The organism is Bradyrhizobium sp. Kon69, from assembly GCF_055807515.1.
Window position 1 is genome coordinate 1 of the sequence record NZ_JBVVOS010000037.1, and the last position, 57,671, is coordinate 57,671.

The following is a 57,671-nucleotide window of genomic DNA, read 5'->3' on the forward strand; positions in this document are numbered from 1 at the left end:
TCCATGTTGCTTTGTCCGCCCTGCGAAGGATGCGTGCCGTCAGGGTATAAAGCTTGGTTTGCGGCAGCGGAGTCAGGCCCCCAGGTCGGATCGGCAGCCCAATCGACGACAAAATCGCACTTTCCTTCATCTGGAAAACGCCGCAGGGCTGCGTCGGCGGCGGCCCGATTAACATTGAAGATAATTTCGTTACGAGGATTATGCGTGCTGATTCCGAGCTGCACGATTTTGCGTGAGGACTTAATTGCTTCCTGAAAGTTGGCTAAATAACCGACAAATGCCGCCAGCCACGCTGATGCGTCACTCGAACGAAGATCGTTTTGTCCCGCCTGAACGAACAGGATGTTCGGGACATCCTTGAATGCGGCGATTACTGACGATTGTCGGCCGAGCATATCTGCAAGAAGAGCACCATCCGTCGCAAAGCATTGCTGACTAGTCTCATGGATAGCGTTTAGTAGGTAGAGGGTGTGATACGATGTCGTCCTAGCCCCGCCGTTATCGACACTGGAGCTTGAACCTTCAACGATGAGGTGACGGATCAGATGCATTCGGCTTCTCCCAGTTGCAGACCAACGGTGCAGCGCTACGAGAGCATTTGGCCCCACCACCTGCTCGGCTGGAGCGCATGCCCTGCGCTGGTCGCACGACTCTTTGCGCCCTCCCAATAATCTGCTTTAGCGCCCTGTTCTTCTTAAGTGACTTCCATTTGGAACGAGATCGAACTGGGGCGTTTTTGCATAGGAGCCCACAATGAGATCTTCCACATTTCTCTTCGTAGCGGCGCTAGTTTTGACCAGCGCCTCGGCGCTGGCGCAAGCTGGCGGAGGTGGTTCAGGTGGAGCTTCTGGAGGAGGAACAGGCTCAGGCAGCACGGCGGCCGGCTCGATGTCGAGCAGTGGCACCGCGAGCGGTACGGGTGGTTCGCCCGGACCTAACACAAGCAACGCTCTCAACTATCAAACCACGGGAAACCGGCTGGGCAATCCCGCCAGGAATGAGAACAACGGCTCTTCTACCCCCGCCAGCGGCTACGTCACCGATCCTACGATGAACAAGGCTGTGCAGGATTTGGGGAATACGAACACTGGTATTGTAGCGCCGAATCGCTAGGCCTCCCCTCCCACAGTGGACGTTCATCAATTCCGGCTACTTCTCACGAGGATAGACCAATCTCCTGGTGGGTGGACCGTGCCGTCTGCAAACCTTGGGAAAGAAAAAGACCGCCAGAGCAGGGGCCTAACCGCTGATGTACCGCCGCCACGACGCGCAGAACATGTCGGGGCCGAGGAGTTTTGCCAAGTGGTGTACACGATTAACACAATCATTTGCGACAAACGGGTGGCGATTCCCGCCTACGTCGCGGGCAAGTCAAGCCAGGCATAGGCGCTTGAGGTTTTGATTCCAGCGATGAAGCACGTCACTGAACGCCCTTTTGCCAATCCAGAGGCTGCCGCCCGCCAGCTCGTTCAGCTGGCTTCGGGCATTGGGGCAGTACAGGACGGCAGAATCTATATCGAGAAGATCAACTACACGCTCAAGGGAAGCGGCACGGAGTTCGGAGCCGGCATGAAGTCTGCATTCGAGCGCGACTGGTTCGATCTGCACGAGAGCGGCACCTATGTGCGACTCCTGACGCCCGGTAAGGATTTGCTGGCGAAGGCATGAAGTGGTCCGCTTTCGACGAGTCGATCGTGCTGCCAAACCGCGGCAAGTTAGTGACGCTGCTTGACGCTAGTGGCAAGCCGCGATGGACCGTTGATTTTGGTCGCGGAAGGTGGAAGCCGACCATGTTTGCCCGCATCGGTATCATGCGGGCGTTGAACGGGCACTAGAACCACACTGAGGCCGACGCAAGCTGAACAGGATCAATGATCACGGCTGCCCCTGAGGGTCACCAACCTATCGCATGCTGCACATCGCGAAGCACCGTAGCTGTGCTTCGTGTATAGCGGCCATCGTTCCAGCGATGATCCGCTGCATATGCCGCAATCGCAGCAAAGATGATTGCAAATCCGATCTTGCCCATTATCCAACTGCGCTCGCCCGCGCTCAAAATGAACTTCGGGATCAAATTGCTACGCAAGACTGTCGTCTAACGAAAATTTCGATGTGCGCGGAAGTGTATTTCTCACGGAAAAGCCGCAGCGTGGTTCCAGCCCCACTGCGGCATTCCCGGTCAACTTGAAATTGGTTGGTATTTAAATCGCGCCGGTGTTCTCACAGTAGAACACCCCGTTCCGAAAATGGACTCCGGACAACTACCGGATTCCGGCTTTGTACGCATTGTCGATATAGGGCTAACGTGGCATCGCATGGCTTCCAGCCCCCAATGCTCCCGGCAGCCGATCCAATTGCGGATTAGAGCGCCGGGAGTGCTAGGCCAGCCAGCGTGACCGGAGCCCTTAACCCCGCAGTTGAAGGCCGAAGTTTTCCGCCACACGCTTCACCGATGAAATGTATCTATCCAACGCACTCGCAATCTGTACCGCGCCGGCGCCTTCGCGCGACAGAGCGAGCAAGAGTTGCACCTCTGCATCGGTCCATTCTTTGGGTTTGTCGTTTCTCTTCATCCACGCGATGCTTGATGGATCATCAGACTGTTTCAGATAGGAAGAAAGCCCGCCAGGTGCGTTAGCTAGCGGGCTTCCGGCCGAAGGTCGCAGCGAGTTCACCATTGCGACCGACGAATATGAACGCAACTAGGTTTACAGTTTGTTAGCGGCGGCTGCGTGGCTTGTTGCTTGGGACGAGGCCGTGGGGAACTTACGCGGCCTTGTGCTCGAGGTGAGAGCCCGCCAGCTAGCCCGCCTCGGCGGCGCTCTCCCTCAGCATGGATGGCTCAGATTAATCACTAATGCGGGTTTGTGATTTAGATCATATTTCCCTTGCCCGACGGCCCGGTATGATCGGTTCACCGGGGCTGGCTTCATATTTCACTTAGATCTTTTCCACCCGGATTTTTGACCGCGCGGGGCCGCAGCAGGATCTCCCTGCTGTGGCCTTCGCTCGCCGGGGCGCGCCGATGGAATTCCCAAAGATCGATCGCGACACGCTCCGCCTGATCAAAGCGTTCAAAGAGATCAAGAGTCGGGGCACGCGCCGCGCAATTCTCCTGCTTCTTGAGCAGCTAGCCCACAAGGACGGCGGAGCCTCAAACGCCAACCGGAAGGGCCATTAGGCCGTTAGAGGCAGCCTGTGACTCGAAGCCGTCCATCTTCAAATGTGAACTCCGTAAAACTACAGTCTACGAACTGTCATTGCTGCGGTGCACCAACTATGCTTGCTTTTTAGGCACCCTCACCTTCATAAGACACCGTGATCAATTGGATCGGAGATCTCCTCCGGGACTGATCGACCAAGGACCATTTAACATGACCGATTTTTCCAACATTCAGCAGCATCTTACCGCTATTACAACCGCCCAGACCGATTTCGCGAAATCGTCGTTCGAGGCCAGCAAGGCCTATTTCGAGAAGCTTGCAGCCGTGAAGTCCCCCGACAAGTTCACCGAATTGACAACCGAATACGCCAAGTCTGCACAAGAGACGTTCTTCGCTGAAGCGACCAAGATCGGCGAGCTTTACAGGACTTTTGCGCAGGAAGCCTTCAAGCCGATCACCTCAAGCTTTCTGCCCAAGTGACCGCATCGCTCGGCCACTCCGACGCATTGAAGAAGCAGCGATAAGCTGCATCAGGCCCCGGCGGCCAACGACAGTGCTTGGATTACTAACGCAAGTAAGGATTTCGCGCCGTAGCACTTCGATTGTGACACGCTTTGTCCGCGAAATCTGTGCGCTGCAAGATGCGCGAAGGCCGTCAGCTCGAAACCATATGGCAGGTCCCACGAAGCGATCCTGAAACAGAACGGCACTAGCCTTCATCAGGTGGATAGGGGACCTCACGTCATGTGGACGATCATCAACGCACTCTATGAAGAGTACTGCCAGGCTCGCCTCGACGAGATGCTGCGGATCGATGCTGTAAAATAGGCGCTGACTCCGCGCCGTGATGGGCCGAGCGCGAGTTTGGTTCAGCCGCGACAGAACAAATTGGAGGGCAACATGGCGGCATTGACTACCCGTATTTTTCCCAAGGCGTCGGTCGAGACGATTGCTGACTTCGAGGCGTTCTTATCGGTATCTCTATTCTGTTTTGGCGGCTTGCTCGTGTCTGTGAGCATTATTGTTGCCGACAAGTACATGCCGGGCGAGTGGTTCTGACCGAATCGTCCTGACGAAGGCGAACCCCGATGGTGCGTACGATCGTACTTGCCGCATTCTTATTGATGTCGGCTTGCTATGTTGCCGCCGCTCAGCAGACTACGGCCGACCAGTATGCCGACCTGCAGAAGGATTTCGCCGAGGCATACAATCGCAAAGACGTCGATGCCATGGCTGCAGCTTTTAGACGCTATTCGGGTGACGCCAAGCGGTATCTTCGTAGGCCGAGAAGCGATTCGCCCTAACCTGCAGGATGTCGTCAACTTGGACCTGCACGACTACTCGGTCGAGCGCAACGCGGCGCGGTCTTTCGGCAACTTCGTGTTCAATGCTGGCGAGTGGCAGGCCAAGCTCGGCGACCAACCTCTACACGGCTACTATACCGCAATCGTGGTCCGAGACGGTAGCGTGGCGAAGATCATGGAAGAGACCGTGACCATTGCTGCTCCTGGGCAGTGATGAAGCCTTATCATGAGGCGGAGATCGGCATGCTGCGCTGGTTGGCATTGTTCTTCTAGCTGTGCAAACTTGCGGCTCAGTTCACGCCGAACGCCGGATCGCGCTCCTGATAGGCAACTCCGCCATAAGAGCGTTCCTCCGCTCGCGGACCCGGTGAACGACGGCACTTTTGTCGGATGCCGCAGTCATCCCACCGCGGCGGCGGGGGTCTCACAATTGCGCCTGGTGGGGTTGGCATGAGCACGCAGATGATGCTCGGGCGCCAATGATCCTGGTCCCTAGCAGCGATTTGTCGTCATCGTCACGATGAACACTGGTCCCGTCTCACTGACGACGCGAAGTGTTCAACTTTCACCGGTCGTAGCCCATGCTCAACGTCACGGGCAAGCCGAAGGGCCGCTCCCAGGCAGCCTCGTCGTCTTGAGGACTTCGCCCGTATGGTTAGTATGGGGGCGACTTCCTTCAAAGTGAAACTAGTACCTGCGCATTCCATGCAATGCCGAAAGGTTATCGGAATGTTCTGGGACCAGCTGCTAGCAGCCCAATCGTCTCTGCGCCGCTGACATGCTCTCACGCCGCCCCCTGGTCGCGGCGCCCAATACGTACGCAAGATAGTCATCGGCGGCGAGACCGCGTCCGACGGCCGGCAGGTAATCTGGGATGGCATTTCGATCGGCAACGCGATACAGACGAGTGCTTCGATATTGTCTGCGTTCATCGATGTGATATTTTTAGGAGTTCGATCCTTTTGGGGATCGTATGCTGCGTCGCGTTCGCCAGTTTTGTGGGTCCGCTATGGGCGAAATTCGCAACTTCCGATCCGGGAACAACGGTGACCCCCCTTCACACGGCGTGGGGCCTCGCCGTCTGGCAGCGATCATTGTCGGTGACATCGCTTCCTACAGCCGCCTCATGCAGGCTGACGAAGAGGGCACGCACGTCCGCGTCAAGCGGATCGAGCGGGATCTCATCCAGCCCAGCATCGTTGAGCACCATGGGAGCCTGGTGAAGACGACGGGCGATGGCTTCATCGCGATTTTCGACAGTCCGGTCGAGGCCGTGCGATGCAGCATCGTCATCCAGCAGAACCTGATCGGGCGCAACGCCTCGCTTCCGAAGGATACGCGGATCGAGTACCGGATTGGCGTCAATCTGGGCGACGTCATCGTTGAGTCGGACGATATCTACGGGGACGGCGTCAACATCGCCTCACGCATCGAGGGCATCGCAGAGCCTGGTCAGGTCTACATCTCGGGCGCGATCTACGAGCAAATCAAGCACAAGGTGGTGTGCGGCTACGAGTCACTCGGGGACCGGAAGGTCAAGAACATCACCGATCCCGTGCGCGTCTATCGCGTGCTGCCGGATGCAGATGCAGTCGGCAAGACCAAGGGCCGGCGCGAGAATATCTTGATCTTCCTCCTGAGCCTCACGCTGCTGGTCATTGCCACCGGCGTGCTGTGGTACCTGCTGACGCAGGCGCCGGGCAAGGTGAGCGAGCATGCCGCCCTGCCCGCCGCTCCTCCTAACGCTTCTCCTGCCGCATCGCCAAGCCCGCAGCAGCCGCCGCGCGAGGGCGTCGCGCAAAGGCCGCAGCCGTCTCCCTCCTCGGCTTCGTCGCCTCCCTCGCCCGCTCCGCTGCCAAGTCCATCGACAGTTCCCGTCCGCGAACCCGAGATGGTCGCCATTCGCGGCGGCAGCTTTGCAATGGGAAGCAACGACGACCCGACCGAGCGTCCTGTCCATCAGGTGACTGTCAAGCCGTTCTCGATCAGCAAATATCCGGTGACCGTGCAGGAATGGAACGAGTGCGCCGCTGCAAAGGCGTGCGGCTTCACGGCGATCGGCAAGGACGATGCGCCGGTCAGCAATGTGAGCTGGACCGACGCGCAGCAATATGCGGCCTATCTCGCTCAGGCGGCGAAGAAGACTTATCGGCTTCCGAGCGAAGCCGAATGGGAATATGCCGCGCGGGGCGGAACGCAGACCAAATATTGGTGGGGCGACAAGCTCCAGCCGGGCATGGCCGGTTGCAAGGATTGCGGTGATCTCGCGGTCGAGCAGCCGGCGAAGGTCGGCAGCTTCAGGGCGAATCCGTTCGGGCTCCACGACATGGGCGGCGGTGTCGATCAGTGGGTCGAGGACTGCTGGCACAGGACCTATCAGGGCGCGCCCGGCGACGGATCGGCATGGAGCAGCGGGGAGTGCAGCGCTCATGTCCTGCGCTCGGGCTCCTGGAAGAACGATTCACGATATGTGCGGCCATCCAACCGCGATGGCTACGACACCAACGTTCGTTATCCCACGCACGGCTTCCGCGTGGCGCTCAGTCCTTAAGTGGAGGAGTTGGCTTGATGCAGATCCTTCGTTGCGTCGCGCTGACGGCGGCGCTCGCATTGTTTCCGGGTGCAGCCTTTCCGCAAGGCAAGGCAGCTCCCAAGGACGCAAAGCTCTATTTCATCACCCCGCATGACGGGCAGAAGATCCGCGGCGGGTTCTGGGTCCGGTTCGGCTTGCGCAACATGGGAGTGACCCATGCCGGCGACGAGTACCAGAACGCCGGTCACCATCATCTGCTGATCGACGTCAACGACCCCATCGATCCCAAGGAGCCGATCCTGCAGGACAAGTCGCATCTGCATTTCGGGGCGGGACAAACCGAAACGCTGCTCGAACTTCCGCCCGGGACGCACACGCTTCAGCTCGTGCTAGGCGATGCCAAGCATTATCCGTTCGAGCCGCCCATTGTTTCGGAGAAGATCACGATACGGGTCAGGCAGCCCGTGACGGCGAAGTAAATCGCAAGCAGGGTCTAAGGTGTCATTCCACCATTGCCGTCACTGGCCGCCGCTGCTGCGATGCGTATATTTTTAAGGAGATCAGCTTCGAGCGACAGGACTGGCAATGAACCTGCACCCTTGGTGCTTTTCGGCCTGGCAGTCACCCCGATCATTGCGATTTGGCGTGGTTCGCTTTTGAGAGCTTTGAACCTTTTTCGCGATGCGAGCGTCTTATAATTGAAGCTTCCCTAAGCTTCACCCCCACCAGAAAGCCCCGCTTCCCCCGGCGGGGTTTTCGCTTTTGCGCGCTGCATCAACGCACCAAGCTTTCCAAGCGGCACCGCGAGCAAGCTTGGTTCGTTCTACGGCTTACTAGCCGCACCAACACCACTCCTGTTCTTGAAACGTCTTACCCAAATAACGGTCTGTCGCATACGTCATTGTCATCGGCGGTGTACTCATCGTGAAAAGAGCGCTCTTGGCCAAGCGTCGCAGAAGCTGATCGACCTGGAGCTTCCACGCTTTCCAGCGGACTTATCGATTTAGATCCGAGACGCTCGCTGAAACCAGGCTTGGGCCGCCACTAATGACAATCGGCCAAGCGCCAATCTCTAGGTGCAAACCAACTCGTATATTCATTTGCCGATGTGAGCGAGTTCACACGCGCTCCGCGCGTCCGGGCGTATTCAACTTTAGGGGACAAGGGATGGATGAAACGACCACGTCGACAGCACCGTCGGAGGTATCATGCTTCACTATTCATCCGAGTCAGCAGAGCTTCTCAGAGAACACTATCACCCGCACTCGACCACAAAACCGGAGCACGTCAGGGTCACTCCGTCACCGGTTTTGGACAAACATGCCTATGCTAGGGCGTTGGCCGAAGGCTTGCGAGCCTCTACGAAGTTTGGACGCGTGGATGTGCTTGGACCGCGAGCGCTCCGGGAGCCCGTCAGCGGCGTCTATTCGTTGGCGCAATGGCAATCGGGATTCAAGCTCCAGAATGACCGCGGTACATGCTGGGCTTTTGCGGGTGCCGCGGCTTTGGAGGCGGCATATCGACGCAAGTATGGTCTGCTCATCGATGTATCCGAAGAATACATCTTTCATATGGGCAAAGCGTTTGCTTTGAATCGAGACAGCGCGGGGGCGGCAGCGCGTCCGGTAGAGAACAATTCCTCGCTGACCGGTTTCCAAGGCAGTGGAGATATTGCGGAGAAAATTTCGGAGAATGCCTCGCCTCCAGAGGATGCGGCTCCATACTTACAAAATCAGCAGACGTTGTTGGACATCTTACCCGTGTTGGGATTTGCAGGCGAGGAAGCAGTGGCGAGCCAAGAGGACTACGACGCCGTTGAATTTTGCGAACAACACATTCCGCTCCTGGCGCGGGTGAACGCTCGCTACAGAGCGGCGGGTTGGGGGTCTCTTGGCAACAACCCGAGCATCATCGCGCTGGAGAATACCATCCTCGCGGACCGCGAAGTAATCTGCGATGTCTTCCACAAGACTCCGAACATCGGAGGTCACGTGCTTTTGCTGATCGGCTTCGATCGCAATCGACAGGTGTTCTTCGCTAAGAACCACTGGGGCGAAGGCAAATTCATCGAGATCGCCTACAACAACGATCCGAACTGGCAGATTAATTCGGGCTGGTACATCACGGACGTCGTCGATCCAACGTTTGTGCAGAGCGAGGCTTGTTGGCTTGGCAACTGGCATGCAAACGTGGGGAACTCCTCGTTTCGGCTTATCCTGCGGAGGTCTGAGGATTTTGCCAATCCGGGGACGCCGACGAAGCTTGGGACGGCGTACTTTAGCGATGGGCCTCACGACGTGAACGGACTATTTCTAAACGGGGGCGCTCATCTGCGTATGTTTATTGCGCCGACAACCGCCCCAGTTTCCATTGGAACACTGAGCGGCTGGCAGATCGACGCCGACCTAAACTTTTCCGACATCTACAACGCGGCTGGGCAGGCCGGACAAGAGTCTGCCGCACTCTCCCGCTTCAACACACGCTTCGCAGCTCTGTTCGACAAGGGTGACGGATCGGCATGGCAAGCACGGCACGGGATCACCCCAGAGGCCTATCAATCGATTTTTGATTTGCTGGTCAGAGAAGGATACCGGCTGACCAATGTATGCGGATACAGCGAGGGGACGGGCTCCCGGCTCAATGCTGTCTGGCAACTGCGCGATGGCCCCGCATGGCAGGCGCGCCACGGCCTGACTAACGACCAGTACCAATCGACATTCGATGATCTCGTGGCAAAAGGCTACCAACTCGTTTGCGTCAGCGGTTACGCCGAGAACGGACAGGCCCGGTACGCCGCGATCTGGGAACAGCGGACATCTTCTGATTGGGAAGCGCGGCACGGGATGTCGCGGAGCCAATACCAGCAGACCTTCGACCAGATGGCCGCCGACGGCTTCGCGCCCGTGCAAGTTTGCGGTTTCCGGGTCAATGTTGATGTACGTTTCGCAGCGATCTGGGAACGGCGCCCTGGCCTGGAATGGGTTGGTCGGCACGGGTTGACGGCGAGTGAATACCAAAAGACTTTTGATGACCAGAACGCCGCAGGTTTCCGTCTGGTTTCTGTGAGCGGGTATAGTGACACAGGGATCGCTCGCTACGCTGCAATTTGGCACAAGGACCAGCCGGGCGAATGGCAAGCACGGCACGGTCTCGATGGCGTGGCATATCAACAAGCCTTCGACGATCTGTCCCGGCGAGGATTCCGTCCCGTCCAGGTGTGTGGATACGGTGATGGATTTTATCCGGCCTAGACCCGGCGCTGCCGCCGCTCAGCAGCCGACAAGCTCTCGAACTGCGCGGCTAATTGTACCGATCACGCCGGCGAGGCGTAACGCCTCGCCCGCGTGATGATCATGTTACCTTTGCGGCCTGTAAGTGCTCCGGTCTTGACGGCTTGGCAGAAGTCTCGGCTCGGGATGGGTGAAGCAAGCTTTTCCGTATCCGTCTTTGACGTCGATAATTCTGTTCTGACTGAGTAAGTGTCCTCAGCGCACGGGTTGCAGCGAGACTCGCGGTGGTTGCAGAGTTTCAGAAATGGATGCCGACTTACTGCAGCTTCGCCGCGCAAGGGCCAGTAGACTAAAAATAAGCGGCCCGGCTCCGAAGGGTGATGAGCTCCGTCCGAGCCGGAATCTCAGCCAATCTTCATCATAATTTCAGGACAGTGACGCCCGGCCATGGTCTACTGGCAGCGGCTTAGTCGCGAACGCGGTGCCATCCAAGTCCTGGCAACATCGTGTTTGAAGACACTTTTCGAAATTCTCCTTCGAGGCCGACCGGGAGAAGCTAGTGGGGTTGCGAGACCTTCGAAATGTCGTCCGCGTCGCGATGCTTCTTGCCGGAGCCACCTGGGCGACTGTATCCACCTGTCGTGGAGACGACACCTGGCCAGTGCGCAATGTGAAGATCATTGTCCCATTTGCCGCAGGCTCCGCCAACGATGCAAGCGCGCGTTTCTATGCCGACGGTTTGACCAGGCGTTGGGGCAAGCCGGTCATCGTCGAGAACCGGCCCGGCGCCGATGCCGTCGTCGGAGGCGGCGCGTTTGCAAACGCCAGGGACGATCACACCCTTCTCTACGGGACCGCCTCGATGGTCACCGTGAGCCCGCTATTGCAGGACTCGCTTCCCTACGATCCGTCCCGGGACTTGGTACCGATCGCCTCGACAGCTAGTTCGATCCTGGTCATCGCGGTCCACGACGGCCTCCCAGTGCGCTCGCTACAGGAGCTGGCGGAACTGGCCCGAGCGAAGCCCGGTGAATTGTCGTGGAGTTCGGGTCCAAGCCTGCCACACTTCGTGTTCGAAGCAATGCTGGCGCGGCACGGGCTTAAGCAGATCTACATCCCCTATCGGGATGCCTCGGCCCAGCAGGCGGATTTTGGCGAGGGACGCGTGCATATTCTTTCCCACGCCCTGCTGTCGGTGAGAGCTCCTGTCCTTGCGGGCAAGGCGCGGATACTGGCCGTCACAAGTCCCGAACGCCAATCAAGCTTGCCCGACGTGCCGACCGTCGCTGAATCCGGCTTTCCTGAAATGGAAATCGAGGGTCTTGCAGGTCTGTTCGGCTGGCGCGACATGCCGCTGGGGTTGCGCGACCGGATTTCCGCGGACGTGCAGGCGGTGGCCGCCGATCCCTTGGTCCGCTCTCGAATTGAGGCGAGTGGCGCGCAAGTCCTCGGCGGCACACCCACTGAGTTTTCCGCGGCCATTGAACGGCAGCGAACGCGCATCGAGCAGATCAACCGCATCGTCGATTTGAAAAACGTCGCAAGGTAGTGCGGCGCGAGAACAGGGAGGTTGAAATGAAGCTGCGGGCCGCCATTGTCGGCGGAGGAATAGGCGGTCTTTCCGCGGCATGCGCCCTGCGTCGAAGGGGCATCGACGTCATGGTTTTCGAGCAATCCGATGCGCTCGGCGAGATCGGTGCCGGCCTGTCGATCTTTCCGAACGCGCTGCGGCAACTCGAGCGAATGGGGCTGGGACCTGCTCTGGCCAACGTCGGTGCCACGATCGGCGATGCATCACAATACTGCCGCTCCGACGGCACGAGGGTCGGCTCTGTCGTCACGACCGACTCCAGCGGCTGGAATGGGATGTATGGCATGCACAGAGCCGATCTGCTGAATGTGCTCGCGGCAAGCATTCCCAGAGAATCCATTCGAGCCGGCTATCGCTGCATCGAATTCGAGCAGAGCGCGGTCGCGGCGCGATTGAAATTCGCGAATGGGGAAACCTTCGAAGCCGATGTCGTGATCGCTGCCGACGGCATACACTCTGCCTTACAGAAGTATGTGGTCGAGCCGACGCTACCCGAATATTCCGGGGTCCGCTCCTATCGCGGCTTGATTGCCAGCGACAAACTTCCGGGATGGCGAGAGGCAGCTCATCAGGTTTGGATGGGGGACGGGAAGCACTTCATTGTATTTCCGGTGCGCGCCGGCCGGCTGCTGAACTATGTCGGGTTCGTCCCAACCTCCGACGCCAAGGCCGAATCCTGGTCCGCCATCGGAGACCGCGACGAGCTTGCGTCGTCCTTCATCGGATGGGATGCACCTGTCGTGAGACTGCTCGCAGCGGTGGAGAGCTGCTTTTGGTGGGGCTTGTATGACCGCAAGCCCCTGCAATCGTGGACGAACGGGCGGCTCGCGCTGTTGGGTGACGCTGCCCACGCCATGCTTCCGCATCTGGGGCAGGGCGGCAACCAGGCAATCGAAGACGGCATCGCTCTCGCTGTCCTTCTCGAGGGACGAGATCCGGCCGAGGTGCCGGCCATCTTACCGCAGTACGAAACAATGCGCCGCGTCCGGACTGACGTCATTCAGGCGGAGGCACGGAAAAACGGACTGCGTTTTGATTCGAAATATGAAGACCTCGAACAACGCGATCGAGAAGTCGCAAACTCCGCCGCATTCCGCAGATGGCTGTTCGATTATGATGTTCAGAGCGCTGCCATTAGCCAGCGCGCGCACAGTAAAGATTTGCCAGCTCATCGCTGATTGCTGCGATGCGACCAGTCTCTTGGCGACTTTGAGCGCCGTTTCCGCGCCATGCCGCTGCCCGACCAGCGCCAAACCCAAATCCATTCCCGCAGTCACACCCGGCGCGGTGATCAGCCGCCCATCGCGCACATAGATCAAATCAGGCTTTTGGCAACTACCTTATCAGTCGGCCAACTGACTCCATTTGCGACCAAACATTACAAGTCACCGGAATAAGTGGCGAGAGAGGAATCGACCCGGTCTTGGCATTGCACTGCAGTACGCCTTCTGAAGGTCTGCAACAGGTAAACGGTCGTCTGGTTGTCGCAAATCGATGTACCTAGAGCGCCGAGGCCTTGAACCGGCGGATTTTTGCTTCGGCGCCAGCGTATTCGCGGGTTTTTGGGGCCTGCTAGGTTCTGTCAGCCCGGCTTCGGTCATACGATACTCGACACCTTCGCCCGTTGAGCGTTGCTCCATCCATCCGTTTCGCAAAAAGAGCGAGCGTTGTTCCGGGTTGATCGGGAAGCTTCGAAAACACATCCAATCGCGGTCACGAAGAGGATCGAGCTTTTGCCGGTGATACTGATTAAAGATCGGCCTGCGCTTTTCCTGCTGACCGATGTCTTGACGTGTCGTTTCAAGCGGGCGTTCTGTCTGCTCCGCAGGGTTTACATCGCCAGATAGCGCCTTCGAATATCGTCATTTCCTGAAAGGCCTGTCGTGCTTTCACGATGTACGACTTTGCCCTTATCGATGACGAGCGCCTCCTGTGCAATCCGCAGGCAGAAATGCATGTTCTGTTCAGCCAGCAAAATCGTGGCGCCGCCCGCGCCCAATTCTCGCAAGACCCTGCTGATGTCGGCCACAATGATCGGCGCCAGCCCTTCGCTAGGCTCGTCAAGCAGCAGGACCAGCGGGTTTCCCATCAGCGCACGGGCGATCACCAGCAGCTGTTGCTCGCCACCGGAAAGGCGGCCTGCCTGGCGGGATCGAAGCCTTGTAAGAAGCGGGAACGTTTCCCAGATCCGCGGCAGCGTCCAGTCACGCCGGCCGCCAGGGCCGCTCTTAGCCGCGATCTGGAGGTTGTCCTCCACACTGTGCTCGGGGAATACTTGCCGGTCTTCCGGCACATAAGCCATTCCCAGCTGCGCGCGCGCGTGAGGCGGTGCGTGCGTGATGTCGCGGCCAGCGAAGAAGATGCGTCCGCTGCGCACCGGGACAATGCCAGCGAGCGCCTTCATTGTCGTGCTCTTGCCCGCGCCATTTCGGCCGAGCAGCGCTAGTGTACGCTTTTCCTGGAGCGCAGCATCGACGCCGAATAGGATCTGGCTCGCGCCGTAGAACACGCTTACGCCCTCCGCACGCAAGAGCTCGGTCAAGTCGCGTTCTCCTCTGCCCCAAGATAGGCGTCGATGACAGCCTGGTTGTTGCGGATCTGGTCTGGGGTGCCCTCGGCCAGCACCTTGCCGTAGCAGAGCACGCGAATGCTGCTGGCAACCTTGAAGACGATATCCATGTCGTGCTCGATGAAAATAAGTGTCAGCTTTCGGCGTTCCCAAAGTGCGCGAACGCGGTCAATCATGCGCCAGCGTTCGTCCGGGCCCATGCCAGCCGTAGGTTCATCGAGCAACAGCACTTTGGGCTCCAACGCGAGCGCAATAGCGATATCAAGCAGCTTCTGATCGCCATGCGAGAGGATGTTCGCCTCGACATCGGCAACATCGGTCAACCCGACGAACTCCATCACATCGTCCGCACGCTCGCGCATGCCGGAGGACGGAAAGCGATGAGACAGGCTGGCCCAGCGGCCGGCGTGGGCCGTGACCGCAGCCATCAAGTTCGCGCGCACAGTCATGGTCGGAAAACAACTCGCGACCTGGAAGGCACGCCCAATGCCCCGCCGCATGCGTTCCGTCTTGGAGAGCTGGAGAATGTCCTCACGGTCAAGCAGCACCTCGCCAGAATCGGCCATGAACGCGCCGCTGATCAGGTTGAAGAAGGTGGTCTTGCCGGCCCCGTTTGGTCCGATAACAGCTGATAAGCTGCCGGAGGGAAAGGCAAGCGACACGTCGTCGATCGCGCGTACGCCGCCGAATGACTTGGTGAGATGATTGATCTCAACATTCATCGCGCGCGCTTGCTCCAGACGAGGTGGATGAAATCGAGTACGCCTCGGCGCAGGCCAAGCGCGAATGCGAGGATCACGATGCCCAGAACAAGTCCGTGATACTCCGTGAACCGCTGCACTAGATCGTTCAGCGCGAGCAGGATCATCGCGCCCAGCACGGGCCCAAGAAAGCTGTTGATGCCTCCCAGCATGACCGCAAAAATGGCCTGGCCCGAGTTGGGCCAATCGGCCAGCTCGGGATAGGCGCCTGATACGAACAGGGCCGCCAGCACGCCTCCCATCCCGGCGAAGCCGCCCGCGATCGTGAAGGCTAGCAGCCGGGCGCGCCACAGGACGATGCCGACAAAGCTGGCGCGTTCCGCATTGTCGCGGATCATGCGCAACGTATTCCCAAACGGACTCATCGAGACATGGCGGAGCGCCAACAATCCGAGCACGGCTACGATGGCGCAGAACTGGTATAGATGAAGCTGCGAGCCCAGGTCGAAACCAAAGATGTGGCGGCGAGGAATACCACCGCGCAACCCCTGATCACCTCCGGTCAGGCTCTGCCATGAGACAATAACGCTGAAGAAGAGCATCTGCACCGCGAGGGTGATGAAAGCGAAATAGTCCGTGCTTAGTCGGACGCAGATTGCGCCAACCACGAGAGCGGCGATGGTCGTCAGAGCCACCGCGAATAGCGCCGCGACGGGCAGAGACAATTCCGTCAACTGCATCGTGAGGCCAAATGCATAGGCGCCGAAGCCATAGAACATCCCGTGGCCGAATGAGACCATTCCTGTGGTGCCGACCAGCAGATTCAGCGACGTCGCGAACAGCGCCATCGCGCTGAGACGGATAATGAAGTCCTCGAAGGCCGGGCTACGGTGCAAGATTGGGATCGCGAGCAGCAAGATAAGCACGATCGCGGCGAACAGGGCATCGCGCGAGGCGGGATTGCGCTTCATAGGGGGCGGCCGAACAGTCCCTGCGGGCGCAGGACCAAGATACCAATCATGACGATGTAGATAAGCCCATCTGTGAAGCCGGGGAAGCCGATCGTGCCGAAGCCTCGAACGAGCCCGATGACGAGCGCCGCTACCATCGCGCCTGCGATCGAGCCCATACCGCCGATCACAGTGACGATGAATCCCTCGATCAGGATCGAGAAGCCCATGCCGGGCGAAAGCGAGCGAACGGGACCCGCGAGCGCGCCTGCGAGGCCAGCGAGCCCGCCGCCGATCGCAAAGACGATCGCGAATAGCACCGTCGTATTGACCCCCAGCGCCGAGACCATCTGCGGATTGACCGCCGCGGCCCGAACTGTCTTGCCGAGGCGCGTTCTGGACAGCCCGAGGCTGAGCACGATGGCGATCAGCGCAGCTATTCCGATCAGCACGGCGTAAAACGGGGGCACGACGCCGCCTGCAATGAACAGCGGCGGGACCTGAAAGGCTGCCGGCATTCCCATGGCGCGGAACTCGGGCCCCCAGACAATCTTGACGATGTCGTCGAAGATCAGCACCACCGCGTAGCACACCAGAAGCTGCATAAGCACGTTGCTGCCGTAGACCCTGCTCATCAGCACGCGTTCGAAGAGCACGCCGAACAAGGCCATGGCCACCGCACCCGCCAACACGGCGAGCGCGTAACTATCCGTCGCGGCATATGCACTGTAAGCTACATAGCCGCCCAGCATGTAGAAGGTGCCGTGGGCGAAGTTGACGATCTTGAGAACGCCGAAGATCAGCGTCAAGCCGGCAGCCACCAGGAACAACAGCATGCCCACGATCAGGCCGCTGGTGGCCTGCGTCACCACACAGGCGGGGGTCGTGAAACATGCGCCGAGCGCGTTGAAGTCCATCGATCGTCAGCTATAATTCTGCTGCTTCTTCCACTCCGTCTCAAGTTCGATGATCTTGCCCCAATCGGCGGGTTTGATGTCGGTGATGAACGGATCCTTCGGAATGGTCTGTCCCCACCCGATCGCATAGCCGATCGTGGTGTGATCGTCCCGCATGGTGATGGTGCCGTCGGCGCCAAAGGGCGAATTGATCTTCAGTCCCGTCAGGGCAGCCGCTATCGCCTTGCCGTCCAGAGAATTGGCCTTCTTGATGGCCGCCTCATAGAAGTGCATGGCGACCGAATTCTGCCAGGACCAATTAGTCGGCCGTTCGTTCCACCTTTTGAAGTACGCCTGACCCCATTCCTTGTTCGCCGGCGTATCCGGGAATGTCTCAAGATAACGCGTGGCCGACTGGATGCCCGCGGGCAGGTTTTTGATCGCAGCCAGCACTGGATAGTCGACGTTCGGAGTTGCGACGGTCATCTGCCCGAACAGAGCATAGACATTCCCCTGGTTCACGAACGCCGAGAGATCGCCGGCATACAGCAGTGTGAACAGCGCCTGCGGCTTGGCCTGGATAAGCTTGGTAATCACTTCGGTGAAGTCCGGCTGGCCGAGTTTGGGCCAGGCCTCGGTTACGACCTCGACATCCGGTTTGAACTTCTTGAAGAACTGCAGATACTGCGCCGTCGTGTCGCGCCCATAGGCGTAGTCCGGTGAGCAAGTCGCCCATTTGTTGATTTTCTTGGCATTGGCGAAGTCGGCGAGGTAGAGGCTGCCGGCGACAGCATCGTGCACGCCCTGACGCGCCACGCGAAATGCGGTGGGCACCCGGATCTTCGGATCTGCGGTGAGCGATGACGTCTCGCTGTTGGTGTGAATGCAGGCCACATTGAGGTCGCGCATAACCTCCTGCACCGCGAATGAGGCGGACGACGCTTCCGCATCGACCAGCAGCTCGCAGCCTGCAGTGTTCACCAGTTCACGTGCGACGCGCGCGGCTTCCTGCGGCTGGCCTTTGGAATCCCGGAATACGAACTCGATTTGCCGGCCCAGGAAGCCGCCAGCGGCATTGATGCGATCTTGCTCGATTAGGAGCGAGTTGCGCGAAGAGGTGCCGAGCAGCGCGATGGGTCCCGATAGGATGCTTTGCATGCCTATGCGGAGAGCATTTGCCTGTGCCCTGGCTACCCATGGGGCGGCCACCAAAGCAGCCGTGCCACCGGCCAAAAACGTGCGACGCGTGACGGGTCCGCTCATCGAACTGCACCTCCCTGTGATCCGGCTGTTGAACCAACCAGTCGTGTTGTGCCCCGACTGTAGATCGGCGAGGCCATGCTGATCAAGCGACATAAAGGTGGAGCGAGGCCGGAGCCTCGGTATGGGCATTGTACCTTCCGGTAGAGTTGGGCGCCGCCTTGCTGCTCAATATACGTCACGGGATCGTCCCGCGATGCGCTGGTGCCGCGCTATCCACCCTGCCCATTCCGCTCATCGCAAGGACTTTCGCGAAGCGGATCCGGTTCGGGAATGAACGACGACATAGCGATCGCAAGATGAGCGCACGGCGCCTGTCGCCCGAGGTGTTTAGCGCGAAGGAAGGACGTCTACTCGCGGTCCCACACGTCGAGCTCATCCAGCGCGGGTCATTTCCCTTCCAACCTAACTGCGGACAGATGGCGACCCGGGAGAACTCAGACGCAAATGATATGTGACGCAGCTCCGCTCACCAGGAGCGATCTACGGCAGTACGCGGGTCATTTCGAGCCGACGAGCGAGATATACGGACGGTTCGCTCGCACAAGGCGGACGCCCCTTGCCAGCCTTCGGGAACGAGCGCATCCTACTATGTTACTTCATAATAACAAAAGGAGGAAACATGACATACGACTTTTCGCGACGCTCCTTGCTTGCTCTCGGCGCAGGATTGGGCGCATCGACCGTGCTGGGCAGTAACGCTTTTGCGCGAGCACCCAAGCTTGGGACGCAGCCAGCTTATTTCTATCGCTTCGGTCTTGGAGACGCCGAAGTGACGGTCGTTTCTGACGGTCCGCTGCCACTCGGTCCTCCGAAAGGGACCTTCATCGGCGTGCCTGATGAAGAAGTGAAGAAGATGCTGAGCGACAATTTCCTCTCACCAGAAAATGTGGTGCTGGAGCAGAATTCGCCAATCGTGAATATGGGTGACAGGCTAGTTCTGTTCGACACAGGCATGGGAACGTCTAAGGCCTTCGGACCGACCACCGGCCGTCAGCAGAAGAGTATGGCAGAGGCTGGCATTAAACCAGCCGACATAGACGCCGTGGTCTTATCACACGCGCACATCGATCATATCGGCGGCATTGTGGACGCGGACGGCAAGCCATTATTCCCCAACGCACAGTACTACATAGCTCAGAGCGATTTCGATTTCTGGACCGATGAAGGCAAGCTTGGCAGTCCATTGAAGGACTTTGTCGTTCATGCACGCAAGAACTTACTGCCGGTACGAGATCGCCTTGTGTTCTTCAAGGACGGTCAGGAATTCCTTCCCGGCGTGCAGGCCATGGCAGCTCCTGGCCACACCGTAGGTCACACAATCTTCATGGTCTCGTCGGCAGGGAAATCGTTCGCCTTCCTCGGTGATCTTACTCACCATCCGATACTGCTGCTTGAAAAACCGCGGATGCAGTTCTCGTACGACACCGATCCGCAGCAGGCAGCTGAAAGCCGGGTCAAACTGCTGGATATGATTGCTGCAAATATGATTCCTGTGATGTCCTATCATTTTGCCTGGCCAGGTTACGGCCATATCGCCAAGACATCGGAGGGCTTCCACTATTACCCGGAAGCGATGAGCTTGAATCTCTGAACTCCGAGCGCAGACAAAAGAGACGACCTCCAAAGCAAACTCTAGCCCCGGACTTGACGGGGCATTTTTGCGCCTTGTCTCTGACGAGAACGGTGTCGGACTGCGATGTGGCCTTCGAGCCAGACTCGGACGTGTTAGTGAAAATCACGACGCCCGATAATGGTCCTCGCAGACAATGCTGGAGCTCAACCTGCGCAGGCTTGTGCTCCGCACATCGCGACTTAGAAGAACATCGGCTTTGGCGTCAACCTTGTCCACCGCATCACCCCAGGATTTTCCACCTGCAGCTGGCGACTTTCTGGGGCACGCTTCGGCCGTGAGGGGCGGTGGCCTCGGAAGGATAGGCGCTTCCAGCTCCGCTAGGCACGGTTCAGGTCAACGACCGGACCATCGCCGAGGAAGACGGGCCGAACTCGTTGCGAACGACTATGACAGAGCGAAACCTTCGTAGCCGCGGGTGACGACGTCCTGACAGATCTCGCGATAACGGACCAAGCCGCCCGCATAGGGCATGAACACCTGCGGCTTGCCTGGAATATTCGCCCCGAGGTACCAGGAATGCTTTGCCTGCGGCAGTAGTGTTCGGGCAGCAGCCTCGTTGACTTCGCTTACCCATTTCTCGACGGCGTCGGCTCGTGCCTCGATGCGCTCCAGCCCGTTGGACCGCATATGAGCGATGCAATCGGTGATCCAGTCGACATGTTGCTCTATGGCTACGGGCATGTTGCACAGAACCGATGGACTGCCGGGCCCCGTGATGGTGAAGAGGTTTGGAAAACCAGCGACCTGCAAACCTAGATAATTGCGTGGTCCTGCCTCCCAGACATCCTTGAGTGCGATCCCGCCCCGCCCGCGAATATCCATCTTGAGCAGCGGTCCCGTCAACGCATCGAACCCTGTCGCAAAAACTATGATGTCTAGGGGGTACTCGGCCTGATCCGTGCGAATTCCAATCTCGGAGATCTGCCGGATTGGCGCAGCTTTGACGTCCACGAGCGTGACATTCGGCCGATTGTAGGTCTCAAAATAGTCGGTATCGATCGGCGGGCGCTTGGCCGCATACGGATGATCAATGTCAGCGAGGACCGCCGCGGTCTTGGGATCCTTCACAATCGAACGGATCTTCCTTTTTATGAAGTCGGCAGCGGTGTCGTTTGCTTCCTTAGAAACGAGCATGTCCTCAAAGGATGCGCGGAACTGCAGCCCGCCACGCTCCCAGGCCTCGTCATAAATCCTCTCGCGCTCCTCGGGCGGCGTGTCGACCGCTTTGCGTTCCGCAACCCTGAAGCCCATGCCATTATAGGTTTGATGCGTAGTCGCGCGTATTTCGCTGGCGCTGTTTTTGACATATTGCTTGAAGTCCGCCGTCAATGGGACGTTGCGTGCTGGTACTGAATAGTTCGCGGTACGCTGAAATACGGTCAGATGCTTGGCTTGATCGGCGATCACCGGCGCCGCCTGGATGGCGGTCGATCCGGTGCCGATCATCCCCACTCGCTTGCCCGCAAACTCGACGCCTTCGTGCGGCCACTGCCCTGTATGGTACCACTCACCCTTGAAGGTCTTCAGTCCCAGAATGTCGGGCACGTTGGCAGTGGAGAGGCAGCCGACCGCGGTAATGAGAAACTTCGCAATGAAGGTCTCGCCCGTTTCTGCACGGATGTGCCAGCGATTCCTCGCTTCGTCGTAATGCGCCGACGCAACCCGGGTACCAAATTGAATGTCGCGTTTCAGGTCGAGCTTGTCGGCAACAAAATTCAGATAACGCAGAATTTCTGCTTGGCCCGGATAGCGTTCAGACCACTCCCATTGTCGCATCAAATCCAGGGAAAACGTATACCAATAGACATGGCTTTCAGAGTCGCACCGAGCTCCAGGGTAGCGATTCCAGAACCACGTGCCCCCAACACCCTGAGCCGCTTCTACGGCCTTGACTTTCAAGCCAAGGTTATCCCGAAGCCGAAACAGCTGGTAGAGGCCCGCAAAGCCCGCACCAACAACCAGCGCGTCTAGCTCAACCGGTTCATTGGACATTGCCGCACTCGCTCATTACGCCCACCCCACAAACATAAGGCTAGGTATACCGTCAGCGCCGTAAAGGTGAAAGTGCGCTGCGTCAAAGTGAATTGGGATTAATATAACCGTCCCGGTCAGTGCCCTCAAGCTCGCCTTCTCTGCTCAATGCAGCTCACTGCCGGGGGTCGCCTTCAAATCTGGAATGCACACCTTCAAAGACCGAGCCGGTCCAGAAGCAATCAACGTCGATTTGCGGGGACTCCATTTCTCGGACCTGCCGTTTCGACGTACCATGAGAAGAATTGCAACGGCCGCAAGATTCAATTTTCCGGTCGATGTCTAATTGGAGCGACCGCGACTTTGGCCGCAGACATGCGTTATCTTGTGGGCGCGGCAATCCGGCCTGCGCTCGCAAGTAAACGCGGCGTCTTCCAGGAAGTGGCGGGAGAGACTGTAAGGGTGCCGCTCGATTCAATCCAGCTCCGTGATGTGCTTCGGATCATCCACGACGAAGCCATTGAGGGGTTCGATTTCGGTGCGACGGCCCTTCTGCATGTCTTGGGACATCGAGGGGCTGCTCGGAGGAAGTGTATTTGGAATCCGAAAAGCGCTGCTGGTCGCGGACGTGCATCACGCTTCGTCGCCCTCGCCAGGCCCGCGATGGTCTCGGCCGGCAAATGCAGGACCTCCTCCAGCTGATAGCCCAGCGCCTGGCCCTCACGAATTGCCTCGCTCCCGAGGCGGGTCGAGAAGCGGCGGATCGAATCGCTCTGCAGCATGGCTCGCCCAGACAGGCCAGTGCAGGTAGAGCGTCCATTTCCCATGACGTTGGCCACGAGCTTGGACCAGCGCTCGCCCCCAAGATGTGGTCACCTTGGCGTTGTCGGCATAGGCGACCAGGCGGGATACTTCCTTTGCACGTGGCGTGATGCGGCCGTGCAGCTCGCCAGTGCGAACACCGTGTGCTTGGCGCCGTGCTTGCCAGTGCCGCGGTGGATGTGCCCTGGAGCAGGCAGATTGACGGTGATGCAACTGGGGATGCAGCCGAGCGTTTTGCCCCACCCGACAATGTGTGCGATGGTTTCGGTAAAACTTCGGCTCGACCCAGGTGGCCCTCGGCTTCTTTATGCGCTTCTTGATTTTTTGCTTCGGGGTTACGATCGTATCAAGCGCCTTGCGGATCTCGGGCGATTTCGTCCGGCTTCAGCCCAGACCTTGCCCATGTAGCGCAGCTCGTTCCCTTCCTGCTTGCCAAGGTAGAGCGCGGCGACGCCGGTGGGGTCCTTGACGAGCGCAACCACTGTGGACTTTTCGCGCTGCACCGTCTTGATCTTCTGCCACGCCTCGACGCGCTCCGACCAGTACGGCGCATCAACCCGCTTGGAGACGATGCCCTCGCAATTCTGCTTGCTGGCCGCCTCGAACAGCGCCTGCCCGTCGCCTTCATGGTGTTCACTGTATAAGATGGGGCGTCAAGCCCGTTCTCATCTATCAGCTGCTTCAGCCTGTCTTGTCGTGGTAAGATACCAATTCGGCACCGACGAGCTTTCGGACAGCCTTTCGAACATTGCGTCTGCTGCACCCTGCCTCGTCAGCAAGCTCATTGGCTGACCGCAAAGGTGCGAGGCCTTCCCCAATGCGAGCCGCGATGTTCTCAGCAGAGCTCAATCGGAGTATCCGCCAAGCAGCGGATTCGAAATGCTGCGTCATGTCGAAATCTTCTTCGCGGCAGTGCTTTCTTGACCTTAGATCAAGCGTCATGGACGTCGCCTTAACGCGGCGCATAGCCAATGGCGGGAATTGCCCTTCCCCTGCGCGCGCGGGGTTAGGATGGCATGCGACCCGCGATGCTGAAAAGCAGGCGCCCGAGCAAATAATGATGTGAACGAACGGTCGGACGATGACGATTACGGGAAGCTAAAAACGTAACGATGACAGTCAGATAGTCGTGGCCGGCAATTGATTGTGCAACGGCGAAGCTCGCCATGCCGGCCCTTCGCGAGCGCCCCCACACGGTGACGAAAAAATGACACTCAGAGATCAGTGAAAAGTGTGAATCGCTGTGCGCAGCCGACCTGGTGGGTTCTGAAGCCAGGGCCGGGACTGTTTGCTTTCGTCCGGCGGGATGGCGTGGGCGTTCCTTCGCTGACGTGATGGCTGTAGGGAGGCTGATCGATCGCTGCAGCTCACTCAGCAGCTTGAAGACCAGACTAGGTATCGCACTGCGATGGTGGCTGGCGAGCATGTCACTTGCTTGACACGTTCTGGAGCGCCAGTCTCTAATCTGCTTCAAGGTCCTGCGGTTGGACAGGCAATAACTTTCTGCCTCCAGCAAGAACAGGGTCGACGGCCCCACCCAGCGACTGCCAGGTCAGGGGTGCGGAATCCAAGATGGTTTCCTGGGAGGGAACAATGGACAGACGTCAGACGCTCAAGCTGATCGGTGGTACGGCCGCGTTGGCCGGTGCCGGTTTTCCGGGCTTTGCCTTTGCGCAAGCCCAAAAGGAAATGGTCACGGTCGTGAAGATCGCGGGAATTCCGTGGTTCAACGCACTTGAAAAGGGAATCCAGAAGGGTGCGAAGGATTTCAGCATTAATGCCACTATGGTTGGCCCGGCGAACGTCGATCCGGCACAGCAGGTAAAGCTCCTCGAGGATCTGATTGCCAAGAAGGTCAACGTGATCGGCTTGGTGCCGCTTGATGTAAAAGTCTGCGAGCCCGTGCTGAAGCGCGCCCAGGCCGCCGGAATCAAGGTCATCACGCATGAGGGTCCGGAACAGGAAGGCCGTGACTGGAATGTGGAATTGATCGACTCAGTTCGCTTCGGCGAGGTGCAGATGGAACGTCTCGCCAAGGACATGGGCGGCGAAGGTGATTATGTGGTCTATGTCGGGACTCTTACGACGCCACTTCACAACAAATGGGCCGATGCCGCGATTGCCTACCAGCAGAAGAATTTTCCAAAAATGAAGCTCGTCGCCGACCGCTTCCCTGGCGCCGACGAGATCGACACCAGCCAGCGCACGACGCTTGACGTGATCAAGGCCTATCCCAACCTGCGTGGTATTCTCGGCTTCGGTTCGAACGGACCAATCGGGGCCGGAAATGCTGTGCGTCAGCAACGTCTTGGCAAGAAGATCGCCGTTGTCGGCACCGTGCTGCCGAGCCAGGCGAAGTCGCTTATCGCGGATGATACGATCCGCGAAGGTTTTCTGTGGAATCCCACTGATGCGGGTTACGCGATGGTCGCGGTTGCCAAACTCGTGCTCGATGGCAAGCCGATCACGGATGGCGTCGATATACCCGGCCTTGGCAAGGCAGCCGTCGACGTTGCAGGAAAGCAGATCAAGGTGGACAAGATCATGCGCATCAACAAGGAAACCATCGACGGTCTGATCGCCGGCGGGCTCTAGGCCGGCACCGGTTTAGTCGCCTCATCGCGCTGCATTCCCGGCCCTTCCGGTCGGGAATGCGGTACCACTCGAGTGATCGCACGATCGAACGGTCCATTGCAGGCGAACCTTTGGCGACTTTCCTGGAGATGTCCGGCATATCCAAGCGCTTCGGCGGCGTGCACGCGCTCCGCGACGTCGATCTCACTCTGGAAGTCGGCGAGGTGCATTGCCTGGTCGGTGAAAACGGCTCCGGCAAGTCGACCCTGATCAAGATCATTTCGGGCGTAGAGGCAGCGGAGCCCGGCGGCCGGATCGTAATTTCCGGCAAGGAATTTCCCAAACTAAACCCGGTCTACTCCACGCATTGCGGCATTCAGGTCATCTACCAGGATCTTTCGCTATTCCCCAACCTCACCGTCGCCGAGAATATCGCGATGGCGCACCATCTTGGCGGCCTCCATTCGGTGAACTGGGCCTCAATACGCGCCACCGCTAAGGCCACAATGGCAAAGATCGGCGTTGAGTTCGACCCGGACGCGAAAGTGTCTGAGCTCAGCATTGCCGGACGCCAGTTGGTCGCGATCTGCCGCGCCTTGGCTGCGGATGCCAAACTCCTGATTATGGATGAGCCGACGGCATCGTTGACTCGCCACGAGGTGAACGCCCTGATCGCGCTTGTAAGCGAGCTGAAGCGTGCTGGCATCTGCGTCGTTTTCGTCAGTCACCGTCTCGACGAGGTGCTTGAAATCGCCGAACGCGTAACGGTACTGCGGGATGGCGCCAAAGTCGGTACTTTTGCTGCAGACGTAATCGACGGGCGGAAACTCAGCCACCTGATGACGGGTAAGTCCTTCGAGTATCAGGTACAGGCGCCTGAGCTTGCCGCTGGCCCGGTTGTGCTGGAAGTTAAGGGCCTGGGCCGCGAGGGCGAGTATGAGGATGTAAGCTTGCAGCTGCGCGCGGGGGAAGTGGTGGGTCTCACCGGTCTGCTCGGCTCAGGGCGAACCGAATTGGCGCTATCCCTGTTCGGAATGAAGCCGCCCGATCGCGGCACCATCGCACTTGACGGGCGGCCTATCGCGCTGCGTACAAATGCAGAGGCGATCGATCGAGGGATCGCCTATGTATCCGAGGATAGGCTTACGCTTGGCCTCATCCTGAATCAGTCCGTCACGGCGAACGTCACGCTTACCGTGCTGGATCGTCTGGCTGGCGCGTTCGGCTTGATTGCCGCACGCGCGCGACAGACCCATGTCGCTCGGTGGGTTGCTGAACTTGGGATCAAGGTCGCCCATCCGGCCAACGCGGTGAAGACGCTCTCCGGGGGCAATCAGCAGCGGGTCGTGCTCGCCAAATGGATGGCGACCAATCCGCGGGTGCTTATCCTGGATAGCCCCACGGTGGGCGTCGACATCAGCGCCAAGGACGGCATTTACGAGATCATCCGGCGGTTGGCCCGCGACGGCGTCGCGGTCTTGATGATATCGGACGAAATCCCCGAGGTCCTTTATCATAGTCATCGCGTCCTGGTGATGCGGGAAGGTCGTTTGACAACCGACGTGGCTGCCGCAGCCACTTCCGAAGATGCGCTTCGGCAGGCCGTCAATGCCTGAATCGCACATGGCATCATTCGACAGGTTTCGTCGCAGCCATGAGTTCTGGCTGCTGATAGTCATCCTCGGGCTCTGCGCCAGCTTGGGCTTCGCGAACGCCCAATTCCTGACCATGCAGAATCTGTTTGATCTGCTGACCTCCTATGCATTTGTCGGCATCCTGGCGCTCGGGCTGCTGGTCGTGCTGATCGCCGGCGGAATCGACATCTCATTCACCGCGACAGCGTCAGTGGCGCAATATGTCACACTTTCGCTTGCCAATGCTTACGGGGCGAACTGGATCGGCGTCTTCGCCATCGCGATTGGAATTGGCGGTGCGCTCGGTGCCCTCAACGCGATTTTCATCCAGAAACTTCGAATACCATCGATCATCGTTTCGGTCGCGACGCTGAACATCTTCTATGGGCTTCTGATCTTCTTCACCGGCGGCAAATACATCTATTCGTTGCCCGACTGGTTTGCGACCGGAATATTCTGGTTCGAGTTCGAATGGGGCAAGGATAGCTCGTACGGTGTCAACTTGCAGATCCTCGCGCTCGCGCTGGCATTTCTCGTCACCTGGCTCCTGCTGAACCGAACCAATATCGGCCGCCAAATCTACGCCATGGGAGGCAATACCGACGCCGCACAGCGGCTCGGCTTCCACGTTTTCGGCCTCAATATACTGGTCTATTGCTACATGGGTGTCATGGCCGGAATCGCGTCCCTGATTCAGGCACAACTCGCGCAGTCCGTTGCCCCGACGGTGCTGGTGGGCAAGGAACTGGATGTGGTCGCTGCCGTCGTGCTCGGCGGCGCCAGCTTGATGGGCGGCGTCGGCAGCGTCTTCGGCACGTTTCTGGGCTTGACACTGCTCGCGGTACTCCAAAATGGAATCATTTTGCTGGGCGTTTCGTCCTATTGGTCGCCGTTCTTCGTCGGCTTGGTTATTCTCATTTCGGTCTCTGCGACCGCCTGGTCGCAGCGCGAGCGGCGAAGCCAGAGCGCATCCCGATGAGCAATGTACCCGCCCTCTCACTTCGCCGGCGCATCGTCGGCCTCGCCGGCAGCGGCACGGTCGCCACCCTCATCCTGCTGTTGTTCGCGCTCTGGGTCGTGTTCGCGATCGCGATCGGCGACCGGTTCTTCTCGGTCAACACGCTGCAATCCATGGCTTTCCAGATGCCCGAACTTGGGATCCTCTCGCTCGCGATGATGCTGGCGTTGCTATCTGGTGGCCTCAACCTTTCCATCATCGCGACCGCCAATCTGTCCGGACTGACCATCGCGTTCCTCCTGACGCGCTACATCCCGGAGAGTCAGGGCCTTGCCTGGGTCGGCATTCAGGTGTTTGCGATCGCTGCAGGATTTGCAGTGGCTGCATTGGTCGGCCTCCTCAATGGTTTTGTCATCGCCTATCTTGGCGTTTCGCCGATCCTGGCCACGCTCGGCACGATGACGCTCTGCAAGGGCCTCGCGATCGGCCTGTCGCGCGGTAACGTCATCTCCGGATTCCCGGAGCCGATTGTGTTTATCGGCAACGGAACGGTTTTCGGGGTACCCTTTGCTCTGATCGTACTTGCGTTCTGCGCCTTGCCCGTCGCGCTCATGCTGAACGCGACACCGTTCGGAGCCAAGGTTTACATGATCGGCTCGAACGAGAAGGCGACCCGCTACTCCGGCATCAATACCCGCGCTGTCCTCCTCAAGCTCTATGTGTTTTCCAGCCTGCTCGCGGGAGTGGCAGCGGTGGTCATGTTGGCGCGTTTCAACTCGGCCAACGCGGCATACGGCGAGAGCTATCTGCTCGTCACCATTCTTGCGGCCGTCCTCGGCGGCATCGATCCGTTTGGTGGTTTTGGCAAGGTTGGCGGGCTATTGCTTGCACTGATCATCCTTCAGGTTATCTCCTCGGCATTCAACCTTCTGAACCTCAGCCAATTCCTCACGTTGGCGATCTGGGGTGGAATCTTGATTGCCGTTGCGGCGGTTCCTAATTTCGCCGGCAAAGCGCCGCGGTAGCCAGCGATGATGAGTTCGATCGTCTCGCCCACTATCGCGGTTCTCGACATTGGCAAGACCAGTCTCAAGCTGTTGGTGGCGAGTGACGACGGGCGGCCCCTCGAAACACATGCGATTCCGAACGTGCCGATGACTCAGGGCCTGTACCTAGCCTATGATCTTGCCGGACTAGAGGAATGGTTTCTCGATACCCTTGCCGTCGTGTCTCAACGCCATGCTATTGGAGCCGTGATCGTGGCTGCGCATGGATGCGGCGCGGTTCTCGTCGACGGCGATGCGCCAGTGCTGCCAATGATGGACTATGATGCCGTCTGTCCGCCCGAAATCGATGAAGCCTATGCCCGGATCGCGCCGGGTTACGATGAGGTGTTTTGCGGAATTGGAGGCGCGATGCGGCTCGGAAAACAGCTGCTGTGGCAGGAAAGCGCGTATCCCCTCGAATTCGCCCGCGCGAAAACCTATTTGACCACGGCGCAGTTTTTCGCCTTGCGGCTTGGCGGACGTGCGGCCAGTGAAATCTCGCAGCTCGCGGCTCAGAGCCATATCTGGGACCTCGTCCACCATCAGCCTTCCTCTCTTATGCGCAAGCGCGGTTGGAGCCATCTGCTGCCCGTAAGCGTCGCTGCCGGCGCGGTGCTAGGGACGGTTTCGGAGCCCGTAGCGAGGCGCACCGGCCTGGCGCAATCGACCGAGATCCTCTGCGGCGTGCATGATTCCAATGCCAACTTGTTTCGCTACAAGGCTGCCGGCATGGCCGATGCCTCGATCCTATCGACCGGTACCTGGATGATTGGCTTTCAGCGCGGCCTCCCCCTGGACCAACTCGATTGCGCGCGCGCGATGGTTCTCAATATCGATGTCGATGGCGAGAATGCACCTTCAACATTGATCGCGGCCGGCCGCGAATACGACCTGATCCGCGGGAGAAGTTGTGCTTCTGATGCAGCCGTCCTTGCCGCATTGCCCATCCTGCTGTCGAGGGGGACCTTGGCGCTCCCCTCATTCGTCGGCGATGATGGACTGTTTCCGGGCGCTGCTGACCGCGGACGGGTCATCGGGCCGCCCCCCGAAACGGCTGCCGAATGGCAGGCATTGGCGGTGCTCTACGCAGCATTCAGCGCAAACCGCTGTCTGGATGCGCTCAAGAGCTCAAAACGCATAGTCATCGATGGTGGCTTTGCCGCAAACCTGCCCTTCGCCCGGTGCATTGCGACCTTGCGACCCTCGCAGCGCGTCGGGGTGAGTCAATCACCGCACGGAACGGCGCTTGGCGCTGCGCTGCTGTGGCGGCGATTCTCGCGTACGCAGCCGGTTTCGAGCGTAGTACTCGAAGCTGTCACATCGCTTAGCAACGATGGGTTCGAGCCGCGCGGCCTTTCCACCGCCTACCAGTCCTGGATCGCTTTCTCGGAGGCCGCCTCATGACAGACCACAATCATGCCGATCTCCGTCAAGGCATTGTCGATACCTGCCGGGAGATGAATCGAAACGGTCTCAATCAGGGCACATCCGGCAATCTTTCGCACCGGACTCCAAGCGGAATGCTGATCACGCCTACCAGTCTGCCCTATGATCGGATGCAGCCAGAAGATATTGTTGCGATGGATTTTGCCGCGAATTACCAGGGCAACCATCGGCCTTCGTCCGAATGGCGCTTTCACCGCGACATTCTGCGAGCACGCGAAGACGTCAACGTCGTGCTCCATACGCATTCGACCTTCAGCACAACTCTCGCCATTCACGAGCGTGGCATCCCCTGCTTCCACTATATGGTCGCAGTTGCAGGTGGCAACGATGTCCGTTGTGCGCCTTATGCTTGTTTCGGCACACAGGCACTATCGGACTACGCCCTCAGGGCACTCGAAGATCGCAACGCCTGCCTGCTTGGCCATCACGGCATGCTCGTGGCGGCCCAGACGTTTGAAAAGGCTCTTTGGCTCGCCGTGGAAGTGGAGACGCTGGCGAAGATGTATGTCCATGCGTTGGCTATCGGCGAGCCGCCGCGCCTCAGCGACGCTGACATGGCGCAGGTACACGAGCAGATGAAACGCATGGGATACGGCCAGGCGCCTGACCTTGACGATGTCGGCGATGTTCCGCGCCCATTACCTGAGTCGAATGGGGCAGCACATTGACGGTGGCTGCGACCACGTTTTTTTGGTTGGAAACTCAACCATGTACGACGGAAGGGCTGGGCTATCGCCGGGGACCGCCGTTCGGCTGATAATGGCTGCCGCTCGACTGGCGGGTGCGAAGATTACGTCAGACTGATAAGCTTTGTGGCCAAACCTTATCAGTCTGCATCCAACTGTCTGAGCATTCTCTTATCGATCGCTCTTTCAAGACCTCACATGCTTTCTCGACAGGCGTGCTCAGTAGGCGCGCGCGAAGTCACCCTCCTGCTTGATATCAGTGAAGACAGGATAGCGCGGTTTCCAGGCCGTGCCCTTGGCCGTGGTCAGCTGGCTGAGCCGTTCGAGCACGTTGAGACCGTCCTTGCGCAGACTTGCAGACACCGCGGCGCGATCCGGAAAATTCTTTAGAACGGCATCGAGCCAGATCGTGCGGCCCGCCAGGAAGCCGCTCGCCCCTGCAGCATAAGAGTAGTCGAGCACGCGTTCGAATTTCTCCGGCGCAGCGCCGCCCGACAGCAGCACCCAAGGAATGTTGCGCTCGCGGCAGATATCGCCGATTGCATCGAACTCCTTCTGCGCGGCCTTGGCTGCCCCGCTGCCGTCACTGGCCGGCAGACCGTTGGCCGCGACCGGGCTCTCCAGCTTGAGGAGATCGACGCCATATTCCGGCTTGGCAAACTCGCGCACGCTGTCGATGACCAGACCGGGAAGCTTGCCCGGCGATTCGACGTAGTCAGCGGTGTGATTGGCGCTGCCCAGGAACGGATAAACCAGCAGCTCGAGAACATAGGGAATGTCGTGGCGGGCGCAGTCCTCGCCGATCTCGCGCACGAACTTCTTCTGGTCTTCGTTCACCGCGGCATCGGCGTCTGGCCGATACCAGGCCAGTACCTTGACGGCGTCACCGCCCATGGCGCGGATCTTCTCCACACTCCAGTTGGTGATCGCCCGCGACTTGCGACCGCCCGCGGTCTCCTCGACGCGGTGCTCTTCCAGCGTCATGATCAGGCCGCAGCGCGGCGGCAGCAGATCGATCGCGGCGGGCACGGCAAAGTTCGGGTCGAACAGCATCGAGCTGCAGTGCGGCGCGAGATTCTCGACCAGAAGACGCTTGGCCGCCGTGACGTCGGAATACTCGACCTGGTCCCGCGTGATGCCTTTTGCTTTCGCGATGGCATCGAACAAGGGCGGCCGCTGGTCCAGCGCGACCATTCGAAAATGGCCGTCCGCGTCAGCAAGCCGCGCCAGGCCGCGGTTCTTTCCAATCGTTCTCATGGCTTCGTCCTCATGAATGCAAGACACTCGTTGATGTCGGGGATTCCGTTGCGGCCGCCAGCGTGGCGGCATTTCATGGCAGCCGTCGCCGCCGAAAACGCCATGGCGGCGCGCACGTCCAGGCCGGCGCCGATCGCCAGAGCATAGGCGCCGTGAAAAACATCGCCCGCACCTGTGGTGTCGACGACCTCGACGGCGTAGGCGACCTGCCGCTGCAGATGGCCGTTCTGGTACCAGCTCACGCCGCCCTCACCACGCGTGACGGCGATGACGCGGCAGCCGAAGCGAGCGAGGGCTGCGAGAGATTTATCATCGGCGGAGCCGGCAAAGGCGGTAAGCGCGGGCTCGGAGAAGATGGCGTGATCGGTTAGGGGCAGCAGCCGCTCGAACACTTCGGCATCGGCCATGTCGCCGTCGAGCACCGTCGGAACGCCGCGCGAGCGTGCCTCGCGGTACAGCGTTGCGGCGCCCTCGACCCAGCGCGGGTCGGCCAGCACGGAGGATGCGCGGCCGACCGCTTCGAGTGGAAGCCAATCCGCGGATTCAGGAAAAAGGCCGCGGAAGTTCACGATCTGCCGCTCGCCGCTGCTGTCGACGATAATTCCGGAGACAGACGAGCGGCCATCGGGAAACAGCCGGAAATTCTCGACGTCGACGCCTTCGGCGGCGAAGGCGGACTTCATCTCGTGGCCGGCGGCATCATTCCCTGCCCGCCCCCAGAACGCGACGGACGCGCCGAGCTTCGCCACCGCCACGCTCGCATTGGCGGCCATGCCGCCGCCCAGCGTGCCGTACGCAGCAGCTTTGATCTTCTCGCTTCCACCCGCGAACGGCCGATCGACGCGCCAAACCTGGTCCAGCGCAGAGAGCCCAAGGCAGATCACGTGCACGGGCCTGGCCTTGGACCCGACGTCAGCCAGCGCCAAGAGATCGCCGATGTTGGCTAACGTACTCACCGGAGGACCTGTCCGTTGGTGGCATCGAACAGATGCGTCTTGCCAGGCTGCGGGCGCAGCGCGAGGCGATCGCCGACTTTCGGTCGCAGCGACGGGTCGATCCGCGCAATCGCGGAGACACCTGCGAGATCAAAATGGATTAGCGTATCGGAGCCGAGCGGCTCGACCAGCTTGACCTCGATGGCAATGCCATCGGCAGCATTGGTGGCGACAGTGAAATGTTCGGACGAATGCCGAGTATGGCATTGCCGGCCTGGCGCAGACTACTCGCGGTCTCGCCGTCCACCGGCACGGCCGTCCCACCTTGCGAGAGGATTGCGCAGTCGTCGTGCCACTCGACCGCGAAGAAATTCATGGCGGGCGAGCCGATGAAGCCGGCGACGAACTGGTTGGCGGGTCGCTCGTAGACCGTCTCCGGCGTGTCGTATTGCTGGATCGTGCCGCTCTGGAGCACCACGATGCGGTCGGCCATGGTCATGGCCTCGATCTGGTCATGGGTGACAAAGACCATGGTGGTCTTCAATTGCTGCGAGAGTGCCTTGATCTCGGCCCGCACCTGCCCGCGCAGCTTGGCGTCGAGGTTGGACAGCGGCTCGTCGAACAGGAACGCCTTGGGATTGCGCACGATGGCGCGGCCCATGGCGACGCGCTGGCGCTGGCCACCAGACAGCTCCTTCGGCTTGCGGTCGAGATAAGGCTCGATGTGCAAAAGCGCGGCGGCGCGCCTCACCCGCGCGTCGATTTCCGCTTTCGGCGTTCCCCGCAGCTCCAGCGCAAACGACATGTTGTCGTAGACTCGCATGTGTGGATAGAGCGCGTAATCCTGGAACACCATCGCGATATCGCGCTGGGCCGCCTGCACGCCATTCACGCGCTTGTCGCCAATGTAAAGGTCTCCACCCGAAATAGGCTCGAGGCCCGCGATGATGCGCAGCAAGGTCGACTTGCCGCAGCCGGATGGGCCGACGAACACCACGAATTCATGGTCCGCGATCTCCAGATTGAGATCGGGGATCACGGTGAAATTACCGTAGCGCTTGGTGAGATTGCGGATCGAGATCGAGGCCATGATCGCTTAGTCCAGCGCCAGCACAGGCTTGATCAGCTCGCCGTTGGCGAACCGCGCGAAGTTTTCAGGGAGATCCGAAAGACCGAACTCGCCGTCAACGAGGACGCGGTATTCGTCCTTGTATTTGCGCAGCAGCTCGACATTCTGCTCGAAATCCGAGACCGGGAAGTAGAAGGTCCGGATCATGTAAAAATCCTTGCGGCGGAATACCTTGCCCTCCTCGATGGTCCATGGCGCGGCGTTCTCGCCGACCAGCACCAGCGCGCCGCGCGGCAAGACGAGCTCGATGCCGAGATTGCGCGCCGCATGGGCGCCCGAGCATTCCATGATGAGCGCGAAGCGCTTCGAGGTGTCGCCGACCGGGTGCGGCTTCGCGCCGAAGGACTGTGCGATCTTCAGCCGCGCCGGATTGGGATCGGCGACATGAATGTCGTTGTAGCCAAGCGCGCGAAGCGCCAGCACGACGCCGAGACCGACAGGCCCCGCCCCCATCACGAGGGCCGGACCGGCCTCGTTCGCCGGCACCACGCGGCTGACGAACCGTACGGCGTGACCGGATGTGCCGATGGTGTCGAGCAACAGCGGCGCGAGGCTGTCCTCGATATCATTGGGTACCGGCAGCAAACAATTTTCCGGCACGGGCACGTATTCGGCATAGCCGCCCGGCCTGTTCCAGCCGATCAGGCTGGAGACCTCGAGGCACATCTGGGTATCGCCGCGCTTGCAGGCGGCACAGTGATCGCAGTGCAAGGGAATGTAGACGGCGCAGCGGCGGCCATGCAGACCGTGGCCTGGCTGCTCGACGACGCCAAAGATCTCGTGGCCGGCGGTGAACTCGGCGCCCTTGTGCCAGAGCTTGAAGTCTGAGCCGCACAGCGCCGTTCGCGAGACACGGACCAGCACCTCGCCGGCGCCGATTTCGGGCATCGCCACAGGCTCGATGGTGATTCGGTCGCCGCCGTGGAAGACCGCGGCCTGCATGATCGAATTCGAGCGGGGAGACATATTCATCAAATACCTAGCCTTTCACCGCGCCGAGCGTCAGTCCGGACACCAGCCAGCGCTGAACCAGGGCCGCCAGCACCAGCGGCGGCAATGCGATGAGCGTCGCCGCGGCCATGAGGGCGCCCCATTGCGTCGAGCCTTCGCCGATGAAGTTGAAGGCCGCCGCGATCAGCGTCTTGGTGTCGCCGTTGGAGAGCACCAGCGCAAACAGGAAGTAGTTCCACGAGAAGACGAAGGCGAGGATCGCCGAGACCGCGACGCCCGACGCCACCAGCGGCATCGCGATGCGCCAGAGGATGCGCGTGACGCTGCATCCATCGACTTGCGCAGCCTCGAACACGCTGCGCGGGATGGCATCGAACGACGGCAGCAAGACCCAGATCACGATCGGCAGCGTGATGACGGCGTGGCTGAGGATCAACGCGGTGTAGGAGCCGATCATGCCGATTTGCCGGAACATGACGTACCACGGCAGCAGGAACAGCGTGCCGGGCGCCATGCGCGCCGCCAGCGTCAGGATTGCCGGCCACGTAATCCGGGTCCAGGAGACCGCGAAGGCGGCGGGAATCCCGAACAGCAGCCCGAGCGAGGTCGAACCGACGGTAACGATGAGGCTGTTGAGCGCATAACTCAGGAACGGAGTGGTCCTGGTCAGCTCGGCGTAATTCTCCAGCGTCGGTGTGAAGACCAGCGTCGGCGGATAGGCGGTGACCTCGAAGGACGGCTTGAACGAAGACAGCACCATCCAGACCGTCGGCGCCATGATGATGATGCCGGCGAGCACGAGCTGCACCGTGTTGAGCCAGCGGATCCAGCGGTCGGTGTTGGCGGCATCGTTCATGACATCACCACGCCACTGCGCCCCGCAGGCGGTTGAAGGCGAGCACGGCGCCGAACACGATCGCCGTCAGTGTCAGCATCAGGGCGCTGGCATAGCCGATGTTGAAGAACTCGAAACCGACCCGGAACCCATAAATGTTGAGCGTGTTCGAGGCGTTGCCCGGGCCGCCCTGGGTGGTGATGTAGATGATGTCAAAGAAGCGCAGGAGATCGACGCTGCGCAGGATCGCGGCAGTGACAATGGTCGGCAGCAGCAGCGGCAGCGTGATACGCTGAAATGTCTTGAATGGGGATGCGCCATCGATCTGGGCAGCCTCGTAGACACTCGGCGGCAGGGATTGCAGCCCGCCCAGCACGATCAGAGCGACATAAGGCGTCCACTGCCAGCTGTCGATCAGCGCCACCGTCGGAATGACCAGGGACGGCGAGGCCAGCCAGTCCGACGGGGGCAGGCCGAACGACTGCAGGACATAGTTGGCGGAACCCAGCGAGGGATCGAGGATTACCAGCCACATCATGCCGGCGACCACCGGCGGCATCATGAACGGCGAAATGAACAACGAGCGCACGATGCCCGGTAGCCGCTTGGCGTGGAACAGCACCAACGCCAGCCAGACGCCGAAGACGAGTTGCAGCACTAGCGACAGGACGAAGAGGGCTATGGTGATCCACAGCCCGTGCCAGAATTCGTAATCGGAGATCAGCTTGGAATAATTGGCAAGCCCTGCAAAGGACTGCTTGCCGGTCGAGGAAAACGTCTGGAAGCCTAGCCAAATCGTATAGACGACCGGAAACGCGATCATCGCAACCGTGAAGATCACGGCCGGCGCCGAAAGTGCCGCCATTTCCAGCTTCTGCCGGTCCTGCGTGAGTGTCGCAGCCGAGTCAGACATCCGTTCGCGTCCTCACGTGGGGGGAAATGCCGGCATGCAGCGAGCCTGCCGGCATGAAGCCGTTACTTCTGGGCGATCAGCGCATCGAGCGCCTTGTCGGCATCCGCGCAGGCCTGGTCGATCGGCTTTTGCTTGAGGATCAGGTCCTGCACCGCCTGGCCGATGAACTCGCGCGATTCCGGATTGGCGACGATGGGATAGCCGACCTCGGAGGAACCCTTGGTGGCGAGCACGTCGAGAGCGGCCTGCCATTCCTTGCGCACCGGCTCCTCATCGATCCATTTACGATACTCCGGATCCTTGGCGACCGATGGACGCGGCGGGGCAATGCCCTGGAGCGCCATCTTCTTCTGCACCTCGGGGCTGGTCGCCCACTGCACGAAATACCAGGCCGCATCCGGCTGCTTGCTGTGCGAGGATACCGCCATGCCCCAGCCGATCGTGGTCGGCACCTGGCCGGCCTCCCCCGCCGGGAACGGCAGAAGACCGGTGTCCTTCAACCGCGCGCCACCGTCCATGACGGTGCGAAGCTCGTTGGACGATTCGAACGCCATTGCGGCGCGGCCGCTGCGATAGAGTGCCGAAATCTGCTGGAAGCTGTAATTGACGACGCCAGGCGGACCGAAGTCGCGCAGCAGCCGGCTATAGGTTTCGAGCGCTTCCTTGCCCTTGGCGGAGCACAGGTTCGACTTTCCGTCGGCGATATAGGTGCCGCCGACATTGTGCAGCATGTTGCTGAAGGTGTAGGCGACCGCGGGCTTGAGGCCGCGCGAGACGAACGGCGTCACCGCGCTGTCGCAGGTCTTGATCTTTTCGGCGGCGGCTTCGACGTCCTTGATGGTCTTCGGCGCCTCGAGACCGCACTTCTTGAAGATGTCGGTGCGGTAATAGAAGATCGGCCCTTCGAGATTCATCGGCATGCTGGTGAGCTTGCCGTTGAAGGTCGCGGCCTTCAGCAGGGCCTGGCTGAGCCCGGCCGGATCGTAGTCCTTGGCAACCTCGTTCTTGGCCATCGTGGTGAGGTCGGCATACCAGCCGCCGGCGGCGAACTGCTCGCCCTCGCGCGAGAGCAGCGTCATGAACACGTCAACCTCATCGCTGTTCGCATTCATGACGGTCACCAGACGCTGGCGCATCTGCTGTTCCTGATAACCGTCGACCTTGAGGGTCATGCCGGTCAGCTTCTCGAAATCGACCTTGTAGGTCAGGAGCGCCTGCGCGACCGGATTGTTGTTGGCGAGAAAGGTGACGGTCTTGCCCTTGAACTTCATCCAGTCGAAATCGGCGGCGTGCGAGGGCGCGCCAACAGCGGCGATCGCGAGAACGGGCAACGCGAGATGCGTCGCGAGCATCCTGGCCTTCATTGGACTCTCCTCCCGGCTGGCCGCCTTAAGCTGGCGGACCATTTTGAACACGTTCGTGCACATCTGAAAACGGTTACAAAATAGACCTCACGCTCGCCGTGTCAAGCGATGGACAAACTGCGTGATCTGCGGCAAATACATGCGATTACCACCACCGCACGGGTTTGCGGCGCAACATGTACCGTTACATTCATGGGACTGACCGACGCCAAGTCTGTGAAACAAGGCATCCGCGCCGTAGCCGCCCGCGCCGGCGTCTCAACCGCATCGGTCTCTCGTGCCCTCAACAATCCGGATGCGGTGAGCCCATCTCTGCGCGTGCGCATCGAACAGGCGATTGACGCGCTTGGCTACATCCCGCATGCGCCCGCGCGCATCCTGTCCTCACGTCGCTCGCGCACCCTTGGCGCGATCGTGCCGACCATCGACAACACGATGTTCGCGCGCGGCATCGCTTCGCTGCAGCACTATCTGTCGTCGGTCGGATACATGCTGTTCCTCACGACGAGCGGCTACGATCTTGACGTCGAATTGCAGCAGGCGCGCAATCTGATCAGCCGCGGCGTCGACGGCCTGGTGCTGCGCGGCGACTGCCATCACGACGGCTTGCGCAAGCTGCTCGCGGACAACGCGGTGCCGTTCATCAATGTCGGCATATACCAGCCCGACCGGCCCTACCCTTGCGTCGGCACCGACAACGAAACGGCCGCCCATCGCGCCGCCGCCCATGTCATCGAACTCGGCCATCGCCGCATCGGGATCGTCTCGGCTCTCCAGCGCAACAACGACCGTGCCAGCGCTCGCGTTGCCGGCTTTCGCCGCGCGCTGACCGAGAGCGGCCTCGAACTGCCGTCGCAATGGCATGTCGAGGTGCCCTATACGCTGGACGACGCCCGCGAAGCGGCGCGCTATCTCCTGGGGCTCAAGGATCGTCCCACAGCCGTAGTGTGCGGCAACGACGTCATCGCCTACGGCGTGCTGCTCGAGGCGGAACGCAGCGGCTTTTCGGTACCACGCGATCTGTCGGTCGTTGGGTTCGACGATCTCGACTGGAGCCGCCATCTGCGACCGAGCCTGACCACGATTCACGTTCCGACCGGAGAAACCTGGCAACGCGCCGGCGAATATCTGGTGCGCAGCCTCGCCGGCGAGCAGACCATCATGCACCGCGAGATCGACTTTTCACTGGTGGTCCGCGAGTCGACGGCGCCACCTCCAAAATCCCTGAAGTGAGACAGTCCCGATGAGTTTGAATTTCTCTCTAGCCTCCGGCTTTCATGCCATCGTGATCGGGGGCGCCGGCGACATTGGCGCAGCAATCAGCAACCAGTTTTGCGATCTCGGCGCGACGGTGACCGCAACTGGCGCCAACGATGCCGATCTCGCCCGCACACTCCTCAAGCCGCGCGCGGGCCTCACGCTCGGGACGCTCGACGTCACCGATGATGCGGCCGTCAAATTCTTCGCCAACAAGTACAAGCGGGTCGACGCGCTCGTCAATTGCGCCGGGATTCTCGCCCGCGACAAAGAATTCGAGATCGAGACTTTCGTGAAGGTTCTCGACGTCAATCTCACCGGCACCTTCCGGACCTGCATGGCTTTTCGCGCGCTGCTTGCGGAGGCAAAGGGATCGATCGTCAACATCGCCTCGATGAACGCGGTTTTGGCGTTACCGCGTATCCCCGCCTATTGCGCCAGTAAGGGTGGCGTCGTGATGTTGACCAAGGCACTCGCCTTGAAGTGGGCCGAAGAGGGCATTCGCGTCAACGCAGTTGCGCCCGGCTATATAGAGACCGCGATCAACGCCGCCGGCCGGACTGATCTCGCGCATTACCAGCGCATCGCCGACCGCACCGCGTTCAAGCGGTGGGGACAGCCGGAAGATATTGCCGGCGCCGTCGCGTTCCTCTGCATGCCGGCGTCGCAATATGCGACCGGTACCGTCGTTGCTGTGGACGGCGGGTTTCTCGCAGGTTGACGTCGCGCGAGCACCGGCGGCTGGACATCAACGGATACGTCAAGCGGCGCATCGTCGGCTTCAAACCATCTCTGGAAGCGAGCGCCGGAGTTCCGAGGCGCGCAAGATGACGTCCTATGGCAACGACGAGCGGCAACCTTGCCGCGGTTGACTTGTTATAACATTTAGGCAAATGTCCTTACTAACCGGAGCGCGAAATCCGGATTTTTGGGAGGACCGTATGACGTCATTCAAGCCGACGCGACGAACGCTCATCAAAACCGGAACCGCGGCAGCGGCTCTAGCGACGTTTGGACCTACTCTTCTCCGACAGGCCGCCGCGCAGGATGCCGACCTCGCGCCGTACAAGTCCGCCAAGATCGACTGGCAGCAGGTATCAGGCGAAACAATCACTGTCGCGGTTATCCCGGCGAGCTACTTCGAAAACCTGATCACGCTGGCGCCTCAGTTCAAGGCGCTGACCGGCATTGATGTCCGTTTTGAAAAGATCCCCCCGGCGCAGATCCGGCAGAAGAGCGTCATCGACCTGACCTCGAAGACCGGTACCTACGCGACCCACGCCGCCGACCCCATGTATTACGCGCTCTACGCCGCGAACAAATGGGTCGAGCCGCTCGACACCTATCTGAAGGACAAGTCGCTGACGGATGAGGCCTGGTTCAAGCTCGATGACATCATTCCGGCCTGGCGCAGCGCCAACGGCATCGACGGCAAACTCTACGGCATGCCCTATGACGGCGAAGTGACCATTCAGGTCTATCGCAAGGATCTCTACGATGCGAAAGGCCTTAAGCCGGCCGATACGCTCGAAGCTTATATGTCGAACGCCGCGGCGTTGAACACGCCAAACGACCGCGTTTGGGGCGCGGCTCTGCGCGGCGTCGCCGGCGCAGGCCAGAACATGTACATCTATCCGTCGATTTTCCGCGAGTTCGGTGGCGACTGGATGAAGGGCGGCAAGCTCACCGTCAACGGTCCCGAGGCCGAGGCGGCGCTCGCCTGGTACGTCGACATCATGAAGAAGTACGCGCCGACGGCAGCGGCGAACTGGAACTGGCCGGATATCGCCGATGCCTTCTCGCAAGGCACCGTCGCCAGTTACATCGACGCGCATTCGTCGGCCTCGGTCATCAACAATCCGGAGAAATCCAAGGTGATCGGCAAGGTCGCCTATGCGCGCTGGCCGAAGGGCCCATCGGGCAAGCGCACCACCTCGATCTGGAATTGGGGTTTTCCAATCAATTCCGCGCTGCCAGAAAAGAAGCGAAAGGCTACTTGGCTTTTCATCCAGTGGGCTGCGAGCGCCGAAACCCAAGCGCGCACCGCGCATCGTTTCGGCGGTCCGACCAAGCGCTCGGGCGTCAACCGCACCTCCGTCTGGAAGGATCCCGACTACATCAAGCTGATGAACGGCTTTGGCGAGAACTTCGTCGAGGCCACGATGGGCGCCCTGCAGGACGACACCGACGTCGACTGGCGTCCGCGCGTGCCGCAATGGCCGGCGATCGGCGACACCATGGCAACCGCGATTCAGTCGGCCCTCTCCGGCCAGGCCACGATCAAGGCCGCATTGGACGATGCGCAGCGTCGTATCGAACCGATGATGCGCGGCTGAGCGTGACTACGTCAGCGGTGACATCGGCTGACATTGCCCGCGAGACGCCTCGCAGCGATTTCGGCCGCGTATTGGCCCAGCGCGAGCGCCGGTTTGCAGCAGCCTTGCTTGCACCGGCCTTTCTTGCCCTGCTCGCCACGACGACGTTCCCGCTGCTCTTCCTGGTCTATACCAGCGCGTTCCGGATGGATCTGGCGATGCCGTTCACCAACGGCTTCGTCGGCTTCGAGAATTACCAGGTGCTCCTCTCCGACGAGCGCTTCTGGACTTCGCTGCTGGTCAGCCTCGTCTACACCGGCTCGACCGTCGCGCTCCAGGTCATCATTGGGCTGGCGCTCGCCTTGCTGGTGATGGACATGAAGCGCGGCCAAGGCTGGTTTCGTGTCATCGCGATCCTGCCTGTGGTGCTGTCGCCGGCCGTGGTCGGCATGATCTGGCGCACTTTCATGCTGGCACCGGAATTCGGGATCGTGGACTTCCTCGCCATCAACGCCGGTCTCGGCAGCAAGAACTGGCTCGGCGATCCCACGCTTGCGATGGTCTCGGTGATCGCAATCCATACCTGGCAATGGACGCCGTTCGCGTTCATGGTGCTGCTGGCCTCGCTGGCCTCACTGCCCGAGGACATCTATGAGGCCGCGCGGCTCGACCGGGCTTCCGCCTGGCAGCGCTTCCGCCGCATCACCCTGCCCTTGCTGCGGCCCGCGATCGTCATGGTCATCATCATGCGGACGATGGTGGCGCTGACGGCGTTTGCTGCGATCTTCACCGTCACCGGCGGCGGCCCCGGGACCGCGACCGAGATCCTCAACCTCTATGCCTACAGGAAATCCTTCACTGAGTTGTCAATCGGGTACGGTGCGGCGCTGGCGGTGGCGCTGCTGATCGTGACCATCATCATCTCCGGCATCCTGTTTGCCCTGCGGAGGGCGAAGTGACGGCAAAGCGCCTCCGCGCCATCGCCCTGCTGGCGATTTCCATCGTCTTCCTGCTGGCCTGGGCTTTCCCGATCATCTGGAGCGTGCTGAATTCGCTCAAGACTGATTCCGATGTGCTCGCCTATCCGCCCAAGCTGGTTTTCTCGCCGACGCTGGAGGCCTATCGCGACGTGCTGTTCGGCTCCGGATCGATCCTCCCGAACCTCCTTTCGAGTGCCATCATCTCGGTCGGCACTACTATCGTGACCATGTTGATGGCGGTGCCTGCGGCCTATGCGCTGGCGCGGCTGCGCTTTCACGGCAAGAAGTTCGCGGGCTTCTATGTCCTGGCGACACAGATGCTGCCGCCAGTCGGCATCATCATCCCCTATTTCTTGGTGCTGAGGAACATCGGCTGGATCGATACCTATCAGGGCATCATCCTGATCTACCTGTCGTTCTCCCTGCCTTTCGCGATCTGGCTGCTGGTATCCTATTTCGAGGACATTCCCTTCGAGATGGAGGAAGCCGCCTATCTCGACGGCGCCAGCAGGCTCAAGACGCTGTGGCGCATCATCATCCCGCAGGTCCGCGGCGGCATCGCCGTCACCGTCGTGTTCGTATTCCTCAATGCCTGGAACGAATTTCTGTTCGCGGTCGTGCTCAGCGGTAACACGGTGCGTCCGGTCACGGTCGCCATGTTCAACTTCGTCTCCGTCGAGCAGACGCTGTGGGCCAAGCTCGCAGCTGTCTCGGTCCTGGCCATGCTTCCTGTCGTCGTGCTCGGAGTAGTCGCGCAGAAGCACATCGTGAAGGGTCTGACGGTCGGTGCAGTCAAAGGCGGAGGGCGCCGATGAGCGGCCAGGGTCGGGTCAGTTTTCGCAACATCGTCAAGATGCACGGCGAGTTCGCCGCGCTTAAGGGCGTCAATTTCGAAATCAAGCCGGGCGAGTTTTTTGCCCTGCTCGGACCGTCCGGCTCCGGCAAGAGCACGACGCTGCGCATCCTTGCCGGTCTCGATGCGCCGACTGCCGGCCGAGTGCTGATCGACGACAAGGACGTCACCTCGACTGACGCGCGCGATCGTGACATCGCCATGGTGTTTCAAAGCTACGCGCTCTATCCGCACATGACCGTCGCCGAGAACATCGCCTTCCCACTCGAGATGGCCAGGCTTCCAAAGGCCGAGACTGCTTCCGCCGTGCAAGAAGCAGCCAGAAAAGTGAAGATCGACCACCTTCTGGACCGGAAGCCGGGCCAGCTCTCGGGCGGTCAGCAGCAGCGCTGCGCACTCGCCCGCGCGATCGTGCGCAAGGCGCGCTTGTTCCTGCTCGACGAACCCCTCTCCAACCTTGACGCCAAGCTTCGGCTGGAGACCCGGGCCGAATTAAAGAAGTTGCAGCGCTCCCTGGGCGTCACCGCGGTCTACGTCACCCATGACCAGGAAGAGGCCATGACGCTAGCCGACCGCATGGCGGTGTTCATGTCAGGCGAGATCCAGCAGATCGGCACGCCCGCAGAAGTGTTCGCGCGCCCGAACTCGATTGATATCGCCGGCTTCATCGGCAATCCCCCGATGAACCTCGTCCCCGCCCGTTATGTCGACGGCGACGTGATCATTGCCGGGCATCGTCTCAAGACGACGACCACAACCGCGGGCGAGCGTGATGTGGTGGTCGGGCTTCGTCCCGGCGCCCTGCGCATGACGGAGGGCGGAATTGGCGCGCGCGTCGACCTGATCGAGGACCTCGGAGATACCGCCGTGCTCGACCTCGACTGCGCCGGCACCATGATCCGCATGCGCGTCAGCGACGGCAACATCCCCAGCGAAGGCGAGACCATCTCGATCACCACCCGTCCCCAGGACATTCATTTGTTCGATCCCACGACCCGCATGCGGCTCTGACACCATGGCTGTTCAAACCCACAAGAAGAACTCCGCTCCGCTCGGCAGCGATGTCGCGGAAGGCTCGACGCCCCTGCACGTCCAGATTCGCGAGTCCATTCGCAGTCAGGTTCGGGACGGCAAGCTGATCGACGCCACCGGCCGCCTGATGACCGAGGCCGAGCTCGGCCGTCATTTCAGCGTCAGCCGCATTACCATCCGCAATGCCATTGCGCCGCTGGTGAACGAAGGCATGTTCGACCGTTCACGCGGCCGCGGCACATTCCTGCGCTCGAACCAGCCCGAGAACTGGGTCGGCCGCCTCATGGGCTTTTCGGAGACCATCCGCGACGCCGGCTACCATGCCGGCGCCAGGATTTTGCAGCAAGGCATGACCAATCGCCACGATGCCGCCGTTCGCGAGCAGCTGCGCGAGCGCGCCGTCTGGCAACTCAAGCGTCTGCGGCTCGCGGACGAAACGCCAATCGCGATCGAGCACGCCTTCTATCCGCCGGAGATCGGTCTCGAGCTCGAAAAGCGCGACCTGGTCTCGATTATCATGTACCGCGTCTTCGAGGACGAGCTCGGCCTCACCATCAAGGATGCGCAGCAGACGATCAGCGCCGACCTTGCCGACGCCGGCAGCGCAAAACTGCTTGGCGTGAAGGTCGGCTCGCCTCTGCTCGCCATCGAACGCGTCACCTTCGGCAGGGAAGGACGGGCGCTGGAACTTCTGCGCGCCGTCTACCTGCCAAAATATTTCCGCCTCAGCATCAGCCTGACGCGTCGCCATTCCTGACAACGCCACACGTCAATAACGAGGACATAAAACATGCCGAATGGCGCAAAGACCTCTGATAGGCCCAACATCCTGCTCATCCTCAATGACGACATGGGCTTTTCGGACATCGGCTGTTACGGCGGCGAGATCCAGACGCCGAACCTCGATCGTCTTGCGGCGAACGGGCTGCGTTACTCACAGTTCTACAACACCGCGCGCTGCAGTCCGTCTCGCGCTTCGCTGCTCACCGGCCTGCATCCGCACCAGACCGGCATCGGCATCCTCACCTACAGCAACGGACCGGAAGGCTATGCCGGCAATCTGAACAAGAGTTGCGTGACAATCGCCGAAGCGCTCAAGAGCAGGAATTATACGAGCTATCTCAGCGGCAAATGGCACATCGCCAGCAGCCTCACCGAGCCGACCGACGCCTGGCCGATGCAGCGCGGCTTCGACCATTTCTATGGCACCATCATCGGTGCCGGCAGCTTCTATCACCCGAATACGCTAACCCGCGGCAACGACAATATCGAACAGGAGCCGGTTAAGGACCCGTCGTTCTTCTATACGGATGCGATCAGCGACCAGGCTGCCGCCTTCATTCGCCAGCACAACGCAGAAAAACCCGACGCGCCGTTCTTCCAGTACGTCGCCTACACTGCCCCGCACTGGCCGCTCCACGCCCATGACGAGGACATAGCAAAATACAAGGGCCGCTTCGACGTCGGCTGGGACAAGCTGCGCGAGGAGCGCCTCAAGCGCCTCATCGAGGATGGCATCATCCATCCGAACTGGCGCCTGACCGACCGCGACCCGACCCAGCCCGCGTGGACAGATGCCGAGCAGCGCGAATGGACGCTGCGCTGCATGGAGGTGTACGCAGCCCAGATCGACCGGATGGACCAGGGCATCGGACGTATCCTGAAGGCGCTGGAAGAAACCGGCCAGATCGACAACACGCTGATCATCTTCCTCTCGGACAATGGCGCCTGCGCCGAAGACATTCCGGAAGGCGTCACTGCGAAGGAGTTGGTCGACCAGCTCATGATCGCGCAGGCAAAGACCCGCGACGGCAGGCCGGTGCGTTTCGGCAACGATCCAACCCTTATGCCCGGCGGCGAGGACACCTATCAGAGCTACGGCACCGCCTGGGCCAATCTCTCCAACACCCCGTTCCGGCTCTACAAGCACTGGGTTCACGAGGGCGGTATCGCCACGCCGTTCATTGTGCACTGGCCGCGCGGCATCTCCGAAAAGGGCGGCCTGCGGCATAATCCAAGCCAGCTCACCGACGTGATGGCAACCATTCTTGACGTCACCGGTTCCACCTACCCCAGTGAATACAACGGCAACACTATTTTGCCCTGCGAGGGCGAGAGCCTGGTGCCATCATTCGGGGCAGCTTATGGCAGTCGGGGCCCGCTGTTCTGGGAGCACGAAGGCAATGCGGCTGTGCGCACCGGCAAGTGGAAGCTGGTGCGGAAATATCCCGGCCCCTGGGAACTCTACGACATGGAAACCGATCGCACCGAGATGAACGATCTGGCCGCGCAGCATCCGGATCGCGTCCACGAGATGGCGGCGCAGTATCAGCAATGGGCCAATCGCTGTGGCGTGATCCCGCGCGAGAAGATTCTCGAACTGATGAAGGCTGAGGGCGGCACGGCCTTTTGGGAGGAAGAGAAGCAGACGTAGGACATGACGAAGGATCGCTCGCACTGTTGCACCGAGAGCGCCGCCGACAAGGGGCCGGCGACGGGCAACGATGCGCAGACAGCGATCCTTCCCAGTCCAACCCCGATCCCGCGCCGCTGGAGCTCACTGATCGTCGGAACCTTCCACATGGGATCTGCCGACAGGGGCTTCGTTGAAGATGGCGAAGGCCCGGTGCGGCCCGTCACGCTGTCGCCGTTCGCTATTGCCTGTCACGCCGTAAGCAATCTGCAGTTCGGCGACTTCGTCCGAGCCACAGGCTACACGACCGAAGCCGAGCGCTACGGCTGGAGTTTCGTCTTCGCGGGGCTCCTGCCGGAAGAGACGCGCACCGCGCAAACGGCGCGCGTTCGCGAAACGCCCTGGTGGATTCGGGTGTTGCATGCTTACTGGGCGCAACCGGAGGGCCCGTCGAGCAGCATTCTGGACCGGCTCGATCATCCGGTCGTCCATGTCTCCTGGAATGACGCTCAGGCCTATTGCGCGTGGGCGGGCACGCGGCTTCCCACCGAAGCGGAATGGGAGATGGCCGCACGCGGCGGGTTGGACCAGGCCACCTATCCGTGGGGCGATGAGCTTCAGCCAGGCGGCGAGCATCGTTGCAACATCTGGCAGGGCGATTTTCCGAGCCGCAACACTCTGGACGACGGCTATCTTGGCACGTCGCCCGTCCACGCTTTTGCGCCGAACGGATACGGCCTGCACAACGTCGCCGGCAATGTCTGGGAATGGTGTGAGGACTACTTTTCGCCGAGTTATCACCGCCTCACAACATCTCACGATCCCTTGAATGGCGAACTAGCCCCGAACCGCTCGATGCGCGGCGGATCCTTCCTTTGCCACGAATCCTACTGCAACCGCTACCGCGTCGCGGCGCGAAGCTCCAATTCACCCGATTCGTCATCGAGTAACATCGGCTTCCGTGTCGCGCGCGCTGAACCCCCGCGGGATCCGGCATAGGATGGCGCCAGCCCCACATGCCGGGAAGCCGGCTCAAGCTGCCGGCATCCGTTTGCTGCCGCTCTTTCTGCGCAACTTCGTGCGCAATCGCGAGACCGGCCTTGTGCTGGTCGCCATTGTCATCGGACTGCTCAGCGGCGTTCTCGTCGCCACCATCTCGGGCCTCAGCCAGGTTTCACATGCGCTGCTGTTCGATATTCCCTTCGACGCACATCTCAGCGCCACCGGGGTGATCTCCTGGCAGCGAACGCTGCTGATTCCGATGCTCGGCGGCCTGGTGCTCGCGCTGATCGGGCTTTACTTCGCCCGACGCGTAAAGGGCCAGCAGCTCGCCGACGCGATCGAGGCGAATGCGCTCTATGGCGGCCGGGTATCATTTCGCGGCAGCTTGCTAATCTCGGTTCAGACCCTGCTCTCCAACGGCTTCGGCGGGTCGGTCGGACTGGAGGCCGGCTACACGCAGATCTGCGCGATGTTCGGTTCTCATGTCGGCCAGCGCCTCGCCGCACGACGTAACGACATGCGGCTCCTGGTCGCCTGCGGCGCCGCGGGTGCAATCAGCGCAGCGTTTTCTGCACCTCTGGCCGGCGCCTTCTACGCCTTCGAGGTCGTGCTGGGCGCGTACACCTCCGCCGCACTCGTTCCCGTCATTGCAAGCGCTGTTACTGCGTGGCTGGTTGCGCGGCAATTGACCCACCAGTCGTTCCTGATGGTGCCCGGCTTCCCCTCGCCTGTCTCCGTCGAAATGATCGGGCAGGCCGTGCTGATCGGCGTCATGTGCGCCTTCGTCAGTATTATCGTCATGCTCGCAGTCGCATTCTCGGAACGGTGTTTTCAGCGCATCACGGTATTCAAGGGATTCGTACGGCCAATCCTCGGAGGCCTGCTGCTCGGCGGTCTTGCCCTGCTGACGCCGACCGTGCTGGGCGCCGGCCATGGCGCGATGCAGATCCTTCTCGTCAGCAATCCGACCTGGGTCCTGCTCACCACGACCATTGTGTTCAAGATTCTTGCCTCAGCCATCTCGCTCGGCTCGGGCTTCCGTGGCGGTCTGTTCTTCGCTTCACTACTGCTCGGCGCGCTGATCGGGCAGCTCTACAGCATCGTGCTGACCGGCCTCCTTCCTGCGCTCGCCCTGCAACCGGGCACCGCTGCCATTGCCGCGCTGGCTGCGCTGGGCACCGGTGTGCTGGGCGCGCCGTTCAGCATGGTCTGTCTCGCGCTCGAAATCACCGGCGACTTCTCCGTCACCGTTGGCGCGGTAGTTGCATCATCGGTCTGCGCGCTCATTGTCCGCGAGCTTTTCGGCTACAGCTTTGCGACGTGGCGCTTCCATTTGAGAGGCGAAGTCATCCGTGGCCCGCAGGACATCGGCTGGGCCAGACAAATGAGCGCGGCGTCCCTGATGCGCACGGACTTCGAGAACGCCCCGACGACGATGCCGATCGGCGAGGCGCAAAGGCTGTTTTCGCCGGCGCTGGTCCGGCAGGTCGTACTACTCGATCCCAACGACACTTATGCCGGCATCGTTCCGGCCGCGACGCTGCATTCGGTCGCCAACCGGGACGACGAGCCGCTCGGATCGCTGGCGCAGCAACAGGATGAATGCCTGCTTCCGACTACGTCGGTTCGTGAGATCCTGAAAGCCTTCGAGCGCAGCGAGGCAGACGTCCTGGCAGTCGTTGACCCCGCCGACAGTCGCACAGCAATCGGCACGCTGAGCGAATCTCACGTGCTGCGGACCTATGGCGAAGAACTTGAGCGTCGGAACCAGGAATTGTTTTCCCGCTAGACGGTCAAAATTGAATTTGAGGCTGATGTTGCCGGAAGGTGCTCCGCGCTTGCGGAACATGCTCTACGGCCGCAGGTCCATGTCGATACGTACGAAATCGCCGCGATAGGTGACCTCGCCCAGATAGATCACCGTATGGTCCCGGGTCGTGAAGACACGACGGACTTCGGCGACGGGCGAGTTGAGGGGTACGCGAAGCAGCCGCGCTGCCTCGAGATCGGCGGTGCCGATTGTAAGCGTCTGACGGGCGCTGGCGATCGCGGGATCCCTGAGATCGTTGAGGATCGGGATCACGGTCTCGTTGCGAAAGCGCTTTGGCGACCTGCGAAAGATCTTCTCGTCGAGATAGATGGAAATCACACAGTAAGGCTGCTTCTGGCGTGAGTGCAGGCGGCGCATAAAGACGTATTTCTCGGCCGGCTTGCCGTCTTCGGGAAGCAGCGGCGCATCACTGCGGCTTTCCGAGATGTTGATGATCTCCGGCGAGGTGTCGCGGTACATGTCCGCAAGGTCCGACAGCGTAGTCTCGACCTTGAGCCACCGATCTTGCCGCAAAGAGCCCGTGACAAACGTGCCGCGTCCCTGCTGGGCCCCGATGACGCCGTCGCGGGCAAGCAGCTCGACCGCCTGACGGATCGTGACGCGCGACACCCCGAACTCGGCCGCAAGCTCCTCATTGGCTGGCAGGCGAAAGCCACGGGTCCAGGTGCCGCGCGCAATCCGCTGGCGGAAGATGTCGGCAATCTGCGCGTATTTGGGGACGTGACTGTCGGAATTCAATTCCATCTCGCCTCCGGAAGATCAATGAACCGATCAGGCCATGACAAGAGCTGCACCGCGCTCGCCGATCATCAGGCTGGTCGCGTTGGTGTTCGCCGAAGTGATCTGCGGCATCACCGAGGCATCGATCACGCGGAGCCGCTCGACGCCGCGCACGCGCAGCTGCGGATCGAGCACCGCTCGCTCATCACGGCCCATGCGGCAGGTCCCGACACAGTGAAACACGGTGCCACCCGTGTTGCGCGCAAAATCCCACAGCCCGGCATCGTCCGTTGCTGCATCTCCCGGCACCACCTCGATGTCCCACAGCGGACGAAACGCCTTCTGTTGGTAGATCTCGCGCAGGATGTTCAGGCCCGCAACGATGGTCTTGCGATCGATCTCCTCGGCGAAATAGTTGGGCGCGATCCGCGGCTGCTCGAACGGATCGGTCGAACTGATCGCAAGGCGGCCGCGCGACTTTCCGTGGCATTGCCAGACCGAAGCGGTAAATCCGGAATAGGTGTGAAGGGGCTCACCGGGCTTGTCGACCGACAGTGGCATCACGTTAAACTGCACGTCCGGCCTGCCGCCGACGGCGTATTCGGTGCAGGCTGCGCCCCCCACCTGCCCTGCGCCGACCGTCAACGGGCCACGGCCTGCCAGCATCCATTGCAGGCCCATCTTCGCAAGCTCGACCGGATTTCGGACCTGATTGTTCAGCGAGATCCGCTCCTTCAGGCGGACGATCAGCCGGGCTTGATAGTGGTCCTGAAGATTTGCGCCGACTTCCGGAGCATCGGCAACGACGGGGATGCCGAGCTTGCGCAGTAGATCAGCAGGACCGACGCCGGAAAGCTGGAGGATTTGCGGCGACTGCAGCGCCCCCCCCGACAAAATGACCTCGCGATCGGCTGTCGCGCGGTGCACCTGTCCCTTGCTGATCCATTCGACGCCGGTCGCGACGCGTCCGTTGAAAACCACCTTGCTGACATGCGCATGGGTAATGATGGAGAGGTTTCGACGGCCGGCAACCGGTTGCAGAAACGCAGAGGCGGAGCTGGTCCGCCAGTGACGCCCAATGCCGAGCTGGTAGGTGCCGACGCCGAGCGTGGTTGCGCCGTTGAAGTCCGGATTGCGTGGCAGGCCAAACTGCGCGCCTGCCTCGACCCACGCCCTGGATGCCGGATTGTCATTGCGGAGATCGGAGACCTCGAACTCGCCGAGGCCGCCGTGAAACTGGCTCTCGCCGCCGCGGTAGCGTTCGTAGCGCCGGAAATACGGCAGGACGTCACGATAGCTCCAGCCATCGGCGCCAAGGCGTTCCCAGTCGTCGAAATCCTCGTGCTGGCCGCGGATGAAGATCAGCCCGTTAATCGACGAGGATCCGCCGAGCACACGGCCGCGCGGCCAGACGATGGAACGGCCGCCGCTGCCTTCCGACGGCTCGGTCCTGAACAGGCGCGAGAAACGTTCGTTGTAGATGGTCCGATAGTACCCGACCGGAAGCCGGAGCCAAAAATTCCGGTCCGATCCACCTGCTTCCAGCAGCAGCACGCGGCAGGCGGGATCGGCTGACAAACGGTTTGCGACCACGCAGCCGGCGGAGCCCGCGCCGACGATAATGTAATCGTAGCCCTGCGATGACATCACGCGGTCCGGTACTGTTCGATCGAAGCAAGATCAGGCGTCAGCCCAAGACCTGGCCCGTCGCCGAGTTCGATCGCACCGTCCCGGACCTCAAGCACGGGGCCACAGAAGCGATCGCGCAGCGGGTTCTCATTGCAATCGACCTCCAGCAGCCCGTCTCCGCCGATGCCGGCCAGAAGATGGGCCGATGCGAGAAGTCCGATGCCGGCACCAAGATAATGCGGACAGAACATCTTGCCTGACTGCAGGATATCGCGGGCGATGCCCGCGCAAGCCGAGAGTCCACCCCATTTCGCGATGTCCGGCTGCACCACGCCGAGAATCCGCTCACCCAGCACCTCGGCAAATCCGGCGTGGCTGGCGATGTTCTCGCCGGCCGCTAGCGGAAACCCGATTTTCTGGCGGAGCTCCTTCCACTCCTGCTGCGGGCGGTCGGCGCGGATCGGCTCCTCGAGCCAGCCAAGGCCGAACGCTTCCAGCTGCGGAGCAAGCTCAAGCGCCTGCGCGATGGTCCAGCCCTGGTTAACGTCAGCGGCGAGCAGGCCTTCGCCAACAAGCCGCCGCAGGACCGCCAGATTGGCACGGTCGGCCACGGGATCAAAACCTATCTTCAGCTTCAAGGCGCGGTAGCCGCGCGCGAGGGCTGCCTCTGCGGCTCGCTCTGAGCCGGCTGGGTTGATGCCGCTGGCGTACACCTTGATCTTGCTCCCGGATCCGCCGAGCAACTTCCAAAGCGCAACGTTCTGGCGGCGCGCGTGGAGATCCCAGATCGCAAGATCGATGCCGGCGATCGCCTGCGCGAACGGACCCGCTTCGCCGGATTGCAGTGCGAGCACCGAGGTTCCCTGCGTCAGGCGCTCGAAAGCAGCTGATGGACGTTGCGCCTTGAATCCGACAAGGGCCGGCGCGAGCACCTCGTTGACCAGCCGAACACGATGCTCCGCTCCCGGCGCTGGAAAATTGCACCAGACCTCGCCCCACCCCACGTAACCGTCCGTATCCTCGACGCGAACGAAAACGGCAGGCCGATCCGCCATCCGCCCGAACGAGGTGATGACATCGGTCGTCAAAGGATAGCGATAGCCAAAAGCCTGGACGCTGCGAATGGTGAAAGACGACGATGTCATGCTCAGAAGGCCTGCTATGCCTATGACCAAAGGCGCTCTTGTATGGTCATCCTATTTATAATATGACTTGGAAAAACATCAACCGCTATCCGGGTGGACGCGTCGAATGAACGGAGCTGGCGTAAGACGCTTTGGTCTGGGATTGATTCCGTGGATCGGTGCAATCCTGCTCTGGTACACGGTGCGCTGGAGCGGCTTCGTCAATGTCTCGCTGATCCCCGCGCCGCACCAGGTCGCCGCCAAGTTCTTCGAGCTCCTCACGAAGGAAGGCCTCCTCGTCGACATCTTCGCCTCGACCAGACGCGTCTTCTTCGGCGTCGCGCTCGGGATTCTTGCAGCGGTCCCCGTTGGCTTCCTGCTCGGCTGGTATCGCCCGGCCCGCACCTTCGCGGACCCGATGATCAACTTTTTTCGCGCGCTGCCACCAATCGCCCTGATCCCGCTGGTGATTGTCTATTTCGGCGTGGACGAGGTCGCAAAACTGGTCATCCTGTTCTACGCCTCATTCTTCTCCGGCGTGATCGTGATGTATGAAGGCGTCTCGCAGATCACGCCCCTCTACATCCGCGTAGCGCAGACGCTCGGCGCCAGTCAGGCAGAAATCTTCCGCAAGGTCATCATTCCCCTCACCGTCCCGCATATCCTCACCGCGCTGCGGGTCGCATTGGGCGTGGCCTGGGCGACTCTCGTTGCATCCGAGCTGATAGCGGCCCAGCGCGGACTTGGCGCGATGATCCAGAACGCCTCGACCTATTTCCTGCTCGATGTCATTTATGTCGGCATCATCTGCATCGGCCTGATCGCCCTGATCATGGACATGATCCTGCGCAGGATCACGGCGCGGTTGCTGGTGTGGCAGGATCGGGTCGTCGCATGACGAAGCGTGCGCGATTCGAAAACGTTTCGTTGTCATTCGAAACTCCGAGGGGCCACCTCAACGTCGTCGAAGACGTCACCTACGACATCAACGATGGCGATTTTATCGCGGTGATCGGCCCCTCCGGCTGTGGCAAGACCACGATGATGAGCATGCTCGCGGGCTTCCAGAGGCCGACGACCGGCAATGTGCTGTTCGACGGGCGTCCCGTCGCGGGCCCCGGGCCCGAGCGCGGCGTCATCTTTCAGGAATATGGCGTCTTCCCGTGGCTGACCGTGAAGCAGAACATAGCTTTCGGCCTGAAGCTCAGCGCCAACCGCGTCCCGGCCGGTGAGCGCGATGCCATCTGCGATCACTATCTCGGCCTGATGGGATTGTCCGACTTCGCCAGCTCCTATCCGAAGCATTTATCCGGCGGCATGCGTCAGCGGCTCGCGATCGCGCGTGCCTATGCCGTCAAGCCGCAGTTCCTGCTGATGGATGAGCCGTTCGGCGCGCTCGATGCCCAGACCCGATCCAACATGCAGAACCTGCTGCTAAAAGTGCTCGAGACCGAAGGCAAGACTGTCATGCTAATCACCCACTCCGTGGAAGAGGCGATCTATCTCGCCTCCCGCATCGTGGTGGTGACCGCGCGGCCGGCACGGATCAGGCAAATCATCGACGTGCCGTTCGCCTATCCTCGCGATGAATCAATCCAGGAGCGGGCCGAATTCGGCGAGTTGCGAAGCTACATCAGGCAGCTCGTCATGGACGAGTATCGCGCCCAGCAGGCGCAAATGCGTCCGGCATCATTCTCGGAATAACAAACAAAACGGAGGATACCATGGACCGCAGACAATTTCTGACCACGACGGCGGGCCTCGCGCTCGGCACCTTCACGGCCTCAGCACCGGCGATCGCGCAAGCGAAAACGAAAGTCCGCGTCGGCTATCTGCACACCGTCGCGGTCGACGGCCAGATCTGGACCGGCATGGATCGCGGTTCCTTTGAAAGGCAGGGCCTCGATCTCGAGCTGCGACAGTTCAACACCGGCCTCGAGATCTTCCAGGCGCTGATCGGCGGCAGCCTCGACGTACTGGCCACCGGCGCCGTGCTCTCGAACTTCCCTGCCCGGGGGCAGGGCAAGGTATTCCTGATCAACGACATTGAGGTCGCGACCGCACAGCTCTGGGTTCGCGGCGACCAGGGCATCAAGTCGTTTGAGGATCTGAAGGGCAAGCGGATCGCGACCGCGACCGGTACCACCGCGCATGTGTTCCTGGATACCGCGCTTCGCGCCAACAAGGTCGATCCGAAGGAGGTCGAACTCGTCAACCAGACCATGCCAGCGGCCGTGACCGCCTTTATCTCCGGCGCGGTACCGGCCGTCGCTCTTTGGGTACCCTTCAACGTCACGGTTCGGGACAAGGTGCCAGGGGCGGTCAAGCTCGCCGATGCGTCAGCCTACTATCCAAAGGCCGCTATCATCGGCGGCTGGGCGGCGGCCAACGATTATTACGAGCCAAACAAGGAAACGCTGGCGAAGCTGATCCGTGGCTGGGCGGATGCGAATGACTACATTGTCGCGAACAGCACCGAAGCGATGGAGAAGCTGCAGAAGGGTCACTATAGCCAAACCCCGCTGGCCGACATCAACGAATCGTTCAAGGCCCAGAAGATGTTCACGTCCAGGGAGTGGAAGCGAATGTACTCAGACGGGACGGTCACCAACTGGCTGCAGCAGTCGACAGATTTCTTCATGGCCAACGCAGGCATCAAGGACTCCACGCCGGCAACCAAATATTTCGATCCCAGTCTGTATCTAAAAACAATCGTGTGATCTGATTGCGGAAGCTGGCGGCTCCCTTGCAAGGAGCCGTAGCACCCGCGCTCTCTTCATGTTGAAGAGGCTTTCGTTTCGAAAGCTGATCAGTCGATGATATGGGTCCCGTTTAGTTGAAGCGTACTGGCGGCGAACCGCCTCCGTTTGCATGACACTGAGCGATCCTGCGGCTTCATTGGCCCTGCTCATCACTGTAGGACCGCTGTTGCCCTGCTTCGGCTGTCTCGTTCGAGGCCAAGCAACGCTGCGCCCGCTCGATCTGGAAGTACAAGAACTAGTCATTCGACGGCTACATAGTCGCCATCTAGCTTCTGCGGCCGTTCTGCTTAACTCAGGCGAAGTTGATCCGAAACACAGCCGGGGCGCTTCTCGCCGAGCATGCGCCACCCGGATCTGAATATCAACTGCCGCTGACTGATAAGGTTTGCCGACAATCTTTATCAGTCTAGAACCGTCTCCCATTCGGATCGTTACAAGCAAGCCGACTGATGCCGCGTCCTTAAATTGTCATCAGATGAGGCGCCACCTTCCGCCGCTGCGCTCGTCTTTAGGAGCGGATGGCGTCAATCGCGTGAGCTAGTAGAACCGCAACGCTTGCCGCGATTATGATCACTAACAACCAACTGATCACGTCCGTCTCCATCAACATTATGGAGTGAAGGCGCTCAAACGCGCACAGTCAAAAACAAGTCGCCGAAAAGCTTAATTTCAGCGATGGGCTGAGGACTCGAGGCAACTCTTGCGTCCGCAGTCGGTCCTATCGGCGAGATGGCAGTAGCCGGGTCTCACCGACCCACCATGATGGGTCTCGGGGCAGCTCCCCTTTCGCTTGGCAGCAATAGAGAGCAGAATTGTTCCGTCCTCGGAACAGAATGCCCGCTAGGTTGATTTCGGTTCCGCCGAAATTGTGTTTGCAAAAGAGACAAAGTTGAGGCAGAATTTTTGCTACCGGGGCTGGCTGCATATTTCACTTGGTATTTTTGACCCGGCTTCATTTGACGACGCGTGGGCCGCAGCGATTTACCCCCCGCTGCGGCCTTCGCCGCACGGCAGGCCAGCGTGAACCGGCGAGCGCCCCTCAAGGTACGCCCTGTCGTTGGCGCCTCAGAGTCGGAGGACTGTGAGAACGGCTCAAGCGTCTCCAGCCGCAGCTTTCCGGTCTGCTCCGCTGATTGAGCTTCGCAGGAGCGGCTCGCCCTGGGCATTAGCCATTGGGACAGTGGCCCCGAATCGATGCCGGTTGCACGAAAGGGGCGGAATCCGCATTATGGTTTTGCTGGGCGAAGCGGATCTACCGTGGCTCTGAAGAACCCCGACGCTATTGCGGCAGTCGTGACTGCGCTGCGGCTTACTTACGGCGACGAAACGGCACGAGCCATGCTGGTCGGCGGCATGAGCCTGGCCGCGCTGATAGAGGCGATGTTCTCCGCCTCGGTT

The 57,671-nt window shown here is 60.6% G+C and carries 49 protein-coding genes and 3 pseudogenes (1 of these 52 running past the window's edge); 31 read left to right on the forward strand and 21 right to left on the reverse strand.

The window, feature by feature from the left end; genetic code table 11:
* The coding region (locus AC0L3U_RS34230; protein WP_473364694.1) for an SGNH/GDSL hydrolase family protein at positions 1–551 on the reverse strand (551 nt) is incomplete at its 3' end.
* Between the two features lie 859 nt (positions 552–1,410).
* On the opposite strand from AC0L3U_RS34230, the gene AC0L3U_RS34235 reads away from it, so the two are divergent.
* Positions 1,411–1,668, forward strand: coding sequence for a hypothetical protein (locus tag AC0L3U_RS34235; RefSeq protein WP_473364695.1), 258 nt, complete (start codon positions 1,411–1,413; stop codon positions 1,666–1,668).
* A 737-nt stretch (positions 1,669–2,405) separates the two neighbouring features.
* Here the strand turns inward: AC0L3U_RS34235 and AC0L3U_RS34240 are convergent.
* The gene (locus AC0L3U_RS34240; RefSeq protein ID WP_155809755.1) at positions 2,406–2,573 is read right to left on the reverse strand and encodes a hypothetical protein; all 168 of its coding nucleotides are present in this window, start codon (positions 2,571–2,573) and stop codon (positions 2,406–2,408) included.
* 801 nt (positions 2,574–3,374) lie between these two features.
* Here AC0L3U_RS34240 and AC0L3U_RS34245 point away from each other — a divergent pair.
* The 9 genes from AC0L3U_RS34245 (at position 3,375) to AC0L3U_RS34285 (ending at position 13,000) form a co-directional block, all read left to right on the forward strand.
* Positions 3,375–3,644: a phasin family protein gene (locus AC0L3U_RS34245; RefSeq protein WP_051462794.1), complete on the forward strand. Its 270-nt coding sequence runs from the start codon at positions 3,375–3,377 to the stop codon at positions 3,642–3,644.
* Between the two features lie 420 nt (positions 3,645–4,064).
* Positions 4,065–4,223: a hypothetical protein gene (locus AC0L3U_RS34250; RefSeq protein WP_197031148.1), complete on the forward strand. Its 159-nt coding sequence runs from the start codon at positions 4,065–4,067 to the stop codon at positions 4,221–4,223.
* Between the two features lie 29 nt (positions 4,224–4,252).
* Entirely contained in the window at positions 4,253–4,468 is a 216-nt protein-coding gene (locus AC0L3U_RS34255) for a hypothetical protein (RefSeq protein ID WP_473364696.1), read from the forward strand.
* Positions 4,469–4,487: 19 nt separating this feature from the next.
* Positions 4,488–4,682: a hypothetical protein gene (locus AC0L3U_RS34260; protein ID WP_473364697.1), complete on the forward strand. Its 195-nt coding sequence runs from the start codon at positions 4,488–4,490 to the stop codon at positions 4,680–4,682.
* A gap of 795 nt (positions 4,683–5,477) precedes the next feature.
* Positions 5,478–7,019: an SUMF1/EgtB/PvdO family nonheme iron enzyme gene (locus AC0L3U_RS34265; protein ID WP_473364698.1), complete on the forward strand. Its 1,542-nt coding sequence runs from the start codon at positions 5,478–5,480 to the stop codon at positions 7,017–7,019.
* Positions 7,020–7,036: 17 nt separating this feature from the next.
* Positions 7,037–7,480 carry a DUF4399 domain-containing protein gene (locus AC0L3U_RS34270; protein ID WP_473364699.1) on the forward strand — a complete coding sequence of 148 codons (444 nt, stop codon included), beginning with the start codon at positions 7,037–7,039 and terminating at the stop codon, positions 7,478–7,480.
* 729 nt (positions 7,481–8,209) lie between these two features.
* Positions 8,210–10,252, forward strand: coding sequence for a hypothetical protein (locus tag AC0L3U_RS34275; protein ID WP_473364700.1), 2,043 nt, complete (start codon positions 8,210–8,212; stop codon positions 10,250–10,252).
* 640 nt (positions 10,253–10,892) lie between these two features.
* Positions 10,893–11,780, forward strand: coding sequence for a Bug family tripartite tricarboxylate transporter substrate binding protein (locus AC0L3U_RS34280; protein ID WP_473364701.1), 888 nt, complete (start codon positions 10,893–10,895; stop codon positions 11,778–11,780).
* Between the two features lie 26 nt (positions 11,781–11,806).
* Positions 11,807–13,000 (forward strand): FAD-dependent monooxygenase, encoded by a 1,194-nt coding sequence (locus tag AC0L3U_RS34285; RefSeq protein WP_456768627.1) that lies wholly within the window; start codon positions 11,807–11,809, stop codon positions 12,998–13,000.
* Here AC0L3U_RS34285 and AC0L3U_RS34290 read toward each other — a convergent pair.
* The 6 genes and pseudogenes from AC0L3U_RS34290 to AC0L3U_RS34315 form a co-directional block, all read right to left on the reverse strand.
* Positions 13,001–13,150: pseudogene (locus tag AC0L3U_RS34290) on the reverse strand (AraC family transcriptional regulator); the annotation flags it as partial.
* A gap of 503 nt (positions 13,151–13,653) precedes the next feature.
* A complete protein-coding gene (locus AC0L3U_RS34295) occupies positions 13,654–14,364 on the reverse strand; it encodes an ABC transporter ATP-binding protein (protein WP_456768622.1) in 711 nt (236 codons plus the stop codon).
* Complete coding sequence (locus AC0L3U_RS34300; RefSeq protein WP_473364702.1) at positions 14,361–15,113, reverse strand: ABC transporter ATP-binding protein; 753 nt, start codon at positions 15,111–15,113, stop codon at positions 14,361–14,363. The genes AC0L3U_RS34295 and AC0L3U_RS34300 overlap by 4 nt, the downstream gene beginning before the upstream one ends.
* Positions 15,110–16,063, reverse strand: a complete 954-nt coding sequence (locus tag AC0L3U_RS34305) for a branched-chain amino acid ABC transporter permease (RefSeq protein WP_456768620.1) — start codon at positions 16,061–16,063, stop codon at positions 15,110–15,112. Before AC0L3U_RS34305 ends, AC0L3U_RS34300 begins: the two co-directional genes overlap by 4 nt.
* Positions 16,060–16,959, reverse strand: coding sequence for a branched-chain amino acid ABC transporter permease (locus AC0L3U_RS34310; RefSeq protein WP_027567913.1), 900 nt, complete (start codon positions 16,957–16,959; stop codon positions 16,060–16,062). Before AC0L3U_RS34310 ends, AC0L3U_RS34305 begins: the two co-directional genes overlap by 4 nt.
* 6 nt (positions 16,960–16,965) lie before the next feature.
* Positions 16,966–18,201, reverse strand: coding sequence for an ABC transporter substrate-binding protein (locus tag AC0L3U_RS34315; protein ID WP_456768619.1), 1,236 nt, complete (start codon positions 18,199–18,201; stop codon positions 16,966–16,968).
* 619 nt (positions 18,202–18,820) lie between these two features.
* Between AC0L3U_RS34315 and AC0L3U_RS34320 the strand changes: the two genes are divergently transcribed.
* Entirely contained in the window at positions 18,821–19,792 is a 972-nt protein-coding gene (locus AC0L3U_RS34320) for an MBL fold metallo-hydrolase (RefSeq protein ID WP_456768618.1), read from the forward strand.
* 426 nt (positions 19,793–20,218) lie between these two features.
* Here AC0L3U_RS34320 and AC0L3U_RS34325 read toward each other — a convergent pair whose 3' ends face one another.
* From AC0L3U_RS34325 to AC0L3U_RS34335, 3 genes and pseudogenes are all read right to left on the reverse strand, one after another.
* Complete coding sequence (locus AC0L3U_RS34325) at positions 20,219–21,826, reverse strand: flavin-containing monooxygenase (RefSeq protein ID WP_473288814.1); 1,608 nt, start codon at positions 21,824–21,826, stop codon at positions 20,219–20,221.
* A gap of 453 nt (positions 21,827–22,279) precedes the next feature.
* On the reverse strand, positions 22,280–22,408 hold the full coding sequence (locus AC0L3U_RS34330) for a ketopantoate reductase C-terminal domain-containing protein (RefSeq protein WP_473364721.1): 129 nt from the start codon (positions 22,406–22,408) through the stop codon (positions 22,280–22,282).
* A gap of 65 nt (positions 22,409–22,473) precedes the next feature.
* Positions 22,474–22,650 (reverse strand): annotated as a pseudogene (locus AC0L3U_RS34335) (hypothetical protein); the annotation flags it as partial.
* Between the two features lie 1,570 nt (positions 22,651–24,220).
* Here AC0L3U_RS34335 and AC0L3U_RS34340 point away from each other — a divergent pair.
* The 6 genes from AC0L3U_RS34340 to AC0L3U_RS34365 all read left to right on the forward strand — a co-directional run bounded on the left by AC0L3U_RS34340 (position 24,221) and on the right by AC0L3U_RS34365 (position 30,953).
* Positions 24,221–25,222 (forward strand): autoinducer 2 ABC transporter substrate-binding protein, encoded by a 1,002-nt coding sequence (locus AC0L3U_RS34340; protein WP_456768616.1) that lies wholly within the window; start codon positions 24,221–24,223, stop codon positions 25,220–25,222.
* A 110-nt stretch (positions 25,223–25,332) separates the two neighbouring features.
* Entirely contained in the window at positions 25,333–26,817 is a 1,485-nt protein-coding gene (locus AC0L3U_RS34345) for a sugar ABC transporter ATP-binding protein (protein WP_473364703.1), read from the forward strand.
* Positions 26,810–27,814, forward strand: a complete 1,005-nt coding sequence (locus tag AC0L3U_RS34350; RefSeq protein ID WP_456769841.1) for an ABC transporter permease — start codon at positions 26,810–26,812, stop codon at positions 27,812–27,814. The genes AC0L3U_RS34345 and AC0L3U_RS34350 overlap by 8 nt, the downstream gene beginning before the upstream one ends.
* Complete coding sequence (locus tag AC0L3U_RS34355) at positions 27,811–28,818, forward strand: ABC transporter permease (RefSeq protein ID WP_106946058.1); 1,008 nt, start codon at positions 27,811–27,813, stop codon at positions 28,816–28,818. Before AC0L3U_RS34350 ends, AC0L3U_RS34355 begins: the two co-directional genes overlap by 4 nt.
* 6 nt (positions 28,819–28,824) lie before the next feature.
* Positions 28,825–30,243, forward strand: coding sequence for a carbohydrate kinase (locus AC0L3U_RS34360; protein WP_473364704.1), 1,419 nt, complete (start codon positions 28,825–28,827; stop codon positions 30,241–30,243).
* Positions 30,240–30,953: a class II aldolase/adducin family protein gene (locus AC0L3U_RS34365; protein ID WP_456768613.1), complete on the forward strand. Its 714-nt coding sequence runs from the start codon at positions 30,240–30,242 to the stop codon at positions 30,951–30,953. The genes AC0L3U_RS34360 and AC0L3U_RS34365 overlap by 4 nt, the downstream gene beginning before the upstream one ends.
* Before the next feature lie 237 nt (positions 30,954–31,190).
* On the opposite strand, the gene AC0L3U_RS34370 is transcribed toward AC0L3U_RS34365, so the two are convergent.
* The 7 genes and pseudogenes from AC0L3U_RS34370 to AC0L3U_RS34400 all read right to left on the reverse strand — a co-directional run bounded on the left by AC0L3U_RS34370 (position 31,191) and on the right by AC0L3U_RS34400 (position 38,355).
* Complete coding sequence (locus AC0L3U_RS34370) at positions 31,191–32,228, reverse strand: tagatose 1,6-diphosphate aldolase (RefSeq protein WP_473364705.1); 1,038 nt, start codon at positions 32,226–32,228, stop codon at positions 31,191–31,193.
* Positions 32,225–33,184, reverse strand: a complete 960-nt coding sequence (locus AC0L3U_RS34375; protein WP_473364706.1) for a sugar kinase — start codon at positions 33,182–33,184, stop codon at positions 32,225–32,227. The genes AC0L3U_RS34370 and AC0L3U_RS34375 overlap by 4 nt, the downstream gene beginning before the upstream one ends.
* Positions 33,181–34,253 (reverse strand): annotated as a pseudogene (locus tag AC0L3U_RS34380) (ABC transporter ATP-binding protein). The gene AC0L3U_RS34375 and the pseudogene AC0L3U_RS34380 overlap by 4 nt, the downstream one beginning before the upstream one ends.
* Before the next feature lie 6 nt (positions 34,254–34,259).
* Positions 34,260–35,264 (reverse strand): zinc-dependent alcohol dehydrogenase family protein, encoded by a 1,005-nt coding sequence (locus AC0L3U_RS34385; RefSeq protein WP_456768610.1) that lies wholly within the window; start codon positions 35,262–35,264, stop codon positions 34,260–34,262.
* A 7-nt stretch (positions 35,265–35,271) separates the two neighbouring features.
* Positions 35,272–36,099, reverse strand: coding sequence for a carbohydrate ABC transporter permease (locus tag AC0L3U_RS34390; protein WP_027519170.1), 828 nt, complete (start codon positions 36,097–36,099; stop codon positions 35,272–35,274).
* 4 nt (positions 36,100–36,103) lie between these two features.
* Entirely contained in the window at positions 36,104–36,991 is an 888-nt protein-coding gene (locus AC0L3U_RS34395) for a carbohydrate ABC transporter permease (RefSeq protein ID WP_473364707.1), read from the reverse strand.
* Between the two features lie 62 nt (positions 36,992–37,053).
* Positions 37,054–38,355 carry an ABC transporter substrate-binding protein gene (locus tag AC0L3U_RS34400; protein ID WP_473364708.1) on the reverse strand — a complete coding sequence of 434 codons (1,302 nt, stop codon included), beginning with the start codon at positions 38,353–38,355 and terminating at the stop codon, positions 37,054–37,056.
* Between the two features lie 192 nt (positions 38,356–38,547).
* On the opposite strand from AC0L3U_RS34400, the gene AC0L3U_RS34405 reads away from it, so the two are divergent.
* From AC0L3U_RS34405 to AC0L3U_RS34450, 10 genes are all read left to right on the forward strand, one after another.
* Positions 38,548–39,588: a LacI family DNA-binding transcriptional regulator gene (locus tag AC0L3U_RS34405; RefSeq protein ID WP_456768607.1), complete on the forward strand. Its 1,041-nt coding sequence runs from the start codon at positions 38,548–38,550 to the stop codon at positions 39,586–39,588.
* A gap of 10 nt (positions 39,589–39,598) precedes the next feature.
* Positions 39,599–40,333: an SDR family NAD(P)-dependent oxidoreductase gene (locus AC0L3U_RS34410; RefSeq protein WP_027519174.1), complete on the forward strand. Its 735-nt coding sequence runs from the start codon at positions 39,599–39,601 to the stop codon at positions 40,331–40,333.
* A gap of 220 nt (positions 40,334–40,553) precedes the next feature.
* The gene (locus tag AC0L3U_RS34415; RefSeq protein WP_027519175.1) at positions 40,554–41,948 is read left to right on the forward strand and encodes an ABC transporter substrate-binding protein; all 1,395 of its coding nucleotides are present in this window, start codon (positions 40,554–40,556) and stop codon (positions 41,946–41,948) included.
* A 2-nt stretch (positions 41,949–41,950) separates the two neighbouring features.
* The gene (locus tag AC0L3U_RS34420) at positions 41,951–42,886 is read left to right on the forward strand and encodes a carbohydrate ABC transporter permease (protein WP_473288807.1); all 936 of its coding nucleotides are present in this window, start codon (positions 41,951–41,953) and stop codon (positions 42,884–42,886) included.
* The gene (locus AC0L3U_RS34425; protein ID WP_473288806.1) at positions 42,883–43,722 is read left to right on the forward strand and encodes a carbohydrate ABC transporter permease; all 840 of its coding nucleotides are present in this window, start codon (positions 42,883–42,885) and stop codon (positions 43,720–43,722) included. The genes AC0L3U_RS34420 and AC0L3U_RS34425 overlap by 4 nt, the downstream gene beginning before the upstream one ends.
* A complete protein-coding gene (locus AC0L3U_RS34430) occupies positions 43,719–44,771 on the forward strand; it encodes an ABC transporter ATP-binding protein (protein ID WP_473364709.1) in 1,053 nt (350 codons plus the stop codon). Before AC0L3U_RS34425 ends, AC0L3U_RS34430 begins: the two co-directional genes overlap by 4 nt.
* Before the next feature lie 4 nt (positions 44,772–44,775).
* Positions 44,776–45,549 carry a GntR family transcriptional regulator gene (locus AC0L3U_RS34435; protein WP_473288804.1) on the forward strand — a complete coding sequence of 258 codons (774 nt, stop codon included), beginning with the start codon at positions 44,776–44,778 and terminating at the stop codon, positions 45,547–45,549.
* 33 nt (positions 45,550–45,582) lie between these two features.
* Positions 45,583–47,226 carry an arylsulfatase gene (locus AC0L3U_RS34440; RefSeq protein WP_473364710.1) on the forward strand — a complete coding sequence of 548 codons (1,644 nt, stop codon included), beginning with the start codon at positions 45,583–45,585 and terminating at the stop codon, positions 47,224–47,226.
* 3 nt (positions 47,227–47,229) lie between these two features.
* On the forward strand, positions 47,230–48,204 hold the full coding sequence (locus tag AC0L3U_RS34445) for a formylglycine-generating enzyme family protein (protein ID WP_473364711.1): 975 nt from the start codon (positions 47,230–47,232) through the stop codon (positions 48,202–48,204).
* 1 nt (position 48,205) lies between these two features.
* Positions 48,206–49,996, forward strand: a complete 1,791-nt coding sequence (locus AC0L3U_RS34450) for a chloride channel protein (RefSeq protein ID WP_473364712.1) — start codon at positions 48,206–48,208, stop codon at positions 49,994–49,996.
* A gap of 63 nt (positions 49,997–50,059) precedes the next feature.
* Here the strand turns inward: AC0L3U_RS34450 and AC0L3U_RS34455 are convergent, their stop codons facing one another.
* The 3 genes from AC0L3U_RS34455 to AC0L3U_RS34465 are packed head-to-tail and all read right to left on the reverse strand — an operon-like array spanning position 50,060 to position 53,532.
* Positions 50,060–50,782 carry a GntR family transcriptional regulator gene (locus AC0L3U_RS34455; RefSeq protein ID WP_456768598.1) on the reverse strand — a complete coding sequence of 241 codons (723 nt, stop codon included), beginning with the start codon at positions 50,780–50,782 and terminating at the stop codon, positions 50,060–50,062.
* Positions 50,783–50,809: 27 nt separating this feature from the next.
* Positions 50,810–52,405, reverse strand: coding sequence for a GMC family oxidoreductase (locus AC0L3U_RS34460; protein ID WP_473364713.1), 1,596 nt, complete (start codon positions 52,403–52,405; stop codon positions 50,810–50,812).
* On the reverse strand, positions 52,405–53,532 hold the full coding sequence (locus AC0L3U_RS34465; RefSeq protein WP_473364714.1) for a mandelate racemase/muconate lactonizing enzyme family protein: 1,128 nt from the start codon (positions 53,530–53,532) through the stop codon (positions 52,405–52,407). The genes AC0L3U_RS34460 and AC0L3U_RS34465 overlap by 1 nt, the downstream gene beginning before the upstream one ends.
* A gap of 106 nt (positions 53,533–53,638) precedes the next feature.
* Between AC0L3U_RS34465 and AC0L3U_RS34470 the strand changes: the two genes are divergently transcribed.
* The 4 genes from AC0L3U_RS34470 to AC0L3U_RS34485 form a co-directional block, all read left to right on the forward strand.
* On the forward strand, positions 53,639–54,409 hold the full coding sequence (locus AC0L3U_RS34470) for an ABC transporter permease (protein WP_247295241.1): 771 nt from the start codon (positions 53,639–53,641) through the stop codon (positions 54,407–54,409).
* Complete coding sequence (locus AC0L3U_RS34475) at positions 54,406–55,215, forward strand: ABC transporter ATP-binding protein (protein ID WP_027519185.1); 810 nt, start codon at positions 54,406–54,408, stop codon at positions 55,213–55,215. The genes AC0L3U_RS34470 and AC0L3U_RS34475 overlap by 4 nt, the downstream gene beginning before the upstream one ends.
* A gap of 20 nt (positions 55,216–55,235) precedes the next feature.
* A complete protein-coding gene (locus tag AC0L3U_RS34480) occupies positions 55,236–56,231 on the forward strand; it encodes an ABC transporter substrate-binding protein (RefSeq protein ID WP_129276093.1) in 996 nt (331 codons plus the stop codon).
* 1,299 nt (positions 56,232–57,530) lie between these two features.
* On the forward strand, positions 57,531–57,671 hold the start of the coding sequence (locus AC0L3U_RS34485) for a hypothetical protein (protein WP_007604755.1). It continues 192 nt past the right edge of the window; 141 of the gene's 333 nt are visible here — the first part of the coding sequence; its start codon is at positions 57,531–57,533; its stop codon lies beyond the right edge, outside the window.

Excerpts from the sequence above, each read along its gene's own strand:
- AC0L3U_RS34235 (WP_473364695.1), top strand. The coding sequence starts at position 1,411 with ATGAAGCACGTCACTGAACGCCCTTTTGCCAATCCAGAGGCTGCCGCC.
- AC0L3U_RS34240 (WP_155809755.1), bottom strand. The coding sequence starts at position 2,573 with ATGAAGAGAAACGACAAACCCAAAGAATGGACCGATGCAGAGGTGCAA.
- AC0L3U_RS34245 (WP_051462794.1), top strand. The coding sequence starts at position 3,375 with ATGACCGATTTTTCCAACATTCAGCAGCATCTTACCGCTATTACAACC.
- AC0L3U_RS34250 (WP_197031148.1), top strand. The coding sequence starts at position 4,065 with ATGGCGGCATTGACTACCCGTATTTTTCCCAAGGCGTCGGTCGAGACG.
- AC0L3U_RS34255 (WP_473364696.1), top strand. The coding sequence starts at position 4,253 with ATGGTGCGTACGATCGTACTTGCCGCATTCTTATTGATGTCGGCTTGC.
- AC0L3U_RS34265 (WP_473364698.1), top strand. The coding sequence starts at position 5,478 with ATGGGCGAAATTCGCAACTTCCGATCCGGGAACAACGGTGACCCCCCT.
- AC0L3U_RS34270 (WP_473364699.1), top strand. The coding sequence starts at position 7,037 with ATGCAGATCCTTCGTTGCGTCGCGCTGACGGCGGCGCTCGCATTGTTT.
- AC0L3U_RS34275 (WP_473364700.1), top strand. The coding sequence starts at position 8,210 with ATGCTTCACTATTCATCCGAGTCAGCAGAGCTTCTCAGAGAACACTAT.
- AC0L3U_RS34285 (WP_456768627.1), top strand. The coding sequence starts at position 11,807 with ATGAAGCTGCGGGCCGCCATTGTCGGCGGAGGAATAGGCGGTCTTTCC.
- AC0L3U_RS34300 (WP_473364702.1), bottom strand. The coding sequence starts at position 15,113 with ATGAATGTTGAGATCAATCATCTCACCAAGTCATTCGGCGGCGTACGC.
- AC0L3U_RS34305 (WP_456768620.1), bottom strand. The coding sequence starts at position 16,063 with ATGAAGCGCAATCCCGCCTCGCGCGATGCCCTGTTCGCCGCGATCGTG.
- AC0L3U_RS34310 (WP_027567913.1), bottom strand. The coding sequence starts at position 16,959 with ATGGACTTCAACGCGCTCGGCGCATGTTTCACGACCCCCGCCTGTGTG.
- AC0L3U_RS34315 (WP_456768619.1), bottom strand. The coding sequence starts at position 18,201 with ATGAGCGGACCCGTCACGCGTCGCACGTTTTTGGCCGGTGGCACGGCT.
- AC0L3U_RS34320 (WP_456768618.1), top strand. The coding sequence starts at position 18,821 with ATGACATACGACTTTTCGCGACGCTCCTTGCTTGCTCTCGGCGCAGGA.
- AC0L3U_RS34325 (WP_473288814.1), bottom strand. The coding sequence starts at position 21,826 with ATGTCCAATGAACCGGTTGAGCTAGACGCGCTGGTTGTTGGTGCGGGC.
- AC0L3U_RS34340 (WP_456768616.1), top strand. The coding sequence starts at position 24,221 with ATGGACAGACGTCAGACGCTCAAGCTGATCGGTGGTACGGCCGCGTTG.
- AC0L3U_RS34350 (WP_456769841.1), top strand. The coding sequence starts at position 26,810 with ATGCCTGAATCGCACATGGCATCATTCGACAGGTTTCGTCGCAGCCAT.
- AC0L3U_RS34355 (WP_106946058.1), top strand. The coding sequence starts at position 27,811 with ATGAGCAATGTACCCGCCCTCTCACTTCGCCGGCGCATCGTCGGCCTC.
- AC0L3U_RS34360 (WP_473364704.1), top strand. The coding sequence starts at position 28,825 with ATGATGAGTTCGATCGTCTCGCCCACTATCGCGGTTCTCGACATTGGC.
- AC0L3U_RS34365 (WP_456768613.1), top strand. The coding sequence starts at position 30,240 with ATGACAGACCACAATCATGCCGATCTCCGTCAAGGCATTGTCGATACC.
- AC0L3U_RS34370 (WP_473364705.1), bottom strand. The coding sequence starts at position 32,228 with ATGAGAACGATTGGAAAGAACCGCGGCCTGGCGCGGCTTGCTGACGCG.
- AC0L3U_RS34385 (WP_456768610.1), bottom strand. The coding sequence starts at position 35,264 with ATGAATATGTCTCCCCGCTCGAATTCGATCATGCAGGCCGCGGTCTTC.
- AC0L3U_RS34390 (WP_027519170.1), bottom strand. The coding sequence starts at position 36,099 with ATGAACGATGCCGCCAACACCGACCGCTGGATCCGCTGGCTCAACACG.
- AC0L3U_RS34395 (WP_473364707.1), bottom strand. The coding sequence starts at position 36,991 with ATGTCTGACTCGGCTGCGACACTCACGCAGGACCGGCAGAAGCTGGAA.
- AC0L3U_RS34400 (WP_473364708.1), bottom strand. The coding sequence starts at position 38,355 with ATGAAGGCCAGGATGCTCGCGACGCATCTCGCGTTGCCCGTTCTCGCG.
- AC0L3U_RS34405 (WP_456768607.1), top strand. The coding sequence starts at position 38,548 with ATGGGACTGACCGACGCCAAGTCTGTGAAACAAGGCATCCGCGCCGTA.
- AC0L3U_RS34410 (WP_027519174.1), top strand. The coding sequence starts at position 39,599 with ATGAGTTTGAATTTCTCTCTAGCCTCCGGCTTTCATGCCATCGTGATC.
- AC0L3U_RS34415 (WP_027519175.1), top strand. The coding sequence starts at position 40,554 with ATGACGTCATTCAAGCCGACGCGACGAACGCTCATCAAAACCGGAACC.
- AC0L3U_RS34430 (WP_473364709.1), top strand. The coding sequence starts at position 43,719 with ATGAGCGGCCAGGGTCGGGTCAGTTTTCGCAACATCGTCAAGATGCAC.
- AC0L3U_RS34435 (WP_473288804.1), top strand. The coding sequence starts at position 44,776 with ATGGCTGTTCAAACCCACAAGAAGAACTCCGCTCCGCTCGGCAGCGAT.
- AC0L3U_RS34440 (WP_473364710.1), top strand. The coding sequence starts at position 45,583 with ATGCCGAATGGCGCAAAGACCTCTGATAGGCCCAACATCCTGCTCATC.
- AC0L3U_RS34445 (WP_473364711.1), top strand. The coding sequence starts at position 47,230 with ATGACGAAGGATCGCTCGCACTGTTGCACCGAGAGCGCCGCCGACAAG.
- AC0L3U_RS34450 (WP_473364712.1), top strand. The coding sequence starts at position 48,206 with ATGGCGCCAGCCCCACATGCCGGGAAGCCGGCTCAAGCTGCCGGCATC.
- AC0L3U_RS34455 (WP_456768598.1), bottom strand. The coding sequence starts at position 50,782 with ATGGAATTGAATTCCGACAGTCACGTCCCCAAATACGCGCAGATTGCC.
- AC0L3U_RS34460 (WP_473364713.1), bottom strand. The coding sequence starts at position 52,405 with ATGTCATCGCAGGGCTACGATTACATTATCGTCGGCGCGGGCTCCGCC.
- AC0L3U_RS34465 (WP_473364714.1), bottom strand. The coding sequence starts at position 53,532 with ATGACATCGTCGTCTTTCACCATTCGCAGCGTCCAGGCTTTTGGCTAT.
- AC0L3U_RS34470 (WP_247295241.1), top strand. The coding sequence starts at position 53,639 with ATGAACGGAGCTGGCGTAAGACGCTTTGGTCTGGGATTGATTCCGTGG.
- AC0L3U_RS34475 (WP_027519185.1), top strand. The coding sequence starts at position 54,406 with ATGACGAAGCGTGCGCGATTCGAAAACGTTTCGTTGTCATTCGAAACT.
- AC0L3U_RS34480 (WP_129276093.1), top strand. The coding sequence starts at position 55,236 with ATGGACCGCAGACAATTTCTGACCACGACGGCGGGCCTCGCGCTCGGC.